Origin of the sequence: Methylobacter psychrophilus, assembly GCF_025583945.1 — a bacterium.
In the GTDB taxonomy this organism is placed as follows: Bacteria; Pseudomonadota; Gammaproteobacteria; order Methylococcales; family Methylomonadaceae; genus Methylobacter_C; species Methylobacter_C psychrophilus.
On the sequence record NZ_JAOEGU010000008.1, the window covers coordinates 57,672 to 115,342 of the forward strand.

At 42.5% G+C, this 57,671-nt stretch carries 57 protein-coding genes, 2 tRNA genes and 4 riboswitches (2 of these 63 cut by a window edge); of the genes, 40 read left to right on the forward strand and 19 right to left on the reverse strand.

Features of this window, described 5'->3' with window-relative positions; all coding sequences use genetic code 11:
- The 4 genes from N7974_RS06040 to N7974_RS06055 all read left to right on the forward strand — a co-directional run.
- On the forward strand, window positions 1-465 hold the 3' end of the coding sequence (locus N7974_RS06040; RefSeq protein ID WP_262964746.1) for a DUF3526 domain-containing protein. It extends 924 nt beyond the left edge of the window; only the last 465 of its 1,389 coding nucleotides appear in the window; its start codon lies off the left edge, out of view; its stop codon occupies window positions 463-465.
- Between the two features lie 153 nt (window positions 466-618).
- On the forward strand, window positions 619-1,395 hold the full coding sequence (locus tag N7974_RS06045) for an energy transducer TonB (protein WP_262964747.1): 777 nt from the start codon (window positions 619-621) through the stop codon (window positions 1,393-1,395).
- A 39-nt stretch (window positions 1,396-1,434) separates the two neighbouring features.
- Window positions 1,435-2,097 (forward strand): MotA/TolQ/ExbB proton channel family protein, encoded by a 663-nt coding sequence (locus N7974_RS06050; protein WP_262964748.1) that lies wholly within the window; start codon window positions 1,435-1,437, stop codon window positions 2,095-2,097.
- Window positions 2,098-2,100: 3 nt separating this feature from the next.
- The gene (locus tag N7974_RS06055; protein WP_262964749.1) at window positions 2,101-2,511 is read left to right on the forward strand and encodes an ExbD/TolR family protein; all 411 of its coding nucleotides are present in this window, start codon (window positions 2,101-2,103) and stop codon (window positions 2,509-2,511) included.
- Between the two features lie 124 nt (window positions 2,512-2,635).
- On the opposite strand, the gene N7974_RS06060 is transcribed toward N7974_RS06055, so the two are convergent.
- Window positions 2,636-3,994: an MFS transporter gene (locus N7974_RS06060; RefSeq protein ID WP_262964750.1), complete on the reverse strand. Its 1,359-nt coding sequence runs from the start codon at window positions 3,992-3,994 to the stop codon at window positions 2,636-2,638.
- Window positions 3,995-4,053: 59 nt separating this feature from the next.
- Window positions 4,054-4,659, reverse strand: a complete 606-nt coding sequence (locus N7974_RS06065; protein WP_262964751.1) for a TetR/AcrR family transcriptional regulator — start codon at window positions 4,657-4,659, stop codon at window positions 4,054-4,056.
- A 287-nt stretch (window positions 4,660-4,946) separates the two neighbouring features.
- Here N7974_RS06065 and N7974_RS06070 point away from each other — a divergent pair, with 287 nt between their 5' ends.
- On the forward strand, window positions 4,947-5,531 hold the full coding sequence (locus N7974_RS06070) for a beta-class carbonic anhydrase (protein WP_262964752.1): 585 nt from the start codon (window positions 4,947-4,949) through the stop codon (window positions 5,529-5,531).
- Between the two features lie 170 nt (window positions 5,532-5,701).
- Here the strand turns inward: N7974_RS06070 and N7974_RS06075 are convergent, their stop codons facing one another.
- The 3 genes from N7974_RS06075 to N7974_RS06085 form a co-directional block, all read right to left on the reverse strand.
- The gene (locus tag N7974_RS06075) at window positions 5,702-7,015 is read right to left on the reverse strand and encodes a sugar MFS transporter (RefSeq protein WP_262964753.1); all 1,314 of its coding nucleotides are present in this window, start codon (window positions 7,013-7,015) and stop codon (window positions 5,702-5,704) included.
- A 12-nt stretch (window positions 7,016-7,027) separates the two neighbouring features.
- Complete coding sequence (locus N7974_RS06080) at window positions 7,028-9,190, reverse strand: glycoside hydrolase family 3 N-terminal domain-containing protein (protein ID WP_262964754.1); 2,163 nt, start codon at window positions 9,188-9,190, stop codon at window positions 7,028-7,030.
- A 334-nt stretch (window positions 9,191-9,524) separates the two neighbouring features.
- Window positions 9,525-9,965 carry a DUF2721 domain-containing protein gene (locus N7974_RS06085; RefSeq protein WP_262964755.1) on the reverse strand — a complete coding sequence of 147 codons (441 nt, stop codon included), beginning with the start codon at window positions 9,963-9,965 and terminating at the stop codon, window positions 9,525-9,527.
- A gap of 444 nt (window positions 9,966-10,409) precedes the next feature.
- Here N7974_RS06085 and N7974_RS06090 point away from each other — a divergent pair, with 444 nt between their 5' ends.
- From N7974_RS06090 to N7974_RS06130, 9 genes are all read left to right on the forward strand, one after another.
- The gene (locus N7974_RS06090; RefSeq protein ID WP_262964756.1) at window positions 10,410-11,705 is read left to right on the forward strand and encodes a lipopolysaccharide biosynthesis protein; all 1,296 of its coding nucleotides are present in this window, start codon (window positions 10,410-10,412) and stop codon (window positions 11,703-11,705) included.
- Window positions 11,706-11,714: 9 nt separating this feature from the next.
- Entirely contained in the window at window positions 11,715-12,602 is an 888-nt protein-coding gene (locus N7974_RS06095; protein ID WP_262964757.1) for an alpha-1,2-fucosyltransferase, read from the forward strand.
- Window positions 12,599-13,585, forward strand: coding sequence for a glycosyltransferase family 2 protein (locus N7974_RS06100; protein WP_262964758.1), 987 nt, complete (start codon window positions 12,599-12,601; stop codon window positions 13,583-13,585). The genes N7974_RS06095 and N7974_RS06100 overlap by 4 nt, the downstream gene beginning before the upstream one ends.
- 4 nt (window positions 13,586-13,589) lie before the next feature.
- On the forward strand, window positions 13,590-14,717 hold the full coding sequence (locus N7974_RS06105) for a glycosyltransferase family 4 protein (RefSeq protein WP_262964759.1): 1,128 nt from the start codon (window positions 13,590-13,592) through the stop codon (window positions 14,715-14,717).
- A gap of 321 nt (window positions 14,718-15,038) precedes the next feature.
- Window positions 15,039-15,944, forward strand: coding sequence for a glycosyltransferase family 2 protein (locus N7974_RS06110; RefSeq protein ID WP_262964760.1), 906 nt, complete (start codon window positions 15,039-15,041; stop codon window positions 15,942-15,944).
- Window positions 15,941-17,086: a glycosyltransferase gene (locus N7974_RS06115; protein ID WP_262964761.1), complete on the forward strand. Its 1,146-nt coding sequence runs from the start codon at window positions 15,941-15,943 to the stop codon at window positions 17,084-17,086. Before N7974_RS06110 ends, N7974_RS06115 begins: the two co-directional genes overlap by 4 nt.
- Window positions 17,087-17,116: 30 nt before the next feature.
- The gene (locus N7974_RS06120) at window positions 17,117-18,073 is read left to right on the forward strand and encodes a UDP-glucose 4-epimerase family protein (protein WP_262964762.1); all 957 of its coding nucleotides are present in this window, start codon (window positions 17,117-17,119) and stop codon (window positions 18,071-18,073) included.
- A gap of 102 nt (window positions 18,074-18,175) precedes the next feature.
- The gene (locus N7974_RS06125) at window positions 18,176-19,201 is read left to right on the forward strand and encodes an MraY family glycosyltransferase (protein ID WP_262964763.1); all 1,026 of its coding nucleotides are present in this window, start codon (window positions 18,176-18,178) and stop codon (window positions 19,199-19,201) included.
- A gap of 77 nt (window positions 19,202-19,278) precedes the next feature.
- Window positions 19,279-21,282 carry a nucleoside-diphosphate sugar epimerase/dehydratase gene (locus N7974_RS06130; protein ID WP_262964764.1) on the forward strand — a complete coding sequence of 668 codons (2,004 nt, stop codon included), beginning with the start codon at window positions 19,279-19,281 and terminating at the stop codon, window positions 21,280-21,282.
- Between the two features lie 123 nt (window positions 21,283-21,405).
- On the opposite strand, the gene N7974_RS06135 is transcribed toward N7974_RS06130, so the two are convergent.
- Entirely contained in the window at window positions 21,406-21,558 is a 153-nt protein-coding gene (locus N7974_RS06135; RefSeq protein WP_243220679.1) for a hypothetical protein, read from the reverse strand.
- A 246-nt stretch (window positions 21,559-21,804) separates the two neighbouring features.
- Here N7974_RS06135 and N7974_RS06140 point away from each other — a divergent pair, with 246 nt between their 5' ends.
- From N7974_RS06140 to tatC, 13 genes are all read left to right on the forward strand, one after another.
- Entirely contained in the window at window positions 21,805-22,713 is a 909-nt protein-coding gene (locus N7974_RS06140; RefSeq protein WP_262964765.1) for a LysR family transcriptional regulator, read from the forward strand.
- Window positions 22,713-23,291: a class I SAM-dependent methyltransferase gene (locus N7974_RS06145; RefSeq protein WP_262964766.1), complete on the forward strand. Its 579-nt coding sequence runs from the start codon at window positions 22,713-22,715 to the stop codon at window positions 23,289-23,291. The genes N7974_RS06140 and N7974_RS06145 overlap by 1 nt, the downstream gene beginning before the upstream one ends.
- Window positions 23,292-23,304: 13 nt before the next feature.
- The gene (locus N7974_RS06150) at window positions 23,305-23,697 is read left to right on the forward strand and encodes a rhodanese-like domain-containing protein (RefSeq protein ID WP_262964767.1); all 393 of its coding nucleotides are present in this window, start codon (window positions 23,305-23,307) and stop codon (window positions 23,695-23,697) included.
- A gap of 127 nt (window positions 23,698-23,824) precedes the next feature.
- Window positions 23,825-25,636, forward strand: a complete 1,812-nt coding sequence (gene typA, locus N7974_RS06155; RefSeq protein ID WP_243220675.1) for a translational GTPase TypA — start codon at window positions 23,825-23,827, stop codon at window positions 25,634-25,636.
- A gap of 376 nt (window positions 25,637-26,012) precedes the next feature.
- Window positions 26,013-26,606, forward strand: coding sequence for an imidazoleglycerol-phosphate dehydratase HisB (gene hisB, locus N7974_RS06160; protein ID WP_262964768.1), 594 nt, complete (start codon window positions 26,013-26,015; stop codon window positions 26,604-26,606).
- Between the two features lie 77 nt (window positions 26,607-26,683).
- Window positions 26,684-27,325: an imidazole glycerol phosphate synthase subunit HisH gene (gene hisH / locus N7974_RS06165; RefSeq protein ID WP_262964769.1), complete on the forward strand. Its 642-nt coding sequence runs from the start codon at window positions 26,684-26,686 to the stop codon at window positions 27,323-27,325.
- 29 nt (window positions 27,326-27,354) lie between these two features.
- Window positions 27,355-28,095 carry a 1-(5-phosphoribosyl)-5-[(5-phosphoribosylamino)methylideneamino]imidazole-4-carboxamide isomerase gene (gene hisA / locus N7974_RS06170; protein WP_262964770.1) on the forward strand — a complete coding sequence of 247 codons (741 nt, stop codon included), beginning with the start codon at window positions 27,355-27,357 and terminating at the stop codon, window positions 28,093-28,095.
- The gene (gene hisF, locus N7974_RS06175) at window positions 28,092-28,865 is read left to right on the forward strand and encodes an imidazole glycerol phosphate synthase subunit HisF (RefSeq protein WP_262964771.1); all 774 of its coding nucleotides are present in this window, start codon (window positions 28,092-28,094) and stop codon (window positions 28,863-28,865) included. The genes hisA and hisF overlap by 4 nt, the downstream gene beginning before the upstream one ends.
- Window positions 28,862-29,257: a phosphoribosyl-AMP cyclohydrolase gene (hisI, locus tag N7974_RS06180; RefSeq protein WP_243220670.1), complete on the forward strand. Its 396-nt coding sequence runs from the start codon at window positions 28,862-28,864 to the stop codon at window positions 29,255-29,257. Before hisF ends, hisI begins: the two co-directional genes overlap by 4 nt.
- Window positions 29,250-29,579, forward strand: coding sequence for a phosphoribosyl-ATP diphosphatase (locus N7974_RS06185; RefSeq protein WP_243220669.1), 330 nt, complete (start codon window positions 29,250-29,252; stop codon window positions 29,577-29,579). The genes hisI and N7974_RS06185 overlap by 8 nt, the downstream gene beginning before the upstream one ends.
- 381 nt (window positions 29,580-29,960) lie before the next feature.
- Window positions 29,961-30,176, forward strand: a complete 216-nt coding sequence (gene tatA, locus N7974_RS06190) for a twin-arginine translocase TatA/TatE family subunit (RefSeq protein WP_262964772.1) — start codon at window positions 29,961-29,963, stop codon at window positions 30,174-30,176.
- Between the two features lies 1 nt (window position 30,177).
- Window positions 30,178-30,504 carry a Sec-independent protein translocase protein TatB gene (gene tatB, locus N7974_RS06195; RefSeq protein WP_262964773.1) on the forward strand — a complete coding sequence of 109 codons (327 nt, stop codon included), beginning with the start codon at window positions 30,178-30,180 and terminating at the stop codon, window positions 30,502-30,504.
- Window positions 30,491-31,297 (forward strand): twin-arginine translocase subunit TatC, encoded by an 807-nt coding sequence (gene tatC / locus N7974_RS06200; RefSeq protein ID WP_262964774.1) that lies wholly within the window; start codon window positions 30,491-30,493, stop codon window positions 31,295-31,297. The genes tatB and tatC overlap by 14 nt, the downstream gene beginning before the upstream one ends.
- Before the next feature lie 207 nt (window positions 31,298-31,504).
- On the opposite strand, the gene N7974_RS06205 is transcribed toward tatC, so the two are convergent.
- Both N7974_RS06205 and N7974_RS06210 read right to left on the reverse strand, forming a co-directional pair.
- A complete protein-coding gene (locus tag N7974_RS06205; RefSeq protein WP_243220665.1) occupies window positions 31,505-31,933 on the reverse strand; it encodes a GlcG/HbpS family heme-binding protein in 429 nt (142 codons plus the stop codon).
- A gap of 13 nt (window positions 31,934-31,946) precedes the next feature.
- Window positions 31,947-32,555: an arylesterase gene (locus N7974_RS06210; protein ID WP_262964775.1), complete on the reverse strand. Its 609-nt coding sequence runs from the start codon at window positions 32,553-32,555 to the stop codon at window positions 31,947-31,949.
- Between the two features lies 1 nt (window position 32,556).
- Here N7974_RS06210 and N7974_RS06215 point away from each other — a divergent pair, with 1 nt between their 5' ends.
- The 3 genes from N7974_RS06215 (at window position 32,557) to N7974_RS06225 (ending at window position 36,192) form a co-directional block, all read left to right on the forward strand.
- Window positions 32,557-33,246 (forward strand): ABC transporter ATP-binding protein, encoded by a 690-nt coding sequence (locus N7974_RS06215; protein WP_262964776.1) that lies wholly within the window; start codon window positions 32,557-32,559, stop codon window positions 33,244-33,246.
- Window positions 33,243-35,726: an ABC transporter permease gene (locus tag N7974_RS06220; RefSeq protein WP_262964777.1), complete on the forward strand. Its 2,484-nt coding sequence runs from the start codon at window positions 33,243-33,245 to the stop codon at window positions 35,724-35,726. The genes N7974_RS06215 and N7974_RS06220 overlap by 4 nt, the downstream gene beginning before the upstream one ends.
- A gap of 70 nt (window positions 35,727-35,796) precedes the next feature.
- Window positions 35,797-36,192 (forward strand): glycine zipper family protein, encoded by a 396-nt coding sequence (locus tag N7974_RS06225; RefSeq protein WP_262964778.1) that lies wholly within the window; start codon window positions 35,797-35,799, stop codon window positions 36,190-36,192.
- Between the two features lie 220 nt (window positions 36,193-36,412).
- On the opposite strand, the gene N7974_RS06230 is transcribed toward N7974_RS06225, so the two are convergent.
- The 3 genes from N7974_RS06230 to N7974_RS06240 form a co-directional block, all read right to left on the reverse strand.
- Window positions 36,413-37,126, reverse strand: coding sequence for a tRNA1(Val) (adenine(37)-N6)-methyltransferase (locus N7974_RS06230; protein ID WP_262964779.1), 714 nt, complete (start codon window positions 37,124-37,126; stop codon window positions 36,413-36,415).
- Between the two features lie 121 nt (window positions 37,127-37,247).
- On the reverse strand, window positions 37,248-38,954 hold the full coding sequence (locus N7974_RS06235; RefSeq protein WP_317451584.1) for a BatD family protein: 1,707 nt from the start codon (window positions 38,952-38,954) through the stop codon (window positions 37,248-37,250).
- Between the two features lie 192 nt (window positions 38,955-39,146).
- The gene (locus N7974_RS06240) at window positions 39,147-39,842 is read right to left on the reverse strand and encodes a VIT1/CCC1 transporter family protein (protein ID WP_262964780.1); all 696 of its coding nucleotides are present in this window, start codon (window positions 39,840-39,842) and stop codon (window positions 39,147-39,149) included.
- Between the two features lie 285 nt (window positions 39,843-40,127).
- On the opposite strand from N7974_RS06240, the gene N7974_RS06245 reads away from it, so the two are divergent.
- Window positions 40,128-40,643 (forward strand): DUF3280 domain-containing protein, encoded by a 516-nt coding sequence (locus N7974_RS06245; RefSeq protein WP_262964781.1) that lies wholly within the window; start codon window positions 40,128-40,130, stop codon window positions 40,641-40,643.
- Between the two features lie 170 nt (window positions 40,644-40,813).
- Here N7974_RS06245 and N7974_RS06250 read toward each other — a convergent pair whose 3' ends face one another.
- On the reverse strand, window positions 40,814-41,638 hold the full coding sequence (locus tag N7974_RS06250) for an MOSC domain-containing protein (protein ID WP_262964782.1): 825 nt from the start codon (window positions 41,636-41,638) through the stop codon (window positions 40,814-40,816).
- Window positions 41,639-41,837: 199 nt separating this feature from the next.
- On the opposite strand from N7974_RS06250, the gene N7974_RS06255 reads away from it, so the two are divergent.
- The 9 genes from N7974_RS06255 to N7974_RS06295 all read left to right on the forward strand — a co-directional run bounded on the left by N7974_RS06255 (window position 41,838) and on the right by N7974_RS06295 (window position 50,915).
- Entirely contained in the window at window positions 41,838-43,034 is a 1,197-nt protein-coding gene (locus N7974_RS06255) for an ABC transporter substrate-binding protein (protein WP_262964783.1), read from the forward strand.
- Window positions 43,035-43,040: 6 nt separating this feature from the next.
- Window positions 43,041-44,003 (forward strand): PQQ-dependent catabolism-associated beta-propeller protein, encoded by a 963-nt coding sequence (locus tag N7974_RS06260; RefSeq protein WP_262964784.1) that lies wholly within the window; start codon window positions 43,041-43,043, stop codon window positions 44,001-44,003.
- Window positions 44,000-44,740, forward strand: a complete 741-nt coding sequence (locus N7974_RS06265; RefSeq protein ID WP_262964785.1) for an ABC transporter ATP-binding protein — start codon at window positions 44,000-44,002, stop codon at window positions 44,738-44,740. Before N7974_RS06260 ends, N7974_RS06265 begins: the two co-directional genes overlap by 4 nt.
- 53 nt (window positions 44,741-44,793) lie before the next feature.
- Entirely contained in the window at window positions 44,794-45,597 is an 804-nt protein-coding gene (locus tag N7974_RS06270; protein ID WP_262964811.1) for an ABC transporter permease, read from the forward strand.
- Window positions 45,598-45,942: 345 nt separating this feature from the next.
- Window positions 45,943-46,461 carry a hypothetical protein gene (locus tag N7974_RS06275; RefSeq protein ID WP_262964786.1) on the forward strand — a complete coding sequence of 173 codons (519 nt, stop codon included), beginning with the start codon at window positions 45,943-45,945 and terminating at the stop codon, window positions 46,459-46,461.
- A gap of 54 nt (window positions 46,462-46,515) precedes the next feature.
- Window positions 46,516-46,590: transfer RNA gene (locus N7974_RS06280), tRNA-Gly, on the forward strand.
- A 51-nt stretch (window positions 46,591-46,641) separates the two neighbouring features.
- Window positions 46,642-46,715, forward strand: a tRNA-Cys gene (locus tag N7974_RS06285).
- 1,017 nt (window positions 46,716-47,732) lie between these two features.
- Window positions 47,733-48,248, forward strand: a complete 516-nt coding sequence (locus N7974_RS06290; RefSeq protein WP_262964787.1) for a hypothetical protein — start codon at window positions 47,733-47,735, stop codon at window positions 48,246-48,248.
- Window positions 48,249-49,010: 762 nt separating this feature from the next.
- The gene (locus N7974_RS06295; RefSeq protein ID WP_262964788.1) at window positions 49,011-50,915 is read left to right on the forward strand and encodes a transketolase C-terminal domain-containing protein; all 1,905 of its coding nucleotides are present in this window, start codon (window positions 49,011-49,013) and stop codon (window positions 50,913-50,915) included.
- A gap of 435 nt (window positions 50,916-51,350) precedes the next feature.
- Here the strand turns inward: N7974_RS06295 and N7974_RS06300 are convergent, their stop codons facing one another.
- The 7 genes from N7974_RS06300 to N7974_RS06330 all read right to left on the reverse strand — a co-directional run.
- Window positions 51,351-51,677 carry a hypothetical protein gene (locus N7974_RS06300; RefSeq protein WP_262964789.1) on the reverse strand — a complete coding sequence of 109 codons (327 nt, stop codon included), beginning with the start codon at window positions 51,675-51,677 and terminating at the stop codon, window positions 51,351-51,353.
- 625 nt (window positions 51,678-52,302) lie between these two features.
- A complete protein-coding gene (locus tag N7974_RS06305; RefSeq protein ID WP_262964790.1) occupies window positions 52,303-53,049 on the reverse strand; it encodes a DUF1566 domain-containing protein in 747 nt (248 codons plus the stop codon).
- 31 nt (window positions 53,050-53,080) lie between these two features.
- Window positions 53,081-53,159: riboswitch (cyclic di-GMP riboswitch) on the reverse strand.
- A gap of 589 nt (window positions 53,160-53,748) precedes the next feature.
- Window positions 53,749-54,411, reverse strand: a complete 663-nt coding sequence (locus N7974_RS06310) for a discoidin domain-containing protein (RefSeq protein ID WP_262964791.1) — start codon at window positions 54,409-54,411, stop codon at window positions 53,749-53,751.
- Between the two features lie 33 nt (window positions 54,412-54,444).
- Window positions 54,445-54,523: riboswitch (cyclic di-GMP riboswitch) on the reverse strand.
- Between the two features lie 569 nt (window positions 54,524-55,092).
- Window positions 55,093-55,674, reverse strand: a complete 582-nt coding sequence (locus N7974_RS06315) for an Lcl C-terminal domain-containing protein (RefSeq protein ID WP_262964792.1) — start codon at window positions 55,672-55,674, stop codon at window positions 55,093-55,095.
- 30 nt (window positions 55,675-55,704) lie between these two features.
- Window positions 55,705-55,779, reverse strand: a riboswitch (cyclic di-GMP riboswitch).
- Window positions 55,780-56,341: 562 nt separating this feature from the next.
- A complete protein-coding gene (locus N7974_RS06320) occupies window positions 56,342-57,073 on the reverse strand; it encodes an Lcl C-terminal domain-containing protein (RefSeq protein ID WP_262964793.1) in 732 nt (243 codons plus the stop codon).
- 31 nt (window positions 57,074-57,104) lie between these two features.
- Window positions 57,105-57,180, reverse strand: a riboswitch (cyclic di-GMP riboswitch).
- A 244-nt stretch (window positions 57,181-57,424) separates the two neighbouring features.
- Window positions 57,425-57,646, reverse strand: a complete 222-nt coding sequence (locus N7974_RS06325) for a hypothetical protein (protein WP_262964794.1) — start codon at window positions 57,644-57,646, stop codon at window positions 57,425-57,427.
- 8 nt (window positions 57,647-57,654) lie between these two features.
- Window positions 57,655-57,671, reverse strand: partial view of a hypothetical protein gene (locus tag N7974_RS06330; RefSeq protein WP_262964795.1) — the final stretch only. The gene runs 259 nt beyond the window's last position; the window shows 17 of its 276 coding nt (coding positions 260-276); its start codon lies beyond the right edge, outside the window; it ends in the stop codon at window positions 57,655-57,657.

Sequence of the window (57,671 nt, forward strand, 5' to 3'; positions counted from 1 at the left end):
ACACATCCTGATCATCCACCGTCTGTGCCCTTGCAGGAACTACCCCGTGAAATTGCTGCGATGCCTGCCAGTCTGGAGCTTGATAGCAAAATAAGACCATTAATGTTCCGCTTTGATAGCGTTCGTAAAGCGCATTTTGAATTTATGGAGCGTTGGTCGGCGTTATCACCCGGACTGGCAACGGTATTAATGGCAGATCGTTTGGCGGGTATTGATGCCGCGCGTTATGCTGAACATATCCAGGCCGTTAATCAATTTGAAGATCAGTGGCGGACATTTTTTGTCCCTCGCATCATGAATAACGAAAACTTGTCAGCAGCTGATTATAAAAAATTACCTGTTTTCCAATCCATTGCGGTATCAACGGATGAGAAAGAATGGTCCGTCATCTTAAAACAGTTACTCAGTGGAGCGGTATTATTATTGCTGTTGCTGGTTTTACGTAAAAAATTTGGCAGCCCTTAAAATAGTCGGGCAACGTTGGTTACACCTGTTTTTTCCAAGAAGCAGCTATAAAAAACTTGTTTCATGCATGTTCCTGACAGGCTATTTAATTAGCAATTGGTTATAATTACCTGCATTGATACACAACCACACACTTATAAACAGTTATTGCTTATGTCTTCATTAAATACTTTTGATTTCAACCACTCAACATTTAACCCCGTAGCACAACAGCAAAAATCGCGTCTGGTTGCAGGGGTTCTATTGCCGGTGGTGGTTGGGTTACATCTCGCCTTGGCGTGGTATTTATTAAGCGCACCTGCACCAGAGCCCAAAAAACCACTGGTGGTTATGGAAGTTGTGATGTTAAAGCCTGAACCGGTTTTAAAACAAGCACCCAAAGAACCGGCACCAGCGCCGCCAGCCATCAAGAAAGAACCGATAAAACCCAAAGCGGTCGTAACACCACCCAAACCGGTTAAAAAGCCCGTCGTGATAAAAAAACCTGCGCCGGTACCCAAGCCGCAACCAACAGAAATAAAAGAAGTGGTCACTTTGCCTAAATTTGAGCCAGTGCCAATGCCGGCGGCGGCACCAGCAACTTCGGCATCATCAACATCAAGCGCGAAAACAAAAACGTCAACCACAGGACGTGGGAGCGGTGACAGCGGCCCGGTTGTTTCCGGTGTTGTGGCATTGGTGCGCGTACCGCCAAAATATCCTCCGCGTGCAGCCAGTCGACATATTGAAGGCTGGGTAACTGTCGAATTTACTGTGCAAACAGATGGCTCAGTGGATGATGCCGTTGTTGTCGGAGCAGAGCCCGAAGATACTTTTGATGAGGCAGCACTCACCGCTATTAGCAAATGGAAATTTAAAGAAAAAATTGTCAACGGTGTTGCAGTAACGCAACGTGCGGTGCAAAAACTACAATTCAAACTTGAACACTAACTCTCACTTTTAGAACATTTTATAAAGGATAATAACTGCATGTTTAGCCATATTTCCCCACAACTGATTATTGATGGAACGCTTTATACCTTACTGATTTTTTCAGTGATAACATGGACACTCATTTTTTTTAAACTTTGGCAATTTATTAATAACAGCCGCAGTAATGAACGTTTTGAAAAAGCGTTTTGGAATTTGCCTGAGTTACAGCAAGTTAAAAAATTGTCACCTGACCTGGCCAAAGGCTCACAAGCCCGATTGGCTTATGAAGGTGTAACCTGGCTGGATGAACATCAACGTTTGGCAGGAACAAAACTTCAGCACTGTGGCGATTCGGCAGAATTGCTGGAGCAAGCCCTGCGCGTTCAGTTACAACAGGAGCAACATTCCATGGAAGGTGGTTTAACATTATTGGCCAGTATCGGCAGCACAGCGCCCTTTGTCGGTTTGTTTGGTACCGTATTGGGCATTATGCATGCCATGCATGAAATTACCGCCAGCGGTTCTACCAGCCTGGATGTTGTTGCCGGCCCGATTGGTGACGCTTTGGTTGCTACGGCTATTGGTATTGCGGTCGCTGTACCGGCGGTTTTGGCTTATAACTTTTTACTGCGTCGCGTAAAAATACAACGCACACGCCTTGAAAACTTTGTAGCCAGTTTTCTCAGCGTGGCATTAAACACTAAAAACGAGCAGGCATAACTGATGGCATTTAAACCTCAATCTGACGATGAAAGTGCGTTAAGCGAAATTAATGTCACGCCATTAGTGGATGTGATGTTGGTGCTGGTAATTATTTTATTGGTTACTGCGCCACTACTGACACAATCAGTACATGTGACGTTACCAAAAACCGTTGAAACGACGGCCAATATCGATGATCAGCCCTTGCAACTCGGTATTGATGCACAAGGGATGATGACCATCAATAAAAATCCCGTCACTGATTTAGCTGCGCTTGAAATTGCCTTAAAAGCCGAACTGGAAAAAAATCCCGAGATTGGCGTACATTTATACGCAGATCAAAGCGTGGTTTATGCAAAACTTGCAGAAGTCATGGCGGCGGTTCAACATGCGGGGATAACAAAATTATCGTTCGTAACCGAAGAACAATAAGGCGAAATGCAAAAATAAAGCACCACTTTTTAGGATGTGCTGAACGACAGTGAAACGCATCATTCGTGATTACACAGATAACATCCCTTCAACGGATGCTATCTGTGTAAGTTGAAGAGACGCGCTAACCCGCGTCATCACTTATTATGGTGGGGTTAGTTGCCGCGGCTTTCCCCCGACTTTCATTGACTTTGGATAACAGCGCCAAGCCGATGATAAAAAATGCCAACGTCGATAGTAACGATAGCCGATGATTGCCATCGCTCCAATAATTTATCAATCCATAGCTCAATGGCCCTACTATAGACGATAAGCGATTGACCAAACCCCATAAACCTAAAAATTCACCCGCCCGTTCAACCGGCGAAAACTTGCTGACCAAAGCACGTCCGACAGACTGGCTGGCCCCCATGGCCAGACCAATAATATTTCCGGCTATCCACATGTGCCAAGGTTCACTGGCCAACAACGCCACGATCACCGCAACAATCCAAATGAGCAAAGTCATTGCCAGCGTAGGCACCGATCCTATCCGGTCTTGTAAATGCCCGCAAATAAAAGCGCCAATTGCAGCCGTCACATTAACAACCATAATCAATACAATCAATGATGGGGTATCGAAACCCATAACTTCCTGTGCATAAATAGCCGCCAGAACCACAACCGTGCTAACACCCGATTGGTAAACACTCAGGGTTATCAAAAACCAAAGTAGATCACGAAAGCGAGCCGCTTCTTTAAAGGTATGCAGCAATCGCGTATAACTTACTTGCAAATTGGACAGACTCTTGTCCCAAAAAACCGGTATCGCTCGTTCACGCAACCAGATAAAAGTTGGGGCAGCTGTTAAGGCAAAGATTGCGGCCGTGATTAGTAAGGTAACAGGCACAAAATGCGTTTCCGGCAATCCCTGTTGTTTGGCCCAAGTAATATAAGCCAGACAAATGCCTAAAGTCAGCAAGCCGCCCAAATAACCCAGACTCCAGCCATAACCGGACATTCTGCCCATATTTTCTTCAGGGACTATTTCCGGTAAAAAGGCCGCAATTAAATTTTCGCCACTGGCAAACATAATCGCGGAAAGAGTCACCAGCACCATTCCCAGCCATATATCGCCGGGACCTACCAGTGCCAGTAAAGCCGTTGATACGATACAACCCACCGAGGAAATCAGCAGGAATATTTTTTTACAGGCCCGATGATCGGCAATTGCACCAACTAACGGCCCGCTAATCATCACTATAAGATTGGCGATGCCAATAGCCAGAGACCAGAGCAGGGTCGATAAGCCCGGTGTAACTCCTTGTGCCATACCCGCAACGACACCCACAAAATAAGTGCTAAATATAGTCGTTTGCACTACGGTGGTGTAACCAGAATTGGCAAAATCATAAAAAGCCCATGCCAATAATTCTCTTCGTCCTGCCCTGTCCGTTAATTGATTTTTTTTATCTGTAAACGGTTTATTCTGAGTACTATTCATATTAGGAAAACCTGTAACAAGTGTTAATGGGCATTATCCTTTAATATGATAAAAAGATATTATTTAATATGACTCATACGCCAACCACTGATAAAATTTCTGACCAATAAAACCAGTGTTGCTTCTATATCATTAATACGGATTTTATCATCCTGTCCGGTTAGTGAAAGTAAACAAATACCATGAATAGCAAACCATAAAGCTTGGGCTGCACACTTGCTGTTATCCCCGAAAAGTTCTGGTACAAGTTCTGCAAACTGCTCTTCAAAAGTACTAAAAATATTGGTTACTTTCTCCTGATACCAATCCGGAGTTACTGTCTTTGCAGTCAGCGCATAATCAACCACAGTGCGCCAGCGATTAAAGTTATCACTGGCATAACTTAAATAAGTCATGGCCAGAGCTTCAATTGACTGCTCTGTACTGCATACCTGCACTTGCCCTAACTGTGCCGAAAGCGCATCCAGTGTTCTCGCATTAATATGGACAATCAAATCAGCCATATTGATAAATACCATATAAATACTGCCTACGGTATAACCAATCTCCGCAGCAATCCTGCGTACTTTTAACGCTGAAAAGCCTTCCTCAATAACAATGATTTCTGCCGCTGATAAAATCAATGCCTTTAATTCTTCCTGAGTATGCTCACTTCGTTTTGCCATGGTTAACCGTTTTTATTTTTAAGCGAGGATGGAATATTGTATTAGCAGCTATTATTTTTATCCCTTTCAACTCTGTAAAGTTTTTAACCATAAAATGACAAGCATCTTTAATACCGAAGGTAAGCTGATTTCCTGCGAATAATATACCCAGCTTGCTGTTTAATTACTTGGATTATTATAGTAGACTTTTGTAGGGTAGTTTTTGTAGCGCTTGGCTTTTCATGCCTTGCTGATAAGGCCAAACGGCCTGACATTACCCGATAATCCTACAATAATAAGAGGTATTTATGAGTAAAATTGTTAATGACGTTTTAACCGCAAACAGAGACTATATGAATAACTTTGGCGACAAAGGTGATTTACCTATGCCGCCAGGAAGACATTTTGCTATTTTAACCTGTATGGATGCCCGTCTGGATCCGGCAAAATATGCCGGCCTGTCCGAAGGTGATGCTCACGTTATTCGTAATGCTGGCGGGCGTGCCAGTGATGATGCCATCCGTTCACTGGTTATTTCCTACAAATTATTGGGTACACGGGAATGGTTTGTTATTCATCATACCGACTGTGGTATGGAAACGTTTACCGATGAGATCATGCGTGACTTGTTGGGCAACAGCTTAACAACAGCATCATTAAACGAGAAAGGTTTGTGGTATGACACGGGTGCAGGACCGGGCTCACACGAAGCCAAGCATATAAGTTGGCTAACTATTAAAGATCAGGAACAAAGTGTACTGGAGGATGTAGTTCGCATTAAAAGCCATCCCCTGGTTCCGGCCAACATTCCGGTTTATGGCTATATCTACGACTGTGCATCAGGCCGGTTAATTGAAGTGCCTGCTGCAACAGAAGCCGGTAAAGCAAGCTAAAAAATACTACTTTTTTAGCAAGTAGCCTTGATATATCTAAGTGTAATCGAGAATAAGCAAAGCCTTCAAATCCTCGATTACGTTACACTGTATCGAGGTTACCTGCCAACACATTAAAGCCCATCGAAAGCCATGTAAGAAATGGATGTTACGAACTTGGATGCTTACTCCTACACCGCTATCTTGTGACCCGTCAAGCCATAAAAAGCAATATAACAATAACCAAGGACGGGGATAAAAAAAGCCGCTTGAATACCGATACGATCAGCAAAAACGCCCTGTAGAACAGGTAGAATAGCGCCTCCCACTATAGCTGCACATAAAATACCTGAACCCTGCCCAGTGTGTTTTCCCAAGCCGTTAATAGCCAGTGAAAAAATGGTGGGAAATAATATCGAATTAAACAAGCCTACGGAAAGAATTGCCCACATGGAAATAGACCCACTGCCCATAATAGCAATTAAAACCAGGACTGCTGCTGTTAGCGCATTAAATGCGAGGGCTTTACCGGGTTTAATTTTTTGCATGACTGCCGCTCCGACAAAGCGCCCAACCATAGCGCCACCCCAGTAAAATGACACATACTTGCCGGCTTCCTGTTCCGTTAATCCGGCAATACCGGCTTCGCCCAGAAAATTAATCAGAAAACTGCCAATACAAACTTCACCGCCAACATAAACAAAAATACCAATGGCACCTAATACCAGATGCTTATATCCCCAGGCACTGTCATGGGCATCATCAAAAGAGTGCTCCTCAACATTTACAGGCGTTTGTTCAGTCGATTTAATTTCAGGTAATTTGATCATGACAAAAATGATTGCCACACAAAATAAAACCGCTGCCAAAAACAGATAAGGATTTTGTACGGCTGCCGCTTGTGTGGCTTGATAAACCGATAACTCCTCAGCATTAAGCAGGTTGATTTCTTCTGCGCTTTTAACTGCCGTAGAAAGAATCAATAACGTACCAAAATAAGGAGCGATAGTCGTCCCCAAAGAATTAAATGCCTGGGTCAGGGTTAAGCGACTGGAGGCAGTTTCCGGTTTGCCTAAAATAGTTACGTACGGATTTGCGGCAACCTGCAATAACGTGATTCCCGATGCCAAAACAAAAAATGCCCCTAAAAACAACGGATAGGAATGCTGACTTGCAGCAGGATAAAATAATAAACAGCCTATGCCCGCTATGGATAATCCGGCAACAATGCCACCTTTGTAGTTAATTTTTTCAACCAGATAGCCGCTGGGAACAGAAGCCACAAAATAAGCGATAAAAAAGCAAAATTGAACCAACATGGCTTGCGTGTAGCTAAGGGTAAATACCGATTTCAAATGCGGAATTAAAATATCATTTAAACAGGTTATAAATCCCCAAATAAAGAACAGTGACGTTAACAGGGTTAATGAGCCCAGATAAGAACTCTTATCGGCACCACCCGATAAATTATCCGGTAGCGTTTTTGCGTCAGTTGTCTTGGCCATGTAAACCTTGTCTTATTTTGTTACAGAGAAATTAGCTGTTTCATTACCGACCATCACTTTAAAACCACCCGGTTCAACAATACGCTTAAGATCAACGCCAATAAATGACAAATCGTGTGGCGTTAAGGTAAAGCTTAAATTTTCAGCTTGGCCCGGATTAAGTTCTATTTTTTTAAAGGCTTTTAATTGCTTGTTGGGTCTGGTGACGGATGCGGCAACATCGTTTACATAAAGCAAAACTGTTTCCTTACCTTTTAACAATCCTGTATTTTTAACCGTTACAGTAACCGTTATATTTTCGCCGCTAGTGATTTTGTCTTTCTCTGTCTTCAAACCGCTGGTTTCAAAAGTCGTATAACTTAAGCCATGACCAAACGGATATAACGGATTAAAAATATTCTCCTCAAACGATTCCATTGGCTTGTAATCATACGGCGTAAAACCGTTGGTATCTCTGGGATAAGTAATCGGTAGTTTGCCATCGGGATTATAGTCACCGTACAAAATATCGGCAATGGCTATACCACCCTCCATACCCGGCAAAAAGCCTAAAATAACTCCCGGAACCTGTTCAGCAATCGCCGTAATAATGCGTGGACGACCACCCAAGGTAACCAGAATGACCGGTTTTCCGGTTGCTATCATGGCGTTGGCAAGATTGATTTGAGCCTGGTCAAGATTTAACGAGTCAATATTACCCGCCGTTTCTGTATAAGGTTTCTCGCCCAAACACAGCACTATCGTGTCATGGTTTTTGGCTTCCTTAACGGCTTTTTTGATATCAATTCCGTCATCAAATGACGTTCCGCCAACATAAGTGACTTTACCGGTAGACTTTTTTTGTATGGCTTCAAAAATCGTTAACTTGTCCTGAGGATATAAACTTTCATCGTCACCTTGCCAAGTAATCGTCCAGCCGCCATTCATCACACTCAATAAATTTGCAGTAGGCCCGGTCACCAAAATACTGGACTCTTTTTTTAATGGCAGACTATTGTTGGCATTTTTGGCCAGTATTATAGATTCTCTGGCTGCCTGACGATTAATCGCCATATCTTCAGCAAGTTGAACGGTTTTCTCTGCCGGTAAAACCGGCGCATTGGGCTCAAATAGTCCTGCCTGGTATTTTACGGCAAGTATCCTGGATACCGCTTCATCTATCCTTGAGAGTGGCACCTCGCCTTCGTTAACCAGTTCAATCAACAGGTCATAAAATGAGAAATCAAACGGTACCATACTCATGTCAATACCGGCCATCACTGCAATTTTCACCGCTTCTTTTTCCGTAGCCGCTAATTTATCTCGCGTATAAAGACGCTTAATATCGCCCCAGTCAGAAACAGTAAAACCTTTAAAACCCAGTTCATCGCGTAAAATCGTGGTTAAGTAATGATAATTAGCATGTCCCGGAATACCGTCAACTTCAGCGGAATTAACCATAATGGTTGGCGATCCGGCTTTAATACCCGCCTCAAAGGTAGGCAGAAAATATTCACGAAGCATTCTGTCACCAATCCAGGCAGGCGTTCTGTCTCTGCCGTTAATCGGAAAGCCGTAACCCACATAATGCTTTAAACAAGTCAGTCCCTTATTGGGAGCGGAAAAATCATCACCTTGATGACCTTTTATAAACGATGTGCCCAAAACAGTGGCCAGATGAACATCTTCCCCATAAGTTTCCCATAAGCGTGGCCAAAGCGGCTGACGGCCAATATCCATTACCGGTGCAAAATTCCATTGCAGACCGGAAACGCGTAATTCTCTGGCAGTAATTTCGCCTTCCTTAACGCTCAATTCAGGGTTAAAAGTAGCTGCCATACTGATGGCTTGCGGAAATAACACCGCGTTTTTCGTATAAGTAGCACCATGTATACCATCAATTCCGTATATTACCGGAATTTTTAAGCGGGTTTTCTCGGCAACCCCTTGCACTGTCTGCATCAGTTGCCGCCATGTCTCAACGGATTGTGCCTTGTTATTCGGAGTAACGGGGGTATTAAGAATTGAGCCGACATGATGTATTAATATCGCATCTTCCAACTTGGCATGATCAATAAAATTGCCATCATTTTGGCCTTCCGGGACAGCAACAACAGAAAAGTCAACCTGTGTCATCTGGCCCACTTTTTCTTCAAGCGTCATAGTCGCCAGCAGCTTTTTGACTTTATTTTCCATGTCTCCGTTTGCTTCTTGATCACTCACTGAACACCCCGCCATGACAAATAGAGTAAAAATTAAAATGCTATTTTTTATCTGCAACTTTTTTCCTGCTAATTTTTATGATCCAAAACCCACTATTTACGGCATTTCAGATAGAAGAGCGCTTATGCTGTTTTCACTATCAGTATAAGCTTACAAAGTATAATGCCGTCATTTTACATCAACAAATATTCGCTAATTTCTGATTCACTCTGTATATGATATGAGTGAGTGCCGAGACACCGGTTCAATCGATACTCCCGTGATTGTCAAAAACGTTAACAATGCTTAAGCCAAAAATCATTAACGGTTATGGCCCACTGCGCACGTAAGCGGTGGCCAGATAAATTTCACTAATGAAGAAAATTAACGCCAGAATCAAGCTTAACATGGCGATAACAAACAACGAAGCGATAGGAATTGCCATATTGATGATAATAAACGAATCGAGAAAAAGAACAGCAATTACCGAACAAACCAACAATACACAAGTAGTACATAAACCAATAGCCCAGTTGATTAAACGGGTGCGCCGGGTTAGCACGGCCAATTCATCACGGATTTTCTGGCCTTGTTTTTCCTCATTGAAAGACAAAAGTTTACCGTGCAGAAAGCGTGACCGGTCAATGATGCGAGCCAGGCGGTTCGTTAATACTGATAAAATACTGGCAACACCAGTCAGTAAAAAAACCGGAGCAACAGCAAGTTGTATGGCATGAGCAATGTTTGTCGTGGGCAGGTCGGTGAACATAAATGATCGGAGTAAGGAATTAATGGTGACTTTTTCTAATTTTCTGACTGTAAGTCCATTCGGCGCAATATGCAATGTTTGTGCATAAATATAACCCGAAAAGTATTAAATAAGGGATATTTTCAATCAGAGTCAAATTAAAGAATTTTAGATTCTGTTGACGTTTTGTCTAAAAGTTTAATCTATCAGATTTCATTTTGTAACTCTGTAACAGTTTAATTATTCCGACTTATTTGTTAGTCTGGCTTCGCCACGCTGGACATTTATTACAGAATGAGTTCTATTAAGCGTGTTTAGCCTTTGGGTGTCGGACTGTTATCGTCGTTGACCACATTTTCAAACGCTGGATGCTTTCAAACTATTCTTCAATAAAATCAAAACTGTCCGAAATATTGAACAACTAAACAGGCATGACTTAATACTGCCAATATTTATAGAAATGCCGTGATCCAATTATTGTTATCGTTATCAAAAAATAAAGAGTTGATGCTTGTTGGTTTTGGGCAATTTTTTTCTGTATTGAGTAGTTTTATATTTCTCAAGTTGGTCAGTCATTATGCATCAGTCGCTGAATATGGACTTTATGCACTTGCACTTACTATAGCCGGATTTATCGGCTTGTTTCCTTTTACTGTATTTGATCAAGCTGTCAGTCGCTATATTCCTGTTTACCAATCAGAAAACCAGTATGCAAAGAATTATACCAATATCTTGTTGATTTATATCGGCTTAATTGTTATTTATTTATTATTTATTATTTCCATAAAAGATTTTATTCAGACTGCTATTCCCCGCGATATATTAACTATTTTTTGGGCTTTAATTTTATATACGATATTTAACACGATACGTATTACCTTACTAAATATTGAGAACTCTACCAGAAATCGTCATGTTTTTGCTGGTTCAAGGATTTTTGAAGGTATTGCCCGCATTATTTTATTATTGCTAATAATTCATTATTACGCGCACCCTAAGGCAGCAGATTTACTTTATTTAACAGCGATTGTTTTTATTCTAAACATCATTTATTTGCTTTACAGAAATAGATTGGAGTTGACTTTGACCGGTATAAGCTTGTCAACAACCAAAAAAAATCTTGCGTGCTATATTAAATTCTCTACACCACTGCTCATTTGGTCCGGATTTGGCTGGTGCCAGTCTTTTTTACCTGTTTGGTTTCTTAAGTTTTATAGCGCAGATACTTCGACGTATTTGGTTGGTCACTTTGCCATGCTTAATACCATAGGAGCATTGATTCCTGCTCAAGTAGTTGGTGTTATTAGCATGTATATTGCGCCCATTATTTACCAAAAAGAACCGGAACAACCTGGCTATGCCAAAGTAATAATTAATCAGGTAATAAGGTATCTGGGATTGGCTTTTTTATTGGCTTTAGTGATGTTATTTTTATTTCATGATCGTATTATGTTACTGCTTACCAGTGCACAGTATGTTTCCAGTAGCTGGCTTTTGCCTTATGCTTTTCTGGGGGCGGTATTTTTGGGAATTGGTCAGCTTTGGACGCTGGAACTATTTGCTTATCATCAAACAAAAAAATTACTGGTAGCTAATATTGCACCGTCCTTAATAACATTATTATTAAGTTACCTGCTGATACCCCAATGGAATATTATTGGTGCCGTTATTAGTTTATCATTTGCGGGTTTTGTTTATATGGGGCTGGTTTTTATTGCAAAAACCCGTTTTGCCATGCGGCGTAATAATAATTTTTTATAAACAACAAAAATGGTTATCGTTAAGTTAATGGGTGGTTTGGGCAACCAAATGTTTCAATATGCAATGGCACGTGCGCTCTCACTACGAACAAATACAGAGCTAAAACTTGATTTAAGTTGGTTTGCCAATGAAACGTATGGTGAAATTAACAGACCTTATGAATTGTCTCATTTTGCCGCTATTGAAAACATCGCAACGCCGAAAGAGCTAAAGCAATTAAAAGGTTATGAACACAGGATTATCAAAGGACTTCGATCTATTTCAAGTCGCTTAATACCCACGTCATGGCAATCACATATTCAAGAAAAATATTTTCATTTTGATCCAACGATTTTATCTATCAAACATGATGCTTATTTAAGCGGCTATTGGCATAGTGCGAAATATTTTTCTGACTTTACCAATACATTGCGTCATGACTTTACGTTTAACCAGCCATTGACTGGCGAAAATAAACGTATTGCCGAAGAAATGCTTGAACATAATTCCGTGAGTCTTCATATTCGTCGAGGTGATTATGTCAATAATACCAAAAACATTAATTTCTATGAGTCATGTAGTCTTGATTATTACTACAAAGGCTTGGCAAAAATCAGTTCAAAACAGGACAATTTACGGGTTTATGTATTTTCTGATGATATAGAGTGGGCGAAGCGAAATCTTGATATCACTTATCCAACCCTCTTTATTAACCATAATCAGGGTAAAGATGCCTTTGAAGATATGCGACTCATGAGCTTGTGCAAGCATAACATTATTGCGAACAGCTCTTTCAGTTGGTGGGGAGCCTGGTTAAACCAGTATCCGGAAAAAATGGTTATCGCACCCAAGCGTTGGTTTAATCAACCGTTATATGACACCCGTGATTTATTGCCGGATAGTTGGATTAAACTGTGAGTTCACCTAAAATCACCGTGCTTTTACCCGTATATAACGGTGAAGAATTTGTTGAGCAAGCAATCTTATCTATTCTCGCGCAGACATTTACGGATTTTGAGTTACTTGTTATTAATGATGGCTCTACAGATAAAACGGTAGAGATTCTGGCACAATGTAATGACCCTAGAATCAGGTTGATACACCAAGAGAATATGGGCTTGGCCACAACATTAAATTATGGTATTAGTTTAGCTCAAGGACGCTATATTGCCCGTCAGGATCACGATGATCTGTCACTCCCTACCCGATTGGAAAAACAATGGGAATATATGGAAAACAATCCGGACTGCGCCTTACTTGGCACTTGTGCAGAGATTTGGGTGAGTGACATTAAACAGGACAGAAGGCATGATCACCCTACGGAATATGGCCCTATTCTTTTTGCGTTACTTTTCGACAATCCATTTGTACATAGCTCAATTATGATGCGTCACCATAATATAAAATGTGTTGGTGGTTATAGTTCTGACCCATTATGCTGTCCCCCAGAAGATTATGAACTATGGTCACGGTTGGCGAGGCGTTTCAAAGTGGCAAATCTTTCAGAACGATTGGTTATCTATAGAGAAGTGGCACAAAGTATATCGCGTAGTCAGCATAGTCGTATCTTGGAAAATGTAATCACCATAGCAGCTGAAAACTTGGCACATATAATCGGCTTGAGTCAGCCAAATGATCTATGTTTTGATGTTGCGGCGATTCATCATTCAGCTTTTCATCGCTTGTCAGGTCAACCAAATATCAAACAAATTTGCGAAACCGTTATTTTGGCAGGTAAAAAAATAGCCCAAGATAATAATGCGCCTTATGTTGTTCATTTGGCAGAAAAGCGTGCCGCTATGCTGCGGTATAAATTTTTAATGTTTCGCAGCCATACTTTATGGGCCAAGCCTTTACTCAGTAATATTCGATCCTGGGTCGACAAGTCTCGTGCGCATTAATTATATGGAACGAATCAGCCCACTGAAGATACTCATTACTACTGAGCAATATCCGCCAATATTATCGGGTGTCGCAACAGTGGTGTCAGAACTTGCCAATGCTTTATCAAGTCAAGGTCATTCAATCACTATCGCAACCAAAAAGATATCCGGTCGTGAACCTGTTGCCATCTCAAATATCGGGATTGCAGAGTTTGATATCCAAGGTAGTTTTGGATCGTTTTATCGTGGTGAGACTAAAGCGTATATTGATTTTGTATTAAGTTCCGATGCTGATGTCATTATTAATGAGTGCACGCAAACATGGAATACTGACTTGCTACTGCCCTATTTGGATCAAATTCATGCAGTCAAAGTATTACATTCTCACGGCTTTTCACTTCTGGCATTTAAAAGCCGAAATCCATGGGCGAATTTTAAAGCAAAGTTTTACTACGGCTTACTCACTAAATATTTAAAAAAATATGACCATGTATTGATCTTAAGTAACAGTGCTTCCGAATTACCTTTTTTTACAAGGCAGCAATTTAAAAATTACGATATTTTGCCCAATGGCGTACCAGAACATCTGATTGCAACATCACCTAAAATGATCGGAGACAAGCCTTATTTGTTGTCGATATCCAATTATTACCCCATGAAGAATCAGGAGTTCGTGTTGAAGGCTTATTACCAGTCTGGTACGTCAGCAAAATTAATTTTTATTGGTGCAGCACAGCTTCATGGTTACTTGGCTCAATTGAAGATACTTAAGCAATCACTTGATAAACAATACGGTTGGAGAGATGTTGAGTTTCTTTATGAAGTATCTCGTAAGGAGACTGAGGATTACTTAAAAGCATCCGCTTTATTTTTACACGGCAGTAAACTGGAAGCTTTTCCAATTGTTATTCTTGAGGCTATGGCAACGGGCACACCTTTTGTATCTACTGATGTCGGCAACGTTAAAAGCTTGAAAGGTGGCAAAATCATTCATAATGAAAGTGAAATGGCACAAGCCATTACTAATCTGTTGAAAGACCAAGATCAGTATGTGCGATATTCTCAATTAGGTATAAATGAAGTGAGTATGCAATACAATTGGAAAGCAGTTGCTCATAAATTTGTATCTATATTAGGCCTGACAAGCTAGCTTTTTTCAAATATAGCTTCTCGGATGAATAATTTCCCTGTCACCACCTCCAACGTCCCAGAGTAAGGCGCTTGCTAAACGATATAAGCGAATATCACTTAACCTTAAGGTGATTGCTAAGCTGCCTTTCAGTTTTTTCAGGATTGATTTTGAAAAGTTAAGTGTTATCATTCCTCTACTCCTCTGAAGGCTTTTTTCGCAAAAATAAGTCTATCTTCAAAAGCGTTTTTTACTGCTTGGGAAATTATTTATGTACAAGCCTATAGTTTCGTTTTATGCCACTTTTAATAAAGATATACCACACTTGTCAAACAAACTACAATGACTGAGCGATTGTCGGGTAAATCTCAGAGAGATGAGCTGCCTTTAGTAACAGTCGCCATGCCAATCTATAATGCAGGTAAATATTTAAGATTTGCTGTGCTTTCTATCGTCAATCAGACCTTTACCAATTGGGAGTTATTGATTATTGACGATGGTTCAACGGACAATGCGTTGCAAGATATTACAGATATTAAAGATGTGCGAATTAAAATTTTCAGCGATGGTATTAATCGTGGTTTAGCGGCCCGCCTCAACGAATCAGCAGATATGGCCAGAGGCGTCTATTTTGCGCGTATGGACGGCGATGATATCTCTTATCCCGAGCGCTTTGCGCGGCAAATCACCACGTTACAAAATGATCCTGAGCTTGATTTGGTTGCTACTCGCGTTCTTACGATTGATGATAGTAATCAGGCAACAGGATTATTTCCCTTTGCAATTTCCCATGACGAAATATGTGCCCAACCTTGGCGTGGGTTCTATTTTTCACATCCTACCTGGATGGGTAAAACAGCATGGTTTCGTAAGTATCGTTACACTGTACCTGGCCCCTTCTGCTGTGAAGATCAAGAATTACTGTTAAGAAGTTATCATGATAGTCGATTAGGTACCTTGGACGAAATCCTGTTCGCCTATCGCATCAGGAGTAAAACAGACTGGCAAAAATTGGCGAGAACACGGCGCACAGTTTTTATTGCCCAGTTACAACACTTTTCCAATTTGCACTTGTGGCATTTCTTGTTACTCTCAACAGTAGCTTTTATTGGTAAAATGATTAACGATTTTCTGAGAAAAATAAGTGCTTGTTCTTTTGAATCAAAACATTACATCACGGACGATGCTGCACTATCTAAGTGGAATAAGATTTTCGGCGAGCTTATAACGACGCTCAAAGCGCTATGAAAAAAATCTGCTTCATTGCGACTATTCCTGCTGTTATCAATTCCTTTTTACGTGACCACATTCAGACTGCATCAGAAAATTATGAAGTAACTGTTGTCTGTAACTCTGAAGATAAATATTTTCTTGATGGTCTTAATGCACATCTTGTTCTGGTGCCTATTGAACGCAAACCATCACCATGGAAGGATTTACTCACTCTAATCGAACTACTCACATTATTTCGTCACGAGAAATTTGATATTGTTCATTCCCACATGCCAAAAACCGGGCTTTTAGGGATGCTGGCAGCTTGGTTGGTTGGCATACCTATTCGAATCCACACTTTTCATGGAGAGGTATGGGCAACACGAAGTGGTTTCCATCGAAAAACACTTAAATTATTTGATCAATTAGTCGGATTACTGGCAACAGATATTTTAGCAGTTAGCCCATCCCAGCTAGATTTTTTGGTAAGTGAAGGAGTATTACCTTATGGCAAAGCAAAAATAATTGGTGCCGGCTCTATTTGTGGCGTGGATCCATTACGCTTTCATCCCAACCTGAATGTCAGACAGAAAATTCGGGATCACTTAAAAATCGCACAAAATGCTACAGTAATTTTATTTGTTGGACGATTAACCCATGATAAGGGAATGCTGGATCTGGCTATCGCTTTCAATGAAATTGCCGGATATCAAAAAAATGTAGTGTTATTGCTGGTAGGTGCAGAAGAAGACATTCCTTTTAATCGAATTCAGGAAATCTGCCATGCCGAACGTAATCGTCTCCACTATGTCAGCTTTACAGCTACACCAGAACATTACATGATGGCAGCAGATATTTTTTGTCTGCCTAGTTACCGTGAAGGTCTTCCCATGACTATACTTGAAGCAGCTGCCTGTGCCGTACCTGCTGTAGCATCCTGTATTTATGGTATTACCGATGCAGTAGAAGATGGCAAAACAGGATTATTGTTTTCAGCTGGAGATATCAAAGCTCTTACGCAATCGTTGCTAACGTTGATAGATAATCAACATTTACGGTACGAAATGGGTGAGACTGCACGAGTACGTGCGCGACTATTATTTACAAGCTATAAAATTACTGAAAGCATAATTACCCTCTATAACGAGCTCTTGGCAGAGCGTTGTAATAAGTTATAAGGGAATATATTGCACAGCACATTTAGCTCAATGCCAAAAATGATACTTGTTAGCGGTGCTAACGGCTTTGTTGGCGAATCGCTCTGTATTGAGTTACTTCGACAAGGACAAGCAGTACGTGCTGCGGTGCGCTGTGCAAAAATACCTGTTGCAAATAGCGAGACCGTATCAATCGGAGAGATAACCCATGAAACGGATTGGACGGATGCCTTATCTGGCACCAGGGTAGTCATTCATCTTGCTGCTCGGGTACATGTGATGGAAGATAGTAGTATTGATGCTTTATCCGAGTTTCGCAAAGTAAATGTTGAGGGTACTTTAAATCTGGCCCGGCAGGCAATTGCTGCTGGTGTAAAGCGATTTATATTCATAAGTTCAATTAAAGTGAACGGTGAAAGTACCTGCTTTGGCCATCCTTATACCGCTGAAGATGAGTCTGCACCAATTGACTCTTACGGTATTTCCAAATATGAAGCAGAAGAAGCATTACGACAATTAGCCAAGGAAACCGGGCTGGAAATCGTGATCATTCGCCCGCCATTAGTTTACGGTCCCGGTGTGAAAGCCAATTTTCACAGTATAATGTATTGGCTGGAGAAAGGCATTCCGTTACCTCTGGGTGCAATTGATAATAAACGCAGTTTTATTGCCCTGGATAACCTGGTTGATTTAATCGTCACTTGCACAACTCACCCCTCAGCGGCTAACCAAACATTTTTAGCCGCAGATGGTGAAGACCTGTCTACAACCGAATTATTACAACGCTTGGGCATAGCCTTGGGCAAGCCGGCGAGGCTGCTGCCAATATCGGTATGGTTCTTAAATACTACCGCTATACTATTAGGCAAGCATGATGTGGCCCAGCGTTTGTGCAATTCGCTTCAGGTCGACGCGGGCAAAACATATAAACTTTTAGATTGGCAACCACCGGTGAGCGTAGATGATGCTTTAAAAAAAACTGCGGCAGATTTTTTACAAAAATTATAAGCCGTTTAATCCAAGCCTTTCAGTATCCGGTTTTAAGACTTGCCTTACTGGCCCTATTTTTCAAATCAATACTTAACCAACAATTAATTAAACGAGGTATAAATGATTTTTGGGTGGTTTCTTTTGCTAACCAGTGCAATATCTTGGGCGCTTACCGGATTTTTACGCAGATATGCCTTGGCACAGAACTTAATCGATATTCCTAATGAGCGCAGCTCTCACTCGATACCTACACCCCGGGGCGGAGGCCTTGCTATTGTAATATCGTTGCTGGCTGCCCTACCGATTTTAAACAGGCTTGATTTGCTTGCCACTAATGTATTGGTAGCCTTATGGGGTGCCGGATGCGCGGTTGCAGTAACCGGCTTTCTGGATGATCACGGACATATTGCCGCACGCTGGCGCTTATTGGTACATTTTTGCGCAGCGGTTTGGGGACTTTATTGGCTGGGCGGTTTTCCTACACTTACCGTTTTTGGATATTTGATTGATTTAGGCTGGCTTGGTTATGTGCTTGCTGTTATTTATATAGTTTGGCTACTTAATTTATATAATTTTATGGATGGTATTGATGGCCTGGCAAGCATTGAAGCGGTTACAGTCTGCGCTAGCGGCGCTTTGATGGTATGGCTGGTAAGGCCGGATTTAACGGCCTGGATGTTACCTGCCCTGCTGGCAGCATCAGTATTTGGCTTTCTTTTATGGAACTTTCCTCCGGCACGGATTTTTATGGGAGACGCGGGCAGCGGATTTTTAGGTATCACTTTGGCGCTACTTTCAATACAAGCAGCATGGATTGATGCTCAGTTAATATGGGTCTGGCTAATTTTATTAGGTGTATTTATTGTCGATGCAACCATTACCTTATGCCGCCGTGTACACCGTGGCGAAAAGTTTTATAAAGCCCATTGCAGTCATGCCTATCAGTTTGCCTCTCGTATCCTGGGTGCTCATCGTCCCGTTACACTGGCTGTCTGTGCTATTAATATTTTCTGGTTACTACCTGTTGCTGCGCTGGTTGCATTAGAAAAACTGGATGGTATTGTGGGTATGGTAGTGTCTTATTTACCGTTATTTTTATTAGCGTATCGTTATAAAGCCGGTGATTGGCAAGCCCAAGACAGATAGCGCCGATGTAGTTGTTGAATCGCGTATAATAGAATTAGTTATTAATAAGAGTCAGGATAGAAAATCAGGGATAATTTATGATGTCACGATTAGCGCACTGGCTTATTGATCTTTCACGGCGAAATAAAGCAATTATTCTAATCAGCACTGATGTGTTTTTTGTCGTGATTGCACTGTGGGCAGCTTTTTCTTTGCGTTGGGGCGAACTATATATCCCCAAAGGCGATGAGTGGTATTTATTTGCTGTGGCACCAGTTATTGCCATACCTATTTTTGCCAAGCTAGGTTTATACCGTACTATTATTCGCTATATTGAAATTAGCGCGTTATGGACCATAATTCAGGCAACGACACTTTATGCACTCGTTTTTGCGTTTATCTTGTATGAATCCGGCATCCAAGTAATCCCTCGAACAGTATCGCCGCTAAACTGGCTACTTATTATGATGTTGGTGGGCAGCAGTCGTTTTTTTGCCCACTGGTGGTTAGGGGAAACTTATTTTCGCTTGGGGGGGAATCGACGTACGACTGAATCGACTAAAAAAAATGTGGTGATTTATGGTGCCGGTAGTGCGGGGGTACAACTGGCTTCTGCGCTTGCCTACGGACGTGATTTCAGATCGGTCGCTTTTATTGATGATGATAAATCACTACACAAAAGAAAAGTGAATGGCTTACGAATATATCCGCTAAGTTCTTTGGGTTATTTAATAGAGCGCTATCAGGTTTCAGATGTTTTATTGGCCATGCCTTCAGCAAAACGGGCACGTATCAGTGAACTTATCCGTTTACTGGAGCCTTATGCGATTCATGTAATGTCAATGCCTGGATTATCTGACATTGCCCAAGGCAGAGTCACTGTTGATGCCCTTCAGGAAGTCGATATTGCCGATCTTTTGGGCCGCCCACCGGTAGCCCCTGATCAAGCACTGCTTAAGTCCACGATTACTGATAAAGTAGTTATGGTGACTGGTGCAGGGGGCTCTATAGGATCAGAGTTATGTCGGCAGATCATTCAGTTACAGCCACTTGTGCTGATTCTTTTTGAGGTTAGTGAATTCGCTCTTTATGCCATAGAGAAAGAACTGCATCACCTGCTAACCAAAGCTTCAAAATCCATAGAAATTATTACCATTCTTGGTTCAGTAACCAACGCTCAACGCATTGAAAAAGTCTGCAAGGCTTTTAAGGTTCAAACAATTTATCATGCCGCAGCTTATAAACATGTGCCGATGGTAGAGAAAAACCCTGGCGAAGCTATCTGGAATAATATTTTTGGAACATTATATGCGGCCCAAGCGGCAATAAATGCAGAGGTAGAGCTATTTGTTTTAATTTCAACAGATAAAGCCGTAAGACCAACCAATACCATGGGGGCAACCAAGCGTTTTGCCGAACTCATTTTGCAGGCGTTGAGCCTGAAAGCGGAATATCAGGCCATCAGGGATGCAAAAGAAACAGCCATACCGGAAGCGATTGTAAAAACCCGTTTTACAATGGTTAGATTTGGTAATGTTTTAGGTTCGTCCGGATCTGTGGTTCCTTTATTTAGAGAACAAATAGCGAGGGGTGGCCCGGTAACCGTTACTGATGCAAGAATTATTCGTTATTTTATGACAATACCAGAGGCGTCACAGTTGGTTATTCAAGCTGGGGCTTTAGCTAAAGGCGGCGATGTATTTGTGCTGGATATGGGCGCACCTATCCGTATTCTTGATTTGGCAAAAAGAATGATTCATTTAAGCGGCTTGGAAATAAAAGATGAAGATTATCCGTCGGGTGACATAGAAATTAGCTTTACCGGATTGAGACCAGGGGAAAAGCTTTATGAAGAGCTATTAATTGGCAACAATGTCTCGGAAACCAGCCACCCAAGAATTATGCGTGCCGAAGAACAGATTATTCCTTGGGCTGAACTTGGAAAAATGCTGAACATTCTGGAACAGGCAACCAAGGATGATGATTTTGAGCGTGCCAGAGAAATATTTAAGCTGGCTGTTTGCGGTTTTGTGCCGCAGTGCAAAATTGAGGATTTACTATCGAAACAACCTGGCGACACCATTAATAACATCACTAATTAAAAGCTACAGGCAAAAAAAAACCTCCCGATGCGTTACCGCAAAGGGAGGTGGAAATTCAAGCAGAGCGTTATGAGGAGGACTGCTTGGAGGTATAACACCAGGAGGTAGTTAAATTTTTAGCGCTTAATTGCTTAGTTTTGTTCTCATTACAATATTGCTATAAATAGCAGCGCTGGCGAACAGTACGGTCGAAATAATGAATTGACCGGAAATAAAGCTCCAGATACCGGCAATAAAAATTAAGCCAATAATTATGTCTTTGTTAACGTTGCTCATTAAATTGATCCTTTAAAAAGTTTAAAAAATTTTTATTCAGCTTTGTTGCTGTTTTACAAATCTTGTTACTTGGTTACTACTATACAGAGATATTTATTGTATACAATATGCTAAATAATAAATTGATTGTTTCTTGTTTAGAAATAGTGTGTAATGTCAAGACTTTTATTGATGCAAAAAGCGCAGGAGACCTGTTGCAGTCTGAAAACTGCAAATAGTAGCTCACGCCTTATTAACGAGGTTTAATTGGATAAATTAACGAGCATGACCGTTTTCGTTCGTGTCGCCAAAGCAGGAAGTTTTGCGGGTGGTGCTCGCGATCTGGGGATTTCCAGGGCGATGGCAACCAAGCATATTATGCAACTTGAAGGGAGTCTGGGAACGCGATTAATTAATCGTACTACCCGAAGTTTAAGCCTGACCGAGGTTGGCGTATCTTATCTTGAACGCTGCCAGCAAGTGCTGCTGGATGTAGAAGAAATGGAATCGGCAGTAACGCATTTGCAGACAGAGCCGCGAGGCGTATTAAAAATCAGTGCACCACCCGCTATTGGTGCTACTCATATTGCGCGAGCAGTAGCTGAATTTTTAAAAATACATACCGATTTAACGGTTGAGATGATTTTGCAGGGCAGTCCTGGTGATTTGATTGACGAAGGTATTGATGTTGCTATTTTTCTGGGCGCCCTGGATGATACCAGCATGGTGGCCCGAAAATTAGCCAGCTCATCGTTGGTGGTTTGCGGGTCACCGGACTATTTAGAACGTTACGGCATTCCACAAACACCGGAAGATTTGGCAGGGCATAGCTGCCTGGTTAATTGGGCTATTTCACCACGCAATAAATGGCAATTTAAATGTGAAACAGGATCTAAGGTCGTGACTGTTACCGGAAGAATGCAGGCTAATGCGGCTCATCCAATCCGTATTGCGGCAATTAACGGCTTGGGTTTAGTCATGTTGCCTACTTATATTGTCGGTAAGGATATTGAAAATGGCACACTAAAAATAGTCTTGGGAAATTATCCATTGCCACCTTTAGATATACACGCCGTCTATCCGCATAGAAAATATTTGTCTGCTAAAGTTAAAAGTTTTATGGACTTTTTACAAGACTGGCTTGAGCATCGCGTGAGTATGCCGGGAACCGAATAATGGACGCTGTAATTTGCAAATGGAATCATACTTATAGTCAGCTTGTGCAGACGAGTTATCAGCCGGCACAAATTCTGACTGAAAATGATTTTTTGCTGCCAACAACCGGAACAGCTCTGGATTTGGCTTGTGGTTTGGGGGCTAATGCCGTTTTTTTGGCACAACATGGCTTGGCGGTGACTGCCTGGGATATTTCTTTTGTCGCCATAGATAAATTAACGACTTATGCAGCCCAACAAGGGCTAAATATCAATGCATGCCAAGAAAAAATCGTCGCCGATAGCTTTACAGAATGCTCTTTTGATGTCATCGTTGTGAGTCGATTTCTTGACCGTACTCTAACTGATGCGATAATAGGAGCACTTAAACCGGATGGATTGCTTTTTTATCAGACTTTTACACAAGAAAAAACCAGTCAAAACTCTCCCAACAATCCCGATTATCTACTTGGCTGTAGTGAGCTGTTGGAACTATTTTCACCATTAAAGGTCGTTTTTTACCGTGAAAACGCTTTAATCGGCGAACAACTACGGGGCTTAAGAAACGAGGCCCAGTTTGTCGGCCAAAAACGCAAATAATTGGTAAAACACCATGATAGAAAATTTAACGCCGCAACAGTCATGGAATTTGTTGCAACAAGACACAGATGCCGTATTGGTGGATGTACGTACAAAAGTTGAACATGCTTTTGTTGGTCATCCTTTGGGTGCAGTTCATATTGCCTGGAAAGAGGCACCTGACTGGCAGGTTAACTTAACGTTTGTTGCCGAAGTCAAAAAGCTTGTTCCTGATAAAAGCACACCGGTTTTATTACTATGTCGAAGCGGTCAGCGCTCGCTGGATGCAGCAAAAGCACTTGAAGAGGCCGGATATCAACGTCTTGTCAATATAATCGATGGTTTTGAAGGTCCTTTGGATCAACATAATCATCGAGGTAATATGGGTGGCTGGCGCTTCAACAATTTGCCGTGGGTGCAGAGTTAATCACGACACTTTTGCACAGGCTAAAAAACAGCCAAGCAGGTTTCAACCCACAAACACACCAAGATACAAAGGGTACGTAAAATCTACCCAACACTTATTTTATTAAACCCATTAGAGTACACAAAAAGTGATCGAGAAATTAAGAAACATCGCCATTATTGCCCACGTTGACCATGGTAAAACTACCCTTGTTGATAAATTACTACAACAGTCAGGCACGTTCGCCGCACATACCAAAGTGACCGAACGAATGATGGATTCCAACGATATTGAAAAAGAACGTGGTATTACCATTCTGGCAAAAAACACCGCACTGGATTGGAACGGATACCATATCAATATCGTTGACACACCAGGCCATGCTGACTTTGGTGGCGAAGTAGAACGTGTTTTATCGATGGTTGACTCCGTTTTATTGCTCGTTGATGCGGTTGATGGCCCGATGCCGCAAACCCGTTTTGTTACTCAAAAAGCCTTTGCTTTAGGTTTGAAGCCAATTGTTGTTATCAATAAAATTGACCGTCCTGGAGCACGTCCTGATTGGGTTGTCGATCAAACATTTGATTTGTTTGATCGTTTGGGTGCAACTGATGAACAACTGGATTTTCCTATTGTTTATGCCTCAGCCATTAACGGCTATGCCGGTTTGGAACACACCATAACGGGTGGCGATATGACTCCGTTATTTGAAACAATCGTGGCAAAAGTAAGTCCGCCACCAGTTGATATGGACGGTCCTTTCCAAATGCAGGTTTCCAGCCTGGATTACAATACCTATGTCGGTGTTATTGGTATTGGTCGTATTCAACGCGGCAGCATTAAACCCAATCAGCCCTTGATTATTGTCAATCGCGAAGGTGTTGAGCGTAAAGGTCGCATGTTGCAAATTTTCGGCTTTCACGGTCTGGAACGTGTTGAAGTCGCTGAAGCTCGCGCTGGAGACATTATTGCCTTTGCCGGTATTGAAAAACTGGAAATATCTGACACTGTCTGCCATCCTGATTTGGTAGAAGCAATGACCCCGTTAACGGTTGATGAACCGACCGTAACCATGACATTTCAGGTTAATAACTCTCCTTTTGCCGGTAAAGAAGGTAAATTTGTTACTACCCGTCAAATTCGTGACCGACTGGACAAGGAATTACAACATAACGTTGCCTTAAAAGTTGAAGATACAGCCGACCCTGATAAATTTAAAGTATCAGGCCGTGGTGAATTGCATTTGTCTGTTCTGATTGAGAACATGCGCCGCGAAGGTTTCGAAATGGGCGTGTCGCGTCCGGAAGTTATCATTAAAGAAATTGATGGTAAAAAATGCGAACCCTTCGAAATGGTTACCATTGAAGTTGAAGAAGAGCATCAAGGCTCCATTATGGAAAAACTGGGCGAGCGTAAAGGCGATTTAACCAATATGGTACCAGACGGCAAAGGTCGTATTCGTTTGGAGTATATGATGCCCTCACGTGGCCTGATTGGCTTCCAAACTGAATTTATGACAGCAACCTCAGGTTCCGGTCTGCTTTACCATGTATTTGACCATTACGGTCCGATGAAACCTGGTGAAGTCGGTAATCGTCAACGTGGCGTTATGATTTCAATGGTTGCCGGTAAAGCGGTAACTTATTCATTACATCCGTTACAGGAACGTGGTGAATTGCTATTGGTTAATGGCGATGAAATATATGAAGGCATGTTGGTAGGCTTACATTCACGTAGCAATGATTTATGCGTCAATCCTTGCAAACCGAAACAGTTAACCAACGTTCGTGCTTCAGGTACTGATGAAAGCTTGGTATTGGCCCGGATTCAGAAAATGACACTGGAACAAGCACTGGAATTTATTGCTGAAGATGAATTGGTTGAAGTTACGCCAAAATCCATCCGCTTACGCAAAAAATTGTTGACTGAAAACGAGCGCAAAAGAGCCGGCAAGAACTAATTTTGTAGCGCTTAACTTTTGTAGGTTGGGTCACGCTAGCGTGACCCAACCTACACTGCTTCTGATGTGTCGATTTATGCTGATGCTAATATGACCAAGTATTGCGTTAACATCAGCATAAGTCGATGAGTCTCTTATAGAGAGGCGTGATAACAAGCGATTATTAAAAAGACTTTTACAGCAGGACGTATAAACAAACCAAGACACCGATGCTTTTCCAGGCAATTGTTCCTGGAACTCCTTTCAACTTATGGATACTTTTTTACCCCGTTAACAGGTAGAATGGACGCCAAGTACAACTCTTTTCTGCCAGCTGTTTTATCGACCATTGATAAGCAAAATATGGCTATCTACTCTCCCCTATAGTTGAAAATCCATGACTCAAAGAATCGCTGAAGTCGAGCGTAATACGCTCGAAACTCAAATTAAAATTAGCATCAATCTGGATGGAACAGGTAAAGCCTCGTTTATAACCGGCGTACCATTCCTTGATCACATGCTCGACCAAGTAGCCCGACATGGCTTGATTGATATGGACATTAATGCCAAAGGCGATTTGGAGATTGATGCCCATCACACCGTTGAAGACATCGGTATTACCTTAGGTCAGGCATTTGCTCTGGCAATTGGTGATAAAAAAGGCATTTATCGTTATGGACATGCCTACGTTCCTTTGGATGAAGCCTTGTCCAGAGTGGTTATTGATTTTTCCGGCCGCCCCGGCCTGTTCTATGACGTTAAGTATCCAAAAGCCATGATAGGCCGTTTTGACGTGGATTTGTTCAGGGAATTTTTTCAGGGTTTTGTCAATCATGCCGGCGTTACTTTGCACATTGATAACTTGAAAGGTGCCAATGCGCATCATGTTGCAGAAACCATATTTAAAGCCTTGGGCCGAGCCATACGCATGGCGATTACCGCCGACACGCGAATGGCAGGTATAATGCCATCCACTAAAGGCAGTCTTTAAAAAACAGGCACAAGGCTAATGGCCAAAAAGCCTTATAAATTTTGTTTTGTACCTTTAACCCTTAACCTGATTTCCCTATGTCTTCTGTCGCTGTTATTGATTATGGAATGGGTAATTTGCATTCAATTGCAAAAGCCCTGCAACACGCCGCACCTGATGTGGACGTACAAATTGTTGCCGATCCAGAGCTGATTTTACAAGCCGATCGTGTGGTTTTCCCTGGAGTAGGGGCGATACGCGATTGTATGCAAGCGCTTAATCAATCCGGATTGTCTGCGGTTATCCAAAGCGTCGCCAAAACGAAACCGTTTCTGGGTATTTGTTTAGGTATGCAGGCGTTATTGACCGATAACGAAGAAAACGGCAACACGAAATGCCTGGATATTCTTCCCGGACATGTCGTGCGTTTTTCAGACGGGTTACAGGATAGTGAGGGGAATAAGCTAAAAATCCCCCACATGGGCTGGAATCAGGTACATTTTCTGCCGCACCCGTTATGGGACAATATCCCGCAAGACAGTCGTTTTTATTTTGTGCATAGTTATTATGCAATACCTGACGACACCGCTGTGATAGCGGCGACCACCGAATATCCCGATGCTTTTGCCTGTGCTTTGGCTCAAGATAATGTTTTTGCCGTACAATTTCACCCGGAAAAAAGTCAGGCGGTTGGTTTGCAACTGCTTAACAACTTTTTGCATTGGAATGGCCAAATTTAAAATTACCCGTCGTTAAGGATTCAGTATCTATGTTGTTAATACCCGCTATTGATTTGAAAGAAGGCAAATGTGTCCGTTTACGTCAGGGACGTATGGATGATAATACGGTTTTTTCTGATGATCCCGTGGCTGTTGCCGGTCGATGGGTTGCCGCTGGCGCCAAAAGGATTCATTTGGTCGATTTGGATGGCGCTTTTGCCGGCAAACCGGTTAATGCTGATATTATTCATGCGATAGTCGCCGCTTACCCCCATGTTCCGGTACAAATTGGCGGCGGTATTCGTGATGAAGAGACTATTCAGGCTTATCTGAATGCCGGTGTGGAATACGTCATTATTGGTACCAAGGCGGTTAATGAACCCCATTTTGTCAGGGATATGGCCATGGAATATCCGCGCCGCATCATCGTTGGACTGGATGCAAAAGATGGTAAAGTGGCAATTGACGGCTGGTCCAAACTGTCCAAACATGATGTGATTGATTTGGCACAACACTTTGAAGCAGACGGTGTAGAGGCTATTATTTACACCGACATTTCCAGAGACGGCATGATGCAGGGCGTCAACGTTGAAGCCACAGCACGCTTGGCCAGGGCCATTAAAATTCCAGTTATTGCTTCGGGTGGCATTACCAATATCGATGATATTAAAGCTTTAGGTGCAGTAGCTCATGAAGGCATTATGGGCGCAATTACCGGACGTGCCATTTATGAAGGCACCCTGGATTTTGCCGAAGCGGAAAAACTGGCCGAATCTTTTAGTGCCTCATGAGCCTGGCCAAACGCATTATTCCCTGTCTGGATGTCGCTGACGGTCGTGTGGTTAAGGGCGTTAAGTTTGTTGATATTCGTGATGCCGGCGATCCTGTAGAAGTCGCCAGACGCTATGACCGCGAAGGCGCAGACGAAATTACCTTTTTGGATATTACTGCCACTCATGATAACCGCGACACGATTGTGCATGTCGTTGAGCAAGTCGCCAGTGAAGTATTTATTCCCTTGACAGTCGGCGGCGGCATCAGAACCTTGGACGATATTCGCCGTATGCTCAATGCAGGAGCGGATAAAGTCGGTATTAACAGCGCTGCGGTGTTTAATCCTGAATTTGTTCGCGAAGCTGCAGAACGTTTTGGTTCACAATGTATTGTTGTCGCCATAGATGCCAAAAAAGTCAGCCAACCAGGCGAGGTTGATCGTTGGGAAATTTTTACCCATGGTGGACGCAAACCAACCGGTATAGAGGCTATTGGCTGGGCGCAAAAAATGGTTACCTACGGTGCTGGTGAAATTCTGTTAACCAGTATGGACAGAGACGGTACCCGAGAGGGCTTTGATTTACCCCTAACTCGTGCCATTAGTGAAGCAGTTACTGTACCCGTTATTGCCTCAGGCGGTGTCGGTAATCTGGATCATTTGGCTGATGGCGTTATTAAAGGCAAAGCAGATGCCGTGTTGGCAGCCAGTATTTTTCACTTTGCCGAATACACTATTCAACAAGCCAAAGAACATATGGCTGCACGCGGCATAGAGATGCGCTTATGAGTATTTCGTGGCTGGATGCCATACGCTGGACTGAAGACGGTCTTTGTCCGGTTATTGCGCAACAAGCTGACACCGGAAAAATACTCATGTTTGCCTGGATGAATCGTGAATCCTTAGCGTTAACCGCCTCGGAAGGTTATGCGGTTTACTGGTCAAGATCACGCAACAAATTATGGCGCAAGGGCGAAGAATCAGGTAACAGACAGAAAATTATGGAATTGTTTCTGGATTGTGATGAGGATGTTATCCTGCTTAAAATTGAACAGGAAGGCGGCATTGCTTGCCACACAGGACGCGAAAGCTGTTTTTATCGTCGCCTGATTGACGGCCAATGGCAAGCTGTTGAACCGGTGTTGAAAGATCCTAAAACCATGTATAAAAAAAATGAATGAAGCATTACAACAATTAGCCGGTATTCTGGAACAGCGTAAGCTGGAGTCAGCAGATAAGTCTTATGTAGCCAGTCTCTATGCAAAAGGCCTAAATACTATCCTGAAAAAAATAGGCGAAGAAGCGACAGAAACCGTTATCGCTGCTAAAGATGGCGATAAACAACAGATTATTTATGAAATGGCCGATTTGTGGTTTCATTGCATGGTATTACTTGCCGACCAAGGCTTGGGCCCGGATGATGTACTGCAAGAACTGCAACGCCGTTTTGGCTTGTCCGGTCTGGATGAGAAAGCACAACGTAATACGGTAAAGACTCAATAATTAGCGACTTACTCTTTGGCCCGGATTAATGTGATTGTCCTGAGGATAAACACAGACCAGCCCTTACAACGCTGGCTCAAAGAGCTTGCCCATCAATTTTAAAGATAGTGTAATCTAATAATAGCGTTTTATTAAACTTAACAAATACCCTAAAATAGCTGGTAGCACAAACGAAGTAACGTAATAAGTCTGTTAAAATAACTTAATAATCACTGCTTAAAAATGTGCACTATAATTTTGGTAAACCCATCGTTATACAAAACGCTCCCATACGCGGCTAAGAGCTTGGAATTAAAGGTATTGGCGTTTCAAGTACCCACGTTATTTCATGCGTATACATTAGCAACATCCGATAATATTTACAGATCACTGGAGTAAGAAATGGGCATCGGTATTAAAGAATTATTAGTTATATTAGTTATTGTTATTATACTTTTTGGCACAAAAAAACTGCGTAATATAGGTGCCGATTTGGGTGGAGCCATTAAAAGTTTTCGTGCCTCCGTTAAAGAGGGTGAAGAAGATAAAAAACACGCCGAAGATGAAAGTGAAACCATAGAAGGCGAAATCACTTCCAAGAAAAACGAAAAAGTCTGATATGTTTGATGTAGGATTTTCCGAGCTTATTATGATCGGTTTAGTCAGTTTATTGGTCATAGGTCCCGAGCGCTTACCCAAAGTGGCGCGAATTGTCGGTTTCTGGATAGGTAAATCACGTGCGATGGTGGCATCTGTCAAGGCAGAAATCAAACAGGAACTACACGAAGAAGAAATCCGCCAGATATTTAAAGAACAGTTGGAGCTTGAGGAATTTCATGCTGCGCTTAATGAAACTAATGATGCCGCAAATGCTATCAAAGACTCTCTTTCCGCATTGCCGAAAGAATCTTTAGAAAAAGATAAGCCACCCCATGAGCCAGAATAGTTTCGAAGAGGCTGCGCAGCCTTTTATCAGTCACCTGATTGAATTGCGTAATCGCCTGTTAAAAGTCGTCGTATTCGTATTAGTGGTGTTTTTGGGATTATCTGCTTACGCCAACCAAATCTACAGCATTCTGGCTGGACCGTTAATGAAACACATGCCAAAAAATAGCACGATGATTGCTATAGATGTGGCATCGCCTTTTTTTACACCGTTCAAATTGGCACTGGTTGTCGCGGTTTTTATTTCAATCCCTGTTATTCTTTACCAGTTTTGGGCCTTTGTAGCGCCCGGCCTGTATAAGCGGGAACGGCGGATGATTTTTCCGCTATTGATTGCCAGTACGTTACTGTTTTATCTGGGTATGGCCTTTGCTTACTTTGTCGTTTTTCCGTTGGTATTTGGCTTCTTAACAGCTGCCGCACCTGAGGGTGTTGCAATAATGACGGATATTACCAAATATCTGGATTTTGTTTTAACCTTGTTTTTTGCCTTTGGTATCTGTTTTGAAGTACCCATATTTACCATTGTCATGGTTTGGACAGGCTTGGTAACCCAAGCCAGTCTTGCTGAAAAACGTCCTTATGTCATCGTTGCAGCGTTTGTTATTGCTGCATTTCTAACGCCGCCTGATCCTATTTCACAGACATTGCTCGCCTTACCGATGTGGATGTTATTTGAAGTGGGCTTGTTATGTTCACGTTTATTTGTGCACAAAGAAAGCACTGATGTTAACTACCCTGAAGATATCGAACCGGAACCCAAGTTAAACAAAATAGGACAGCCAGAAGATTAATATAATTGCCAATAACTACTCAGCAACAGGGAGATTGCCACAGACTCACACAGAGCAATAAGGCCTCCTCGCGATGAAGCCAAAGATTGGGAGAGATACGTGCTTCCTCCCCAATCTACGCCCAATAAAGCAACTTCGCTTCGCTTATTGGAAGGCGCGCCATTCGACCTAAATGCCGAGGTTTAAATCAGCAAGGATTGATTAATCTCAAACCACGGCAAAAAAGCCTACCGCCTCTATCCCTTCGATGGCACAGCGCTCATCCTGATCAGAAACATCGCCACTAATACCAACAGCACCAATAAGATTATTTTCAGAATCACGAATAAGAACGCCGCCAGGAACCGGCATTATTTTCCCATCAGAGATATTGATTAAAGCATTTATAAAATCAGGTCGCTGTGCGGCTACGCCTGCCAAGCTGCGCGATGATACTCCCATGCTAACGGCACCCCAGGCTTTTGCCGTGGCAATTTGTTGCCTGATCATACTGGCGCCATCTTCTCTTTGCAGGGCTTTTACATGACCTGCCGCATCCAGCACGACAACCGTCAAGGGTGCCAGATTTAATTCTCTCGCTATATGGACGGCGGTGTTTATAATAAGATTTGCATGTTTCAATGTTAATACTGACATCAGAAGCTCTCGTTTATTTAAGTAAAGGAAAAAGATAAGGCTCAATTTTTTTTGCAAGGACTGGCTGTGCTTTGGCATTTGGATGCAAACCATCAGCTTGCATCAAGTCTTTTTTCAGCGCCACATCTTCGAGAATAAAAGGGACAATTGGAATATCCAGCTCTTTGGCTAATTGTGGATAAACATTGTAAAACATATCAACATAACGCTTACCGTAATTGGGTGGAATTTTCATCCCCAGCAAAATTACTTTTGCTCCGGCTTTTTGAACACGATCCACAATTTCGGCAAGATTGCTTTTCATCTGTACGGGTGACAAACCGCGTAAGCCATCATTCGCCCCCAGTTGCAGTAATACGATACCGGGCTTATGTGTGGTTAAAATTTGGTCGATACGCGCCAGTCCGCCCGCGCTGGTATCGCCACTGATACTGGCATTGCTAATGCTGTAACGACTGTTGGTTTCAAGCAATTTTTTTTGTAGTAAAGCAACCCAACCTTCCTCAACTTCAATTCCGTAACCAGCACTAATACTATCACCTAAGACTATTATTATAGGCGGCTTGGCCATAGCAGACAGGGATATTAATGAAACTATTACGGCAAATAAAAAACTAGGCATTATGCAAACTCAAATTAAGCAAATATCAAACAACATTATAGTAACCGAAGGCCTGAGTAAATCGGTAATCACTTCCGAAGGAATATTGCATATATTGTCATCGATAGATTTGATAATCAAATCTGGTGAAAGTATTGCCATTGTTGGTGAATCAGGTTCAGGAAAATCTACCTTAATAAGCTTGTTGGCGGGACTGGATACCCCCAGTTCCGGATCAATCAGCCTTAACGGTAAACTATTAACCACCATGAACGAAGATGGCAGGGCAGCCATACGCAATGAGCTGATTGGCTTTGTCTTTCAATCATTTCAATTAATGCATGGCCTCACGGCACTGGAAAACGTCATGCTACCGCTGGAATTAAGCGGTAATAAACAGGCTAAAACGGCAGCGACGGCTTTATTACATCGTGTGGGTTTGTCGCACCGTTTGTCGCATACACCAAGGCAGCTTTCTGGTGGCGAACAGCAGCGCGTTGCCCTGGCCAGAGCCTTTGTAACCAAGCCGGCGATTCTTTTTGCCGATGAACCTACCGGTAACCTGGACAGCAAAACCGGTGCGACAATTACCGATTTACTTTTCGAACTGAATAGTGAAAATCTGACCACCCTGATTCTGGTGACACACGACCATCTTTTGGCTGCCCGCTGTCAACGCAGCATTCAACTGGATGCCGGGTGTATGGTATGAGTCGCTTTAATCTGGCGCTACGGTTGTTATGGCGTGATAGCCGTTCGGGTGAATTAACCATATTAATACTGGCATTAATTATTGCCGTCACCAGTTCAACCGCTATTGCCCTGTTCTCTGATCGTTTGCAACGCACAATGACCAATCAAGCTGCCGAATTTTTGGCGGCCGATTTAGTCATTTCCGGCCCTTCTCCAATAGCCGCTGAGTGGTTAGCCAAAGCAACCCAACTGGATTTGGCACAAGCACAAACGGCAGAATTTTCCAGCGTATTAATTGAACATGATGAACTGTTACTATCCGGTATCAAAGCCGTCAGCGCCAGTTATCCCCTACGTGGTTTTTTAAAAACGACAACCGCAGATTATTCTACCGAAACCGTTAGTCATAAAGGCCCGGAGCAAGGCACAGCCTGGCTTGAAAAACGTATTTTTTCGGCACTTAAACTCAAATTAGGTGATCCGATAACCGTCGGTGAAAAACAACTGACCATCACCCATATCATTACCTACGAACCCGACAAAAAAGGTGATCTTTACAGCTTTTCACCACGCGTCATGATTAATATGGCAGATTTACACGATACCAACATAGTTCAGCCTGGCAGTCGTGTGCACTACTTTTTTCAATTCAGTGGCGAAGCGAAAGCCTTGACTGAATTCAAGGAATGGCTTAAACCACAATTAAATCCTTCGCAACGCCTGCTGGATATTCATGATGATCGTCCTGAACTGAGCACGGCATTAAATCGTGCAGAACGTTACTTGGGATTATCCAGTACCCTGGTTATTTTAATTTCTGGTGTGGCTATTGCCATGGCGACCCGTCGCTATACCGAGCGACATTTCAATGCCATTGCCCTGTTACGTTGCCTGGGTTGTAAGCAAAATGAAATTCTCTGGCTTTATAGCAGTCAATTTATTGTTTTGGGATTATTAGCCAGTAGCATAGGTTGCTTGTTGGGCTGGTTCGCACAAGTAGGTTTATTCTATTTATTGAGAGAATTACTCCCGCAGCAAGTCGCCAGTCCCGGATTATTAGCCGTCTTATTTGGCTTTATCATCGGCATGGCCACATTATTGGGCTTTGCCTTGCCGCCACTATTGCGACTTAAACAAGTGTCTCCACTACGGGTATTACGCCGGGAATTGGAACCTGTACCCAGCAGCGCATGGCTAATATACGGTTTGTCCATTGGCATTATTGGCCTGTTAATATGGAAATATACCGATGATCTAAAAATGACGATAAGCATTTTAGGCGTTGGTCTACTGACTTTGTTGGTGTTGGGCTTGCTGACTGTTGCCTTGTTAAATATCTCCCGTAAATGGCTGCCAGCGATGAGCTTGACCTGGCGTTTTGGACTGCAAGGCTTGTTAAGAAATAGTCGCACCAGTGTCAGCCAGATTTTGGCTTTTAGTATTACTTTGGTTGCCATGGTACTCAGTTTTACGGTACGTACTGATTTAATCGATGACTGGCAAAAGCAATTACCCGATAACGCGCCTAATCATTTTGCGTTGAATATTTTTCCTGACCAAAAAGCGGCTTTTCAACAAGAATTGCAACAGCAAAATATTAATGGTAGCCAATTTTATCCTGTGGTTAAAGGTCGTCTGGTAGAAATCAACAACACGCCGGTCCAGCAAATTGTCAGCAAAGATTCGCAAGGCGAAAATGCCACGCATAGAGAATTAAGCCTCACTTGGACCCAGGATCTGCCCGAAGAAAACAAACTGGTAGCCGGAAACTGGTGGAGTAATCAACAACCGGGGCAAGTATCTATTGAACAAAAATTAGCTGACAGTCTGAAAATAAAGCTCGGTGATCTTTTAAAATTTACTGTTGGGAGCCAACAAATTAATGCGACCGTAACCAGTATTCGTGAACTGAGATGGGATACCATGAAGCCCAATTTTTATATGGTTTTCTCTCCAGGAACTCTGGATGCCTATCCCAGCACTTTTATCACCAGCTTTTATTTACCTGATACACAAAAAAATGCCTTAAATACACTGGTAAAAAAATATCCCGGTACCACTATTCTTGAAGTTGATTTAATTTTAAAGCAATTTAAAACCATCTTGACTCAATTAACGCAAGCCATAAACTACTTGCTTTACTTTGCTTTAATGGCTGGATTTACCGTGTTGTTTGCCGCTGTTTATGCTACCTTGGACGAGCGGATTTATGAGGGCGCTTTAATGCGCACACTGGGCGCGAATCGTTCCTTATTAAGAACAACACATATTATTGAATTTGGCACACTTGGACTAATTTCCGGCGTGTTGGCAGTGGTTATTTCAGAAGCCATTATTTATGCTTTATATACGCAAGTGATGGCTATAGAATATCACCCCGATTTATATTTATGGGCAGTAATACCTGTTACAGGAGCTCTATCCGTTGGCATCGCAGGATGCTGGGGCGTAAGGCATGTGCTTAATAAATCTCCACTACGAATCTTAAGAGAACTATGAGCGTGAAAATATTCATACTTCGTTCATAGTTAGCTGATAGACTTCAAAAAAAATTTATGAGGTAATCGATATGAAAAAATTAACAATTAGTAGCGTTTTTATCGGCAGTATATTGCTCTCGGGTTGCTATAGCTACGGCGGATATCAACCCACCGTTGATTCCTATAACGATCCTAATGCTTATCGCATTAACCAGGACATGGCTGAATGTAAGCAACTGGCAGATCAGGCATCGGGTGGAACCGCCAAAGAAACCGCTATAGGCGCGGGAACAGGAGCTTTACTTGGTGCGGCTGGCGGTGCCATTATTGGTGCATTTACCGGAAGTCCGGGCATGGGTGCAGCGATAGGCGCTGCCGGTGGCGGCTTTGGTGGCGGTGCCTATAAAGGCCTAAGCACTGAAGAAAAATACAAAAGTTCTTATAACAATTGTATGAGCGGTCGTGGGCACAAAATCGTCAGATAATTTAATTCGCGGCACCAACAGGTTCACCGTGCTTTCGGTGTCGGTCGAGGTTTGTAACCCGACCGAAACGTTTGAAGACCTCAATAGCTTTAAAAACGTGAGTAATTTAATTAATAGTTGCAACACAGGGATGTGTTGCAAAAACTATCCAACTTAAGCAAGACCAACCACCCATTTTATCGTGCCCACATACTTCGATCTTAAGCTTCATTATGTCCTGCTAATCCTTGGTAAATCGTAACAGAAAGGGCGACAAATAAACCTCACTTGCTTTCGAATAAACCCGGTGAGATTCGTAAATTGTGATTAACGACCCAACCAATACACTAACTGTACGGCTAAATGTCAGCGCGGAAACCTTGGCATTATTATGAAAATAGCCACGAAAATCAGTTTGATGGCTTAAATAAAACCCCGCCACTAACGCTGCTTCAACAAATTTATCTACGGCATGCATCGGCAGCAACAGATAAAACAAACCCTGACTGGCTAATAATTGATCGGCACTGTTAATTAACTCGGCAAAGGGCAATTCATCATTGTGTCTGGCGAGCTTTCTCAGTGCATCGGTGGTCTTGCTATGATTTTCAAAAAATGGCGGATTACAAATAATCAGATCGTATTCACGCCCGCTAGAACGGGCAAAACCTTGAATATCCTGATGTACGGCTTCGAGCTGGTCGGCCCAGGGACTATTAGCGAAATTTAGCCTGGCTTCTTCATAACCTGGCCGTGTTAATTCTACCGCAGTTACCTGTGTGGCTCCCAATTGAGCTGCCATTAAAGATAATACCCCTGTCCCCGCACCAATATCCAAAACCCTGTCACCACGGCTAACAGGTGCCATAGCGCCAAATAAAACGGCATCCGTGCAAACTTTCATCGCTGATTGTCGCTGGATAACGGAAAACTGCTGAAAGCGGAAGATTGACATATAGCGGTGGCTGACTTAACTATTTTATTCACCACGAAGACACGAAGTTTTTTTATTTCTTCGTGTCCTTCGTGTCTTCGTGGTGATGCTGTTTAAGATTAAATGCGAGTTTACAAAGCTCCTATAATCGATAAAGCGGTTCCAGACTTTTATCCACAGGCGTGGTAATTCTTTCCAGAGCTTTATTTTCGGTAAAAGTCTGAAACAGTTTTTTACCTTGCCATTGACCCACTTCTTTACCGTATAAGGCATGGTTTAAATGCAAAATTTCGTCTCTTAAGCGTGCATCACAAAACCCGGCAATGGCTCCCAGATTGGTCGCATTAAACTTTTGCCGTCCCCATTCAAGCAAGGCATCTTTAGCCACCAGCGCATCGTTATTGGCACAAGCCTTCTTTAAGTTCTTAACACATGCTTTTAAACTGATGTCGGCATCATCATTTTCAATAACCGGTTTTTTACCCGTGCGTTTGGATAAGAAAATAACGACCGTTATTAGCCAACCTGCTGCCAAAAATACGGAAACCCATAACCAGATATTCGTTTCTTGCAGACTATTAATAACCGGGCCGGTTACAACTTTTTCTAGTGTTGCCGAGGTAGCCGCTGGTTCAATAGCGACCGTCTGCGTAGCAACCGCAAGAGTGGTCAATGTTGTTTCCGGGATTTTAGCAATTTCCATTTTTTGGCTTTGAGTATTAAACCAGGGGATTTCTATCGCCGGCAATGTATAACTACCTGCCTTTGAAGGAATCAAGGCAATTTTTTCTTCCCTAAAAGCCAGCAGGCCATCGACTTTTTTCTGCTCCTGTAATACCGGCTGATCTGGATAAGCTTTTAACTGATCATTGGTATTGGTGGTATTTAATTCAGGGAGCTGTCCAACCGTTGTGCCTTTTGCAATTAAAGTTAACGTTCTGGTCAGTGGCTCGCCAACCTTCATTTGCTGAATATCACCGGACCAATCCTGCTTTAAAACCAGTTGCTCTGATGATAGCCAATGCTTCCCGGCAAAAGATGCCGGTACCGGTTTTACATCCAGCGTAATCGCTTTGGATTCGACGTGTTTGGTTTTACTTGTCGGCGAATTAAAAAAACCATTAAAACCGGGCCGACTACCGGTTAACACTTCCGCAGTTAATAACAATGGTTTAATGGTTAATTTGCCGCTTTTTTGCGGGAAAAAAGCATATTTTCGTTCGGTCACGGAATAATTAACACCGTTAACCTGGGTGTTATAATTACTGTCTTCGCCTAACCGTTCAATGACCGCATCTGCCAGCTCAGGCTCGTTCAGCCGGGCTTGAGAGATATCGACTCTGGTATATAAGCGCAAGGTATAAAAAACTTGGGATTGTACATACGGGTTTTCCGGTGTCGCTTCAACCTCTATAAATAATTCCTCATCGTTACTGACGGCTTTGTTGGCTGTCTTGTCAGTCACCCGAATAGTTATTGACTGACTCACATCCTTACCAAACTTCACCGCAGGAATCAACAGGTCACCCGCCTGTTTAGCCATGACGTTAAGTTTCCACTGCACGGTCTTGCTGGATTTGCCATTAACCCATGATGAACTGCTACCGCTACTTTGGCTAAGTATGGAAAAATCCTGTTGCAACGGGCCAAAACTAGGGTCATCGTCAGGTGACTCGGTCGCCGTAAATATAATCTGGAAAGACTCATCCAAACTGACCGGATTACGATCCACAGAAACCTTAATCTCTGCGGCAAAGGCACTTTGAGTAGCCAACAGTAATAACAGCAAAAAAAGCCCCAACCACATATCGATTTTAGGTATCAGTAATTGTTTTATAGTGTTCATCATTTAAATAATATTAATTATCCTGCCAGCAGGTGCAGTCATTCTTTTTAGAGCAAACCCAAACGCCACTTTACCATAAAGCCAGTTATCGGCAATATAGTGAGCCGGTCCGAACAAAGCTTCCAACAGATATTTTTCGTACTTTTCATGCCTTTCGTGGACATTGGTTTTTAAAACCAGACACATACACCCAAGCTAAACCACTGTACCAAAAACCGAACCAACACCTGCGGTTAAGCCCATCGCCAATGCACCCCAGAAAGTTACGCGAAAAGCGCTCTTAATAATACCGGAGCCACCGGTATAAGCCGCCAACGTACCCAGCAAGGCCAAAAATAGCAAAGAGGCCGATGACACCAAAATAATTAAATTATCATTAGGACCAAACATAACTATTAATAGCGGCAACACGGCACCAATAGAAAAAGTGGCTGCCGAAGTCAATGCCGCTTGAATAGGCCGGGCGGCTCCGGTTGCCGAGATCCCCAACTCATCACGGGCATGTGCACCCAACGCATCATGCGCCATCAATTGCTGCGCGACTTGTCCGGCAAGAACAGCATCAAGCCCTCTCGCTATGTAAATGGCTTGTAGCTCTTTTTGTTCATGATCAATATTTTCATCCAGTTCTTTACGTTCACGCGCCAAATCCGCGTTTTCGGTATCGGCTTGTGAGCTGACTGACACATATTCACCAGCGGCCATCGACATAGCTCCGGCAACCAGTCCTGCCACACCCGCCAGGACAATATCGTTATGCGCGGCATGAGAGGCGGCAATACCTACAATTAAACTGGCGGTCGAGACAATACCATCATTAGCACCTAAAACAGCGGCACGCAGCCAGCCAATGCGATGAGTCCGGTGGGTTTCATAATGATGAGGCAACATTGATTTTCCTTTGCTATTAATTAAAGTTACAGCCCTTCAGACAAAACCATTCAGTTCATCTATTTAAAACAGCCGAAGATAAAGGCTTACAAAGCCAGCCAAATCCAAGTAAACATCTGTAACACCGTCAGCATTCAGCTTCTATTTTACCTAATGAGGCATTTTCATCGGTACCTAAAGGGTTATACTGTATTTTTGTGTCGCAATGGCAAAGCCGGATTTAGATAATTGCTATCAGTCCGCTGATTGTCCATTCAGCACTTTAATTCATCGGGATTATAACTTATGAAAAAGAATAAAATTGTTAAATTGCACTACTTTATTTTTGCGCTCTTATTATGCTTGGGATTTACCAATGTATCCGCTAATCCACGGATAGCCGTTCTGGATTTTGAATTAAAAGACATGACACTTGCTCCGGGTATACCCGCAGAAGTAACCCGCACCGCTTCAATTAAACCGCTCATGGAAAACGAGCTTAAGAAATCAGGTTACGATATTGTCACCATTCCCAAGGATGCCCAACAACAAGCCAATGCCGGCGTGGGCTATCTTTTTGATCACCCGGATGTTGCAGCTCAACTTGGTAAAAAATTTGCCGCCGATTATGTGATAGTGGGAAGACTGCATAAACCCAGTTTCTTGTTTTTTTATCTGATGGCACATTTGGTTGATGTTAAAACAGAAGGCTTGGCTGGTGAATACCTTTATGAAGTTAAGGGCGGCGAAAAGAAAATAGTCGCACAAGGCGTAGAAGATATTACTGAAAAAATCACTAAAACTCTGGGTGCGGCAAAATAAGCCGGATATTGACGCGCACGACACGTCCCATCATAAGTACAGATTTTCAGATAAATAATTTCGATGCTAACAGATACCATCCCTTCAAGGGATGTTATCTGTATGAATCTACAGCAACATTAATTAGAAGTTTAATTTCTGAAAGTCTATAGCTAATTTATCTCATCAAGTTAAATCGGCGGTTGTTTTGCGCCGGTTACTTTAACGTGTAGCGTATCACCCACGGTTAAGGTGCCAAGCTGATTATGCAGGGCATTTTGTCCAAAGTAGATCTTGTTTTCCCACTTTCTGATGCGGTTGAGCGTTGTCAGCGGTTCTTTGCCGGTTTGTGCAGATTCCGGATCAATGGCCGGAACCGAGCAGCGTGAGCAAGGCTTGGTGAGCCTAAAATCAATAGCGCCAATGCTGATTTCTCTCCAGCTATCTTCGGCATAAGGAACGCAACCGGAAATAACCAGATTGGGTCTGAAGCGGGTCATGGATAAATTTAAGTGCATTGCCTGATTTAATGACATCAGTGAGTTTTCTGAAATAATCAAAAATGGAAAGCCGTCAGCAAAAGATACATTGTCAGTCGCATCGGCGTAACGCGGATCAACCGGCCTAACCATCTCGGCAGGCTGATAAACCAATCGGCAATCCAGCTTTAAAAAATAGCTTAACCATTGATCCGCTTCTTTTGATACGCTCCGTGCCTCACATTGGTCATGCCATATCGTGCTGCTAATAATATCGCCATCAGTGGGTATCAACGGTAATGACAGGCTTGCCATTCCGGATGCAGACAAGATTAAGTGGCTCTCGGTTAATGCTGTTTTGATTAAAGCCATTTTTGGTAACTTGCGCTGACTTAAAAAATGTCCGGCGGCGTCAACCAACATCCATTTTCTGTCGTACAAAAGTCCCGTCTTAACAACCGGCCAACTGCTTACACTAATGCCCGCCAAGGACTTTACCGGATAGAGAGTTATTGCACTTAAAATACTTGATGTCATTTTAGATCAGCCTGTACATACCAGGCTCAACTTAAAAAGTCGGACTGGAAAAAATAATAATGACCAAAGTTTGCGTGAATTAAGCTGTGCTATCAAGTTTTAGTTAACCGGTCACTCGCTATAAACTTTTGTAAAAACCAAAAAAAAGTTTATGAATCCGTTAAAATGAAAAAAATGAATTTTTTATTGTTGAGGAATAATGCGATCAATTAATCAGCCTGTTCGGATAATGGTGACTGTTTTATTAATTATTCAGTTAGTTGGCATAGGAGTTGTTTCTGCGAAAGCCAAACAAACCATTGCCATTGCTTATTTAAGCCAGGATCAAAACGTGCCGCCGCCATTATCCAATCTGGATGCCTTTATTAAAAACAAAGGTGTGTTCGGCGCAGAACTGGGTGCTGATGATGATAATACGACTGGCGAATTTACCGGCCAGCACTATCAATTAAGCAAATTTATTGTGCCGGTAGACGGTAATGTTATCGATACTTTTACTAAAGAAATTAGTAATAAATTTCAGTATGTCGTCGTTAATTTGCCGGCTGAGCAATTAAACCTGATCGCTGATTTGCCTGCTGCCCGGCAAATGCTGTTATTTGATGTGGCGACGGTCGATGATGCGTTGCGCAATGAGCAGTGCCGGCGTAATGTTTTGCATATTTTGCCCAGCAGAGCGATGCGTGCCGATGCCTTGGCGCAATATATGATGAAGAAACGCTGGACCAAGTGGTTTCTAATCATTGGATCTACCCAGGAAGATCGTTTATTTGCCGATGCCGTCAAACGCGCAGCCAAGCGTTTTGGCATGAAAATAGTGGCAGAAAAAACCTGGGAGCATACTTATGACGCACGGCGTACGGCGCAATCGGATGTAGCGGTATTTACCCAGGCAGAGGATGATTATGATGTCTTGGTAGTCGCTGATGAACAAGGCCAATTTGGCGAATATCTTGACTATCGCACCTGGATTCCAAGACCGGTGATAGGGACTCAGGGATTGATTGCTACATCATGGCATAGAACGCATGAGCAATGGGGCGCTGTACAGATACAAAACCGCTTCAAAGAAAAAGCCGGACGCTGGATGGAAGAGCAGGATTATGCCGCTTATTTAGCCCTTAGAGCGCTTGGTGAAGCAGCTACCCGCAGTCAGTCCGTTGATCTGATTCCCGTTAAAGCTTACCTGTTAAGCGATGCGTTTGCCTTAAATGGCTACACCGGCAATCCGTTGTCTTTTCGCTCTTGGGACGGTCAGTTGCGGCAACCGGTTTTGCTGGCAGCACCGAGGTCATTGGTGGCGGTGGCACCCATTGAAGGCTTTCTGCATCCAAAAACCGAACTGGATACCTTGGGTTATGATCAACCTGAATCGCAATGCAAATGGGATAAATAAATGATAATGAAAAAGAAGAACTTTGGGTTATTTTTAGCGCTGGCATTAACCGGAACCGTTCAGGCTGAAAGCGTTTTTGTCACGCTGGAAAAAGATAATGCGCTGGCCGTGGTTGATCCGATAACGGGAACATTAATCAAAACAGTCCCCATAGGTCAACGTCCCCGAGGGATTACTATCAGCCCGGATAACAAATTTTTATATATCGCGACCAGCGATGACAATACTATAAAAATTATTGATGCCGAGACGCTGAAAGAAGTCGGGCAATTGCCATCGGGCGATGACCCGGAGACTTTTGCGTTAAATCCTGCCGGTGACAAGATTTATGTGTCAAACGAAGATGACAGCTTGGTCACGGTAATTGATATTGCCAGCAAAAAAGCCGTCAAACAAATCAAGGTCGGCGTCGAACCTGAAGGAATCACGGTTAGCCCCGATAACAAGTGGCTAATCAGTGCATCAGAAACCACCAACATGGTGCACTGGATTGATACCAAAACCAACACGATTGTCGAAAATACTCTGGTTGACCCGCGTCCGCGTGCAGTTGGTTTTACCGCAGACAGCCAACAATTGTGGGTAACTTCAGAAATGGCTGGGACCTTGATGATTCTCGATACCAAGACCAAGCAAATCATCAAGACAATCAAGTTTGAAGTTGCCGGTGTTACTGCCGATAAAATTCAGCCGGTAGGCGTGATCATTGATAAAGATAGTAATAGAGGCTATGTAGCTTTGGGACCGGCAAACCGTGTGGCGGTAGTTAATGCCAAAACCTTTGCTGTAGAAAAAACGCTATTGGTTGGTCAACGAGTTTGGAATCTGGCCTTTTCTCCCGATCAAAAACGTCTCTATACCACCAACGGCACCAGTAATGATATTTCGATTATTGATCTGGATAGTCAAACAGTGACTAAATCGATTGGTGTCGGTAATTATCCCTGGGGCGTTGCGGTAAAACCATGAAGATACCCATCGCATTATCCATCGAGAATTTAAGTTTCTCTTATAGTGGCAAGAAGGCACTTGATCAGGTTAACTTTAACATTCATGCCGGTGAATGTACGCTACTTTTAGGCCCTAACGGTGCCGGCAAGAGTACGTTATTTTCGTTGATTACCCGCTTGTACGATAGCCATGAAGGCCGTATCGAGTTATGTGGTTTTGATATTAAAAAGCAAACTCGCCAAGCATTGGCAAAACTGGGCGTGGTTTTTCAGCAAACCACCCTGGATATGGATTTAACGGTCATGCAAAATTTACGCTATCACACAGCCTTGCACGGCTTGGGACGTAAACTAGCCATGCAACGCATTCAACAGGAATTGGAGCGTCTGAACATGTTTGACCGGCGTTTTGAGAAAATACGCCAGCTTAATGGCGGACATCGACGACGCGTAGAAATTGCCAGGGCATTACTGCATAAACCGGCGTTATTGTTGCTGGATGAACCGACTGTCGGTCTGGATGTACCCAGCCGCTTGGCTATTGTTGAGTATGTGCATCATTTGGCAGCTGATGAAAAGTTGGCGGTTTTATGGGCAAGTCATTTAATTGATGAAATTTATCCCGATGATCATTTAATCGTTCTCCATAAAGGCCAAATTAAAGCCAACGGTACCGTAGACGAGGTTCTTAAAATAACCAATACGGCACTGATAAAAGATGCTTTTTACAACTTGACGCAAGGAGATCAGGCATGACTAATAAGCCGGGAGCGGATTTACCTTTACCCAAAGGAGGCGGAGCATCCAGCATAAACATTCTGCATTATTGGCGAGCCATGTGGGGCATTATCGGACGTGAGTTATGGCGTTTTGTTACCCAACGTGAACGTTTTATTTCTGCACTAGTCAGGCCCTTGGTCTGGCTGTTTATCTTTGCAGCCGGCTTTAGGGCGGCACTAGGTCTTGCCATCACCCCGCCCTATGAAACTTATATTCTTTATGAAGTTTATATAACACCGGGGCTGATTGGCATGATTCAGCTATTTAACGGCATGCAAAGTTCATTGTCCATGGTTTATGATCGGGAAATGGGCAGTATGCGCATATTAATGGTCTGTCCATTACCCCGTTGGTTTTTATTACTCAGTAAATTGTTGGCAGGAACCGGCGTGTCTATCTTGCAGGTTTATGTATTTTTGGGTATTGCCTGGTTTTATGACATACATGCACCGTGGCAAGGCTATTTATGGGTATTGCCGACCTTAATGTTGTCCGGATTAATGCTGGGAGCACTAGGATTATTATTATCATCTTTTATAAAACAACTGGAAAATTTTGCCGGCGTGATGAATTTTGTCATTTTTCCGATGTTTTTTATGTCGACAGCACTCTATCCTTTATGGAAAATGCAAGAATCCAGTGTGTTGCTGAGTAAGTTGGCGCAATATAACCCATTTTCACAAGCCGTTGAGTTAATCCGTTTTGCCCTGTACGGACAATTTAACGAACAGGCTTTTATCTTTACCTTGGTCGCTTTTCTGGTTTTTATGGCGGCGGCAATCATTGGCTATAATCCGTCAAAAGGCATGATGGTAAGAAAAGGCGGGGGCTAGGGCAACTGGTAATAAATAAAATACCCCGTAGGATGGGTTGAAGCAGGTGAAGCGAATCCTACAAAAGCCATATAAAAGCAGAAAATAAGGATCAGTTAAAAATATACCCTAGTATTTTTAATGTTGAATATGATGGGCAATAGTCATAAAGCACTTGAAAATTTTTTTGATCGTGGTAAGTTTACCCATTAAGTATGGATATTAGTAAGCGATCAATCTGCTTTTGAATAGTCATGGATTGATACCATTAAGAGGGCTTACTTGTTACCTGGCAAGACTTAATAAGGCATTGGCCAATGATTCATCAATATAATAAATAAAATTACACCACTATGAGGATGAGAAATGAGTAATGAAGATAACACCAAACAAGAAGAAATCGTTCAAGAAGAAAATGTTGAGCAACCTGTAGATTCTGCAAAAAATAGCGCAGGCAGTCTGGTTTCTTCATTCTTGAGTTTAAAAGAAAGTAATCCAAAAGTATTTTTTGGCAGCATTGGTGGAGTAGTTATTCTGCTTGTTTTATTGATGACGATGGGTGATGACAGTTCCAAACCGACTATCTCCGGACCCGTTCTTAAAGATCTCATTGTCGGTCAACGTTATGTATTAAAAAGTGTTAACGCTTATGATGCAGCAGCAACCGTTCGCTTGGTAGCGACACCTGGCGCTATAGCGGCTTATGATGATACCGAAGAGAAAGATAGATCAGGTGCTTGCCAGCATATTGCTCAAGGTACTCCTGTTTCTGTACTGGAATTTGCGGATGCTTATGGCAAGCAAAAAACCTACGCTAAAGTCAAAATTGAAGACGGTGAATGTAAAGATCACGAAGCGTGGGCTTTGGCAATTGACCTTCAATAAAAATAAAGTTTGACAGTATTTTAAAAATCCCTATAATAGCTGAATAAATTCAAAGCGGGAATAGCTCAGTGGTAGAGCACAACCTTGCCAAGGTTGGGGTCGCGAGTTCGAATCTCGTTTCCCGCTCCAATATATAATGAAAAGCCGCGAAATATCGCGGCTTTTCTATTTCACCTTTATGGTTGCGTAGCAAAATGGTTATGCAGTGGCCTGCAAAGCCATCTACGGCGGTTCGATTCCGCCCGCAACCTCCACGGGTGAATTCAGACAAAATCAAAGACATACAAAACCCGCAAGTCGCAAGGCTTAGCGGGTTTTTTGTTGTCCGTAAGATTCAACAAGCTTCGTTGACGTCCAATTTTTTTTGGGGCGGGTATAAATCCGGGGTATATTTACTCCCACAAATAAATAGACCCCCAGATGGCAATATCAGACAAGGCTATAAAAGCGGTACCCCCCCTCCGCATAGACAAAACTTATAAGTTACCCGAAAGGGTTTACATCTCTTAATAAACCCCAATGGCTAAAAATATTTTAGCTTTAAATATCGGTTTACAGGTAAAGAAAAATCTTTGGCGTTTACCCTGAAACCTTTTTAAACCTCCTCCTTTGAAAAAGGAGGATTGAGGGGGGATTTATCTAATAAAATCTCCCCTCAATCCTCTTTGTTAAAGAGGGGAACTGAATAAATACCCTTAAAGCAAGCCAGAGAACTAATAGCGGATAGTATCCGACCCAAGCGAAAATAAAGAATGGTTACATTTGGTTACAATTAATAAATTGTTATGAACTTGGTGATTAATATATTTCAAGCTCCCCGATTTCTAAAGCCTTTAGCCTCGTTATTTATAACGCTGAATAGTTAACGTAAGATTTGCTTCGTTTATGGTGAACCCTACTTTAATACGTTTTCCTTTATACGCGACGGACTCAAAAACCGGGAAACTTCAGCTATATATATGTTTCAAATAAATTATTGTTATGCAAATTTACAGTTAATTTTCTTAAATTATCATAATGATAATTGCTGCACCTGGAGTCTGTTTCTTTTTTAATTTTTTGATTTTAAACTTTTAATTTGGATTAGTAGACTACAATATAAGCACTATGCTTACAAATAAGTCATATCTTGTTACAAGGTAACTTTTAGTTTGAAGCATGGAAATTTTATCGTTAAGAAAATACGGAAGACTCCGGTCCATGTCAGATCCATATAGATAGCAAATTATACTTAACCCTACTATTTTATTTTTTTATACAGGACTTTTTTTATGTCGATTTTAAAATTAATCGTTGCTGCCGGATTACTGACCGCATCTATGGCCAGTATTGCTTCTCCTATCCCTACCGACTTGGGCACTTTGGATACTACTAATGAAGGAACTGGCTTTGGCGCCAGTAATTTAACAGGTGCCTTTTCTAAGGAATTCGATTTTAACCTTGTCGGTGGTACTTACCTTTTTGGCCTGACAGCTACCAACACTTTTAATAAAACTAAAGTAGGTATCAGTAACTTTGCTGCTACATTAGATGGTCAAGCTTTTGGTAATACTCTATACAATCTTTCTTTAAGTGCTAATTCTAAATTCAACTTTTTATTTGGTGAAGCGTCAAGTTTGGCTTCCGGTTCCCACAAATTGATAATCAGCGGTACTGGCAACAAAAGTAGTTTCGGTGGTTCTATTGGAGTTAGTTCCATTAGTGCCGTACCTGTTCCTGCAGCAGTATGGTTGATGGGTTCAGCATTGATTGGTTTGGTATCATTCGGTAAACGTAAAAACGCTTAATGATTAAATAAATACCGTAGCTTTACTGCTTACATTAAAGGGCCTTTTAAAGGCCCTTTTTTATGGCTGGTGTTTATTAAAAATTATTGAAAATCTGCCTTTTATGAAACCAATGTTAATTTACAGCAACTATTGGCTCAACAGTAACAGCTTAATGCCGTCAACACACACAAAATTAATCGGCCTGATTTTTTAAATTGGCCGGTTTTGCAAGCGCGTTAGCCAATTTATCGGCTGATTTTCCAGTCATAAACCTTAACTCTGCCCATCTTCATTAAAATGTCTTGCAGACTGCGAATAACAAGGTGTACCCTGCACGGCGATAGCGTAAAATAAGTAATAAAAAAATTTCTATCTATACTTAAGGCGATATCCAAGAATGAATATACCCAAGTGGCGCAGGATTTTTGTTTATTTTCAAGGCGGAAAAATAGGCGCGTAGCTGGCTACGTAACTATTTTGACAACGCAGATAATGAATAAAAAGACCAGCGACTTGGGTATATTCTTCGTAGGAAATCGCCTAAATACATTACCAGTCAGGCCCTTGCCAAGAAGGCAAGAGAGTAATCCTATATAATGGGTTGATGGTGGGCATTATCAATAAAAATAAAAAGCCCCCCGGCACATTAAAAGCATTAATGAATATAACTTAAAAAATGATCCGGGAGGAAAGGTCGGCAAGCCTCATTTTTATGGTATATTTGTTTAAATTGATAAAACTGTAAACATTAAATAATCCTTAACCACGAGAAGTAAAACCATGTCTAAATTTCCAATCGATCTTGGCGCCTATCAGCGCATTACTCTTGATCCAAGTATTGACACACTGACTACCGAGCAAAGAGACAGCCTTAAAGCCAACATTCAGCTGTGTCGCGATGCCATTGTTTTCTTTACTGCTACCGGTGCTGCAAGAGGCGTCGGCGGTCATACCGGCGGCCCTTACGATACTGTGCCTGAAGTCATGATTATGGACGCCTTGTTTCGCGGTTCAGAAGAAGCCTTCGTACCGATCTTTTTTGATGAAGCCGGACACCGTGTAGCGACTCAATATCTGATGTCCACGCTAAATGGCGATCTTCCTGCTGAACGCCTTATGGAATACCGCGCAGCTCACTCACATTTACCGGGTCATCCTGAACTGGGCTTTACGCCCGGCGTAAAATTCAGCTCCGGACGTTTGGGACACATGTGGCCCTACGTCAATGGTGTAGCGATTGCCAATCCTACCAAAACCCTGTTTTGTTTGGGTTCTGACGGCTCACAACAAGAAGGTAACGACGCGGAAGCTGCCCGTCTGGCCGTGGCGCAACAACTCAATGTCAAGTTGATTATCGATGATAACAACGTCACTATTGCCGGTCATCCATCACATTACTTACCCGGTTGCACAACGGCTAAAACTTTGGCAGGCCAAGGCGTTACCGTATTGGAAGGCGACGGCGAAGATCTGGATGATTTGTATAAACGCATCTGTATCGCCGTCAACACCGATGGCCCGGTTGCTGTTATCAATCATCGTCCAATGTGCCCCGGTATTGTCGGTCTGGAAGGTTCAACTCACGGCCATGACGTTATTTCTGTAAAAGTAGCCGTTGAGTATCTGGAATCTCGCGGTCAACAAGCCGCTGCCGATCACCTTAAAGAAATCAAGGCACCTAAAAATGATGCCGTATTCTTGGGTTCCAGCGACAAATGGGATGCCAACCGTAACGTTTTCGGTGATGCTGCCGTTGAAATTATGGGTCGCCTGAGCGAAGCCGACCGTATTGAAAAAATTCGCGTTGTCGACAGCGATCTTGAAGGTTCTTGTGGCCTGTTCAAAATCCATGCAGCTTTCCCGGAAACTTTTATCTCTTCCGGTATCATGGAACGCGGTAACTTTTCTGCGGCGGCAGGTTTTGGTATGGAAGCGGGCAAACAAGGTATTTTTGGTACGTTCAGTGCGTTCCTGGAAATGCTGCTGTCTGAAATCACCATGGCACGTTTGAACAACTCCAACGTACTGAGTCATTTCTCTCATGCCGGTATCGACGATATGGCTGACAACACTTGCCATTTTGGTCTGAACAATATGTTCGCCGACAATGGCTTGAGTGACGGTTATGCGACCAACCTTTACTTTCCGGCTGATCCGCTGCAAATGAAAGCTTGTCTGGAAACCATTTTCTTCAACCCCGGCCTGCGTTTTGTTTTCTCAACCCGTTCAAAAGTACCGACTATTTTAAATACTGACGGTGAAGACTACTTTGGTGGTGACTATAAATTTGTTTCCGGTAAAGATGAAGTGATTCGTGAAGGAACTCATGGTTACATTGTAAGCTTTGGTGAGTCATTGTATCGGGCATTGGATGCTGTAGAACGTCTGAAACTGGAAGGTATTGATGTTGGTTTGATCAACAAAGCCACCCTGAATGTTATCGATGAAGACATGATGATCAAAATTGGTAATTCACCAATGGTATTGGTTGTTGAATCTTTCAACCGTAAGTCTGGTTTGGGTAGTCGTTTTGGTTCATGGTTGCTGGAACGTGGCCTGACTCCAAAATACGCACATCTTGCCACTTATAAAGAAGGTTGTGGCGGTCTGTGGGAACAATTTCCGCATCAAGGTATTGATCCAGCCGGTATCATTGCCAAGACCAAAGAACTGTTAAAGCTTTAATTTAACCAGGCATTACCAATGCCTGACTCCGCTTTATTCACCTATAGATTTTCAGATAAATAATTTCTATGCTAACGGATACCATCCCTTCAAGGGATGTTATCCGTACAGGCTTTAAATTTAATGTAATGGAAATTTAATTTCTGAAAGACTATAGAATAGCGAGAAGTGAAAAATAAAAAGCCCTTATCTTACGGTAAGGGCTTTTTTTATTGCCAAAAATTATCGGTTAACCCGTGGGAGTTTACCGGTTTGTTGCTTAAGGCCCAATGGTTACTTTTTGGATGGGGCTATAGTCGCCATGAGATTGAAATGTCCAACGTAAGCCGGGACAGATACCCTCCCTTCAAGGGATATTATCTGTCAATTTATGCCGTTTCTCAGGCTCCCAAGCTCCAACTTGAGAGCCTGAGAGTTTCGGGAATCAGTCAACACCTAAACGGCATTATAAAAAATCGCTATTGATACTGCCAGCACCTGTAGTGGCTCTGGCCGTATAGGTATTGGCACTGCCAAAACCTTTACCAGCACGCTCAATACCTTTTTTGCATCAGTAAAAATCGCTATTGGCACAGCCAGCACCTGTAGTGGCTCTGGCCGTATAGGTATTGGCGCTGCCAAAACCTCTGCCAGCATTCTCAGTACCTTTATTGGCACTGCCAATACCTTTGCCGGTACTGTTAAAACCTCTCCAGTAGCGCCAATACCTTGCTTGGCAAGGCCAATAAAGGTACTGGCAGAGGTAATACCTTTACCACCCATGCCAATACCTTTGCTGGCAATGCCAATGAGGTTTTGGCGGTACTAGTAAAGGTATTGGCAGTGCGACTAAAGGTGCTGGCAGTGCCAGTAAAGGTATTGGCATAACAACTAAAGGTTTCGGTAGAGCCACTAAAGGTGCTGGTAGTGCCAGTAGTTTGTTGGGTAGTGCTAATACTGTTACCCGCTTAACCAACAATAAAACTATAGTTGGTTAAACTAAAAACCGCCAATTAACTAACGCTAAAAGTCGGCGTTTTATAAGTAGCAAAGCATAAACCATCTTAACATTTGCCGCAAGTGGCTTTGACCTACAGCCTGAGGCTGTGCTGAACCGAGTGAAGCACTATCACCCAAGCGGCAACAGATAACTTCTCTTGAAGGGACGGTCGTCTTATTTGACTGGTTGCAAAACTGGCGTAAGTTGTAGGTCGGATTAGGCGCTAGCCGTAACCCGACATATAGATTTTCAGAAATTAAATTTCCACTACACAATCCGTGTAACTTACACGGATAACATCCCTTGAAGGGATTGTATCCGTTAGCATCGAAATTATTTATCTGAAAATCTATAGATACTAAGCGACTGGTTTCCAAGCTGGAACTTGGGAGCCAATCAAGCACCAAATTAAGCGATGTTTTTATGACGTTTTAAACCGATTGATCCAAGCAAAGCGCTACCAAATAACCAAACTGCACCGGGTAAGGGCACAGCGGCAGGTGCAGCAATATCACCCGCGCGAACAGCCCATGCATAGAACTGGTAGCTTTTATCGTTGTTGTATTGGTTGCCATTGTTGGTATTGAAGTACCACGAGCCGGTTGGATCGGGCGCGTACTCACTACCCGACCAGTACGCATAGCTCTGAACGTTAGCAAATAGACTGTAGCTGGGATTAGTGCTCGTTGCAATACTGCTAAATGATGAAACTCCCAATTGAATATAAAACAAATCACCCATTTGGCTGCCGGTTTGATTAGTACCAGCAAGCGCAGGGATAGTAGCGGGTAAAGTCCAGTCCGTATAGCCACCCAGCGTTAAGTTGTTGGCCCAGGCTTGTGCACCAAACCAGGTCATTGCGCCAGTGCCGGTATTAAAGTCTGCGTTGCTCAGATTATAGATACCATCATATCCATCGTAATAATTGGCAGTATCATTAATAACCCCAAAGTTGGCTGTGATAATTTCAGTCACCAGATTAGGATTACCCGCCGCCTGGGTTTGAAACAAGTTGGCATCAGCTGCCCAGGTAATGTTGTTGACAGTATCATAGACCATGCCGCCGGTACGGGCCAACAGCGCCGCTTGGGCAGTGCCTGTTACTATAGTACTGGCCAGCAATGCCAACGCCAGCGCTATTTTTTTATGCTTCATGTTGTTACCTACGAAAAATTATCATTAAATTTAACGCAACCCGGCTGGCCTTTAGCAAAGGCTTCGTAGCTTTCCGTCCTTATCTCTCAACAAGTTTGGCTTGTTCATCCGTGAATCATGCACACTTAGATAAGTGAGACACGAGCGTGCAATTTTATTAAGCAGGTAGCTTTGCTTGAGCATAAAGACCCATAGTACTTATGATATTTATGTGATTTTTAAACTACGAGCAGACTATAGCAGATAAAAATACCAAGTCCAGCTTTGAATTGTTACAAAATGTAACAAGAACTTTAAATATACTAAAGCCATGAACGCTATTGTGCAGAGTGAAATATGTGATTCGTGATCGGCGGCCAGTATATGAGGAAAGCTATAGCGTGCCCATCAACACAATATTAAAGCACGATGGGCACGGCGTTGCCGTTGCCCATCTACCCGCTGTAATCAAAACATTAGACCGTCCGTATCGAAATGTCTAATGTTTGAATCACAAGGCATAAAAAAAGCCACCCGAAGATGGCTTTAGTTCTGGTTAATTACGCACCCATAATTCTTTAATAAATTGCACTAATGGAAGACCGGGCTCGAAACTTTTTACAAAAAGCCCCTAAACTTGGGTACGTTTAAACAAACAACAGAATCGTTTCATAAGATTTTAAGCAGCAACAAGACATAAACTCTCAGCCGTTGCTATATTTATATCGTAGTAGATTTACGACGATTTAAACCTAATACACCGATCAAACCACTGATCATCAACCAAATTGCTCCTGGGACTGGCACTGCAGAAACCCCACCAGCAACAAACTCGTTCAGACCAGGATATCCACCTTGCAGGGAAGTCCAGTTCAAACGAACAAATTCACCAGTAGCCGAAGTGTTAAAATCAACTCGATTCTTCGAAGCGTTTGGAAGACCAAAGCTCGCAACAGTTAACGCGTTACTGAAAGTATTATTCTCACTTACCTGTACAGTAAAATTGGCGATGTTATTAGCTAGGCCATTGTTCATCCAGAACAAATAAATACGATCAAGGGTATATTGCGCGCCAAGATCGAAGGTAATGTTACCCGTTATATTTCCAGCTGCACCGTGCCAACCTTTTGCGGAATTCAAATTTGTGAATGTATCAATTACAGAAGCCGCTGTTACGCCAGATACATAGTGCCCGCTGAGATCGGATTGATCGATGGTCTTATCAACTGGAAACGAACCACCATAATTAGACGTTGATATGGCACTAACTGCTTGTAATGCAACCGCATTCGATAAAAGCGATGCATGGACCTGGCCTATGCCTAATCCTACTAGTGCTAATGATAGCGTTGCAACTTTTGAGAATAAATAAAAAGCTTTCATAATATTTCCTTTATATTGTAATGCATTATATTAATTTGCAACCCGACCAACCTTTTACATAGGTCCCGTAGCTTTCCGTCCTTATCTTGCAATAAGTTTGGCTTGTTCATCCATGAATCATGCACACTAAATTTAAGTCTGACACGAAAGTGCAATTTTATTAAGCAGGTAACTTTGCTTGAGCATAAATACCTATAGCATTTATGTAATCTTAAAACGGCAAGCAGACTATAGCAGATAAAAATACAGAGTTTATTTTTGAATTGTAACGAAATGTAACAAGCACTCTACATATACTAAAGCCATGAACCGTGCAAAACAAAGTGAAGCACATCGTTTGTGACCGGCAGTGTATTTTGGTGGCGCTATTGGCTGGATTTAAGCTGGGTAAACGAAGCAATAAACGTGCCTTGTGCAGAGATTTATTCAAGCAGGGAGTTTATTGGTAGAGCATTGATGATGTTGCTGTGTTATTCAGGGTGAATAAACAAATGGCAACCATTGATTCACCGAATTATCCGCTATTTTTACGACGCTTTAAGCCGATTAATCCAACCAAAGCAAGTAGCCACAATGCAATGCAAGCGAGTTGTAGGTCGGATTAGGCGCTAGCCGTAACCCGACACAGATACTAAGCGACTGGTTTCCAAGCTGGAACTTAGGAACCAGTCAAGCACCGAATTAAGCGATGTTCTTACGACGCTTTAATCCGATTAAGCCTACCAAAGCACTACCGAAGAGCCAGACTGCACCAGGTAATGGCACAGTGGCAACACCGCCCGAGCGAACAGCCAATGCGTAGAACTCCTTATTATTCTTGTAGCCGTTCTCCTTGCCTTTCTCGATATCGAAAGCCCAAGCTTTACCTTTATCGGCATCCTCACTCGACCAGTACTTATCGCTCTTGACGTTGGTAAATAAATCATCGCCGCTATGACTGTCATCGCCGCTATGATCCTTATCGCCCTTATGGCCCTTATCATCCCCGATCTTACTCAAAACAGGGCCAAGCTGATTGGTAAATTGGTTAATGGTAGGAAGTACCCAATCCGTGTAACCAGCATAATCCAGATTTTCAGCCCAAGCTACAGCTGTCGACCAATCCATTTTACCAGCTATATTGGCATTTTTGGTCCAGGTGATATTGTTAACATCATCATAAACCGTCAAAGGGCCGCTGGATGTTAGTGACGCTTGTGCAGTGCCGGTTGCTATGCTGCTAGCCAGTAAAACCAACGCTAAGCCTGTTTTTTTATGTTTCATGTTGTTACCTATAAAAAATTATCATTAAATGTGCATAACCCGGCTGGCCGTTAAGGCTTCGTGGCTTTCCGTCCTTATCTTGCAATAAGTTTGGCTTTTTTATCCGTAAATCATGCATCCTAATTTAAGTCTGACACGAGAGTGCAATTTTATTAAGCAGGTAACTTTGCTTTAGCATAAACACCTATAGCATTTATGTAATCTTTAAACTACGAGTAAACTATAACAGATAAAAATGTCAAGTCTAGCTTTGAATTGTAACCAAATGTAACAAGCAATTTAAATACACTAAAGCCATAAACCGTGTTGAACAGACTAAAACATATCATTCGTGACTGGCAGGGTATTGTGGGAGCGCTATTGTGAGTGGAGTTATTCTGGATAAACGGAGCCGTGAAGATATTTGTGCAAGGATTTTTTTAAGCAGTAGGCTTACTGGTAGAGCATTATTGATGTTGTTTGTTACGCAGGATCGATGATCAAAGGAGGGGACATTCAAGCACCGAATTATCCGCTGTTTTTACAACGCTTTAAGCCGATTAGCCCAACCAAAGCAAATAGCCACGATGCAATAAAACGCAAGCGAGGAATCAGGTCAACCACCCTCGATTACACTCTGTTACATCGCCGCTACTTGCTGAAGCTTTGGAACCAATCAAGCACCGAATTAAGCGATGTTCTTACGACGCTTTAAACCAATTAAGCCTACCAAAGCACTACCGAATAACCAAACTGCACCGGGTACCGGCACAGCAGCAACATCGCCCGAGCGAACAGCCCACGCGAAGTTCTGGTTTAGCTTACCGATGTAGGACATAGTGCCATTGGTGGTAAGGAAGAGCCACGCTTCGCTTGGACTGCTTGCATACTCACTACCCAACCAATACTCAGAGCTCTGGACGTTAGTAAATATATTATAACTACCATTATTGGTCATACCGGTACCAGTACCAGCACCTGCTCCGCCGCCCGGTCCGTTGGAAAACAAAGCAGCCATTTCGCTGATGGCCGGGTTTCCACCAGAAGCTACCTGGGTAATGGTGGGCAGCCTCCAATCAGAAAAGCCACCCAGTGTTAAATTGTTAACCCAGGCTTGTGCGCCAAACCAGGTCATTTTGCCGGTGGTGGTATTAAAGTCATCGGCGGTCAGTGTATGACTACCGTTAGCTGCCGACGCATCAATAATAACCCCATTGTTATTCGCGATGATGTCAGCAACCAAATTCGAATCAGCTACCGCTTGGGTTTTAAACAGATTGGCATCCGCAGCCCAGGTGATGTTGTTGACACTGTCATATACCAAACCACCATCACGATCTGAGAGTGCTGCTTGGGCTGTACTTGTTACTATGCTACTGGCCAGTAAAACCAATGCCAGGCCTATTTTTTTATGTCGCATGTTGTTACCTAAAAAAAACAACTAGTCAATTCAACGCAACCCGGCTGGCCTTTAAAGGCTTCGTGGCTTTCCGTCCTTATCTTGCAATAAGTTTGGCTTTTTTATCCATAAATCATGCGCACTTGGATAAGTGAGACACGAGCGTGCAATTTCATTAAGCAAGCATTAGCATGTTTACAAATCACAAACAAATAATAATCGATAAAAATATAATGTCCAGTGCAAAATTGTGACAAAATTATGAAAGAATTAAATAATTATTTTAAATACACTAAAGCCACAAACTATACTGAGAGATGAAGCGCATCGATCATGACTGGCAGGGTATTTTGGTGGCGCTATTGAGTGGGGTTATTCAGAGGCAGGATGCGGGGTAAAAAAATTGCCCCTATTACCTCTTACATTAGCGGTAATGTGGCTTGCCAACACGGTTGGGGTAATACGTATTGCGCCGAATGTGGGACTTTGATTTTTTGGCGCATTACACCTATCGCTAATGCGCACTACTTTTAATACGTCTTCGGCTCTGGCTCCCAGCTTGGGAGCCAGAGAACTTGGGAGGTAGTCAGTCAAGCACCGAATTAAGCAGTGTTTTTAC

Excerpts from the sequence above, each read along its gene's own strand:
- N7974_RS06045 (WP_262964747.1), top strand. The coding sequence starts at position 619 with ATGTCTTCATTAAATACTTTTGATTTCAACCACTCAACATTTAACCCC.
- N7974_RS06050 (WP_262964748.1), top strand. The coding sequence starts at position 1,435 with ATGTTTAGCCATATTTCCCCACAACTGATTATTGATGGAACGCTTTAT.
- N7974_RS06055 (WP_262964749.1), top strand. The coding sequence starts at position 2,101 with ATGGCATTTAAACCTCAATCTGACGATGAAAGTGCGTTAAGCGAAATT.
- N7974_RS06060 (WP_262964750.1), bottom strand. The coding sequence starts at position 3,994 with ATGAATAGTACTCAGAATAAACCGTTTACAGATAAAAAAAATCAATTA.
- N7974_RS06065 (WP_262964751.1), bottom strand. The coding sequence starts at position 4,659 with ATGGCAAAACGAAGTGAGCATACTCAGGAAGAATTAAAGGCATTGATT.
- N7974_RS06070 (WP_262964752.1), top strand. The coding sequence starts at position 4,947 with ATGAGTAAAATTGTTAATGACGTTTTAACCGCAAACAGAGACTATATG.
- N7974_RS06075 (WP_262964753.1), bottom strand. The coding sequence starts at position 7,015 with ATGGCCAAGACAACTGACGCAAAAACGCTACCGGATAATTTATCGGGT.
- N7974_RS06080 (WP_262964754.1), bottom strand. The coding sequence starts at position 9,190 with ATGGAAAATAAAGTCAAAAAGCTGCTGGCGACTATGACGCTTGAAGAA.
- N7974_RS06085 (WP_262964755.1), bottom strand. The coding sequence starts at position 9,965 with ATGTTCACCGACCTGCCCACGACAAACATTGCTCATGCCATACAACTT.
- N7974_RS06095 (WP_262964757.1), top strand. The coding sequence starts at position 11,715 with ATGGTTATCGTTAAGTTAATGGGTGGTTTGGGCAACCAAATGTTTCAA.
- N7974_RS06105 (WP_262964759.1), top strand. The coding sequence starts at position 13,590 with ATGGAACGAATCAGCCCACTGAAGATACTCATTACTACTGAGCAATAT.
- N7974_RS06110 (WP_262964760.1), top strand. The coding sequence starts at position 15,039 with ATGACTGAGCGATTGTCGGGTAAATCTCAGAGAGATGAGCTGCCTTTA.
- N7974_RS06115 (WP_262964761.1), top strand. The coding sequence starts at position 15,941 with ATGAAAAAAATCTGCTTCATTGCGACTATTCCTGCTGTTATCAATTCC.
- N7974_RS06120 (WP_262964762.1), top strand. The coding sequence starts at position 17,117 with ATGCCAAAAATGATACTTGTTAGCGGTGCTAACGGCTTTGTTGGCGAA.
- N7974_RS06125 (WP_262964763.1), top strand. The coding sequence starts at position 18,176 with ATGATTTTTGGGTGGTTTCTTTTGCTAACCAGTGCAATATCTTGGGCG.
- N7974_RS06130 (WP_262964764.1), top strand. The coding sequence starts at position 19,279 with ATGATGTCACGATTAGCGCACTGGCTTATTGATCTTTCACGGCGAAAT.
- N7974_RS06135 (WP_243220679.1), bottom strand. The coding sequence starts at position 21,558 with ATGAGCAACGTTAACAAAGACATAATTATTGGCTTAATTTTTATTGCC.
- N7974_RS06145 (WP_262964766.1), top strand. The coding sequence starts at position 22,713 with ATGGACGCTGTAATTTGCAAATGGAATCATACTTATAGTCAGCTTGTG.
- N7974_RS06150 (WP_262964767.1), top strand. The coding sequence starts at position 23,305 with ATGATAGAAAATTTAACGCCGCAACAGTCATGGAATTTGTTGCAACAA.
- hisB (WP_262964768.1), top strand. The coding sequence starts at position 26,013 with ATGACTCAAAGAATCGCTGAAGTCGAGCGTAATACGCTCGAAACTCAA.
- hisH (WP_262964769.1), top strand. The coding sequence starts at position 26,684 with ATGTCTTCTGTCGCTGTTATTGATTATGGAATGGGTAATTTGCATTCA.
- hisA (WP_262964770.1), top strand. The coding sequence starts at position 27,355 with ATGTTGTTAATACCCGCTATTGATTTGAAAGAAGGCAAATGTGTCCGT.
- hisF (WP_262964771.1), top strand. The coding sequence starts at position 28,092 with ATGAGCCTGGCCAAACGCATTATTCCCTGTCTGGATGTCGCTGACGGT.
- hisI (WP_243220670.1), top strand. The coding sequence starts at position 28,862 with ATGAGTATTTCGTGGCTGGATGCCATACGCTGGACTGAAGACGGTCTT.
- N7974_RS06185 (WP_243220669.1), top strand. The coding sequence starts at position 29,250 with ATGAATGAAGCATTACAACAATTAGCCGGTATTCTGGAACAGCGTAAG.
- tatA (WP_262964772.1), top strand. The coding sequence starts at position 29,961 with ATGGGCATCGGTATTAAAGAATTATTAGTTATATTAGTTATTGTTATT.
- tatB (WP_262964773.1), top strand. The coding sequence starts at position 30,178 with ATGTTTGATGTAGGATTTTCCGAGCTTATTATGATCGGTTTAGTCAGT.
- tatC (WP_262964774.1), top strand. The coding sequence starts at position 30,491 with ATGAGCCAGAATAGTTTCGAAGAGGCTGCGCAGCCTTTTATCAGTCAC.
- N7974_RS06205 (WP_243220665.1), bottom strand. The coding sequence starts at position 31,933 with ATGTCAGTATTAACATTGAAACATGCAAATCTTATTATAAACACCGCC.
- N7974_RS06210 (WP_262964775.1), bottom strand. The coding sequence starts at position 32,555 with ATGCCTAGTTTTTTATTTGCCGTAATAGTTTCATTAATATCCCTGTCT.
- N7974_RS06215 (WP_262964776.1), top strand. The coding sequence starts at position 32,557 with ATGCAAACTCAAATTAAGCAAATATCAAACAACATTATAGTAACCGAA.
- N7974_RS06220 (WP_262964777.1), top strand. The coding sequence starts at position 33,243 with ATGAGTCGCTTTAATCTGGCGCTACGGTTGTTATGGCGTGATAGCCGT.
- N7974_RS06225 (WP_262964778.1), top strand. The coding sequence starts at position 35,797 with ATGAAAAAATTAACAATTAGTAGCGTTTTTATCGGCAGTATATTGCTC.
- N7974_RS06230 (WP_262964779.1), bottom strand. The coding sequence starts at position 37,126 with ATGTCAATCTTCCGCTTTCAGCAGTTTTCCGTTATCCAGCGACAATCA.
- N7974_RS06235 (WP_317451584.1), bottom strand. The coding sequence starts at position 38,954 with ATGATGAACACTATAAAACAATTACTGATACCTAAAATCGATATGTGG.
- N7974_RS06240 (WP_262964780.1), bottom strand. The coding sequence starts at position 39,842 with ATGTTGCCTCATCATTATGAAACCCACCGGACTCATCGCATTGGCTGG.
- N7974_RS06245 (WP_262964781.1), top strand. The coding sequence starts at position 40,128 with ATGAAAAAGAATAAAATTGTTAAATTGCACTACTTTATTTTTGCGCTC.
- N7974_RS06250 (WP_262964782.1), bottom strand. The coding sequence starts at position 41,638 with ATGACATCAAGTATTTTAAGTGCAATAACTCTCTATCCGGTAAAGTCC.
- N7974_RS06255 (WP_262964783.1), top strand. The coding sequence starts at position 41,838 with ATGCGATCAATTAATCAGCCTGTTCGGATAATGGTGACTGTTTTATTA.
- N7974_RS06260 (WP_262964784.1), top strand. The coding sequence starts at position 43,041 with ATGAAAAAGAAGAACTTTGGGTTATTTTTAGCGCTGGCATTAACCGGA.
- N7974_RS06265 (WP_262964785.1), top strand. The coding sequence starts at position 44,000 with ATGAAGATACCCATCGCATTATCCATCGAGAATTTAAGTTTCTCTTAT.
- N7974_RS06275 (WP_262964786.1), top strand. The coding sequence starts at position 45,943 with ATGAGTAATGAAGATAACACCAAACAAGAAGAAATCGTTCAAGAAGAA.
- N7974_RS06290 (WP_262964787.1), top strand. The coding sequence starts at position 47,733 with ATGTCGATTTTAAAATTAATCGTTGCTGCCGGATTACTGACCGCATCT.
- N7974_RS06295 (WP_262964788.1), top strand. The coding sequence starts at position 49,011 with ATGTCTAAATTTCCAATCGATCTTGGCGCCTATCAGCGCATTACTCTT.
- N7974_RS06300 (WP_262964789.1), bottom strand. The coding sequence starts at position 51,677 with ATGGGTGGTAAAGGTATTACCTCTGCCAGTACCTTTATTGGCCTTGCC.
- N7974_RS06305 (WP_262964790.1), bottom strand. The coding sequence starts at position 53,049 with ATGAAGCATAAAAAAATAGCGCTGGCGTTGGCATTGCTGGCCAGTACT.
- N7974_RS06310 (WP_262964791.1), bottom strand. The coding sequence starts at position 54,411 with ATGAAAGCTTTTTATTTATTCTCAAAAGTTGCAACGCTATCATTAGCA.
- N7974_RS06315 (WP_262964792.1), bottom strand. The coding sequence starts at position 55,674 with ATGAAACATAAAAAAACAGGCTTAGCGTTGGTTTTACTGGCTAGCAGC.
- N7974_RS06320 (WP_262964793.1), bottom strand. The coding sequence starts at position 57,073 with ATGCGACATAAAAAAATAGGCCTGGCATTGGTTTTACTGGCCAGTAGC.